The following is a 56,831-nucleotide window of genomic DNA, read 5'->3' as shown; positions in this document are numbered from 1 at the left end:
GGGCGGATATGTTCGGCCTGTCACAACTCTATCAAATTCGCGGCCGGGTGGGGCGTTCAAAAACCCGCGCCTATGCCTACCTGACGACCAAACCGCGTAAGAAACTGACCGCCACGGCCGAGAAACGCCTGCGCGTTCTGGGCTCGCTGGATACGCTGGGGGCCGGGTTCACGCTGGCCTCACAGGATCTGGACATTCGTGGCGCTGGCAACCTGCTGGGCGAGGAGCAATCGGGTCAGATGCGCGACGTGGGCTATGAACTCTACCAGTCCATGCTGGAAGAGGCGATTGCCAAGATCAAATCCGGAGAGATGGAAGGGCTGTCCGACAGCGATGACCAATGGGCGCCGCAGATCAATCTGGGCGTTCCCGTCCTGATCCCGGAAGACTACGTACCCGATCTGGATGTGCGTTTGGGTCTTTACCGTCGCTTGTCCTCGCTGTCGACCAAAGTTGAGCTAGAGGGCTTTGCGGCCGAGTTGATCGACCGGTTCGGCAAGCTGCCCAAAGAAGTGAACACTCTGATGCTGGTCGTCCGCATCAAAGCCATGTGCAAACGCGCAGGTATCGCCAAGCTGGACGGGGGGCCGAAGGGCGCGACCATTCAGTTCCACAACGACAAGTTTGCGTCTCCGCAAGGGCTGGTTGAGTTCATTCAAAACCAGCGCGGCATGGCCAAAGTAAAGGACAACAAGATCGTTGTGCGGCGCGACTGGAAGAATGATGGTGACAAGATCAAAGGGGCTTTTGCCATCGCTCGTGATCTGGCCGAGAAAGTCATCGCCCAGAAAAAGAAGGCCAAAGCAGGCTGATGCCGATGCAGGGGGCGCTGCCCCCGCCGCGCGTGCCGCGCGACTCCCCCGAGGTATTTCGGGCCAGATGAACAAGGGATCCCAGCTTCATCTGGCTAAAAATACCTCCGCCGGAGGCATCGCGCGTCAGCGCGAATCAACTGCGCATCGCGGCTTGGGCGCAGAAACACGAGGCTGCGACTGCCCGTTCAGCCTGAGCCAAGGCAAGGTCCAACCGTTGTCTGATCTGTTGGATTTCGACCGTTTCATTCCGCGCCTTGAGGCAATCGTGTAGGCCCTTGAGGCTCCAGACGTTGTCCGGGTGGATCGACGCGCGGCTGAGTGTGCCGCCAAGGCCAAGGTCTTCGCGATAGACTGCCTCGGCTTCAGTCACGTGGCCCTGTTCGAACAAAAGAGCGCCGAGCGCATGGCGGGTGGGCTGCATCCAGCCCCACGGCTCGTCATAGGGCAAGTTGTCGTCCAATTCGACCGAGCGGCGCAGGTGGGCATAGGCCGTGTCGTAGTTTTCCTTTCGGTATTCGATCTCACCCCGCAGCATTTCTCGGGCGATCTCCAGCAGGTCTACAACACGGTTGTTGTGCATCAGACGAGTTTCGGGGACGCGGGCTTTGGCTGATAGAAAGAGTTGTTCTTCGGTTTCGGCCTCGGCCACGTCTCCGGTCGCGGCATAGGCAATCGCGCGGGCGTAATGCGTGGTCGCAGTCAGTGTGCGATATAAGTCGGGGTCCGAGGGCAGCTCCAGCGCTTTGGCCTCATCCCATCGACCAAAGCGGATCAGGATATGGGGGCCCATGGACATATAGCTTTCGAAGTAATCGGCCATGGGCGGGCTTTCGATGCGCAGCATGTCTTCGGGTGTGGTGTCCCAAAGGCCCTGATTGGCGCGCAGGGCAGGTTCCATCTGCCCCAGAAACAGCGCGCCGTAGATGACGAAGTGGTAGTCGTGCTGACGGTAGCCTGTGTAGATATTGAACGCGCCTTCGCGTTCATAATACTTTAAGTCGGCCTCGATGGCCTTTTCGTTCCAATGAACCACATTGTGATAGTGGCCGCATAGTACGTCTATATGGGTGGGCATATGCACCAGATGACCCGCATCAGGGACCAGAGTGCGCAGGACATCGCCCGCTTTCAGGGCTTTTTCAGGGGTCGGAGACATCTCCATCAGATGCACATAGAGATGCAGAAGCCCGGGATGGGACATGGCGGCGGGATCATTGGCCATGGCGTCTTCTAACGCCTTTTGCGCTTCGATCGTGGCGGCACCTTTGGCGGGATGGCCGGTTTTCAAGTCCCACATTTGCCAGGGGGTCAGGTTCAGAAGCGCCTCGACATAGATCGTTCGCAGGTCCAGATGATCGGGCTGTGCGGCAAAAGCGTGGCGCATAGCGTCGGCGAAGTTGTGGTCCCAGACATGCATGTCGGGGATCGGATCGCGCCGAGGATATCGCGCGGGCAGGGCGTGGATCAGGGCTTGCTCGACTGGTGACCCACTGTCTGCTAAAGCAACCGCTTGCTGGGTCGCGTCATAGGCCAGCGCCAGCGCCTTTTTCTGCCCTCGATCATCGCGCAAATCCCAGGGCAGGTTGTAATTTGGCCCTGCCGCATAAGCGATCCCCCAATAAGCCATCGCACAGTCGGGGTCGGCATCGGCGGCCTTTTGAAAGCAAACGACCGCTTCGTCATGGTTATAGCCGTAGGTCCAGTTTAGTCCTCGGTCGAACCACAGCTGTGCCTCGGGTGAGGTGGTGGTGACCGGGCAGGAATACGTGCCCAAATCGTAATATTCGCTCATCGGAGTCTCCCCTCGGGTTGGGAGAAGCCTAGCGCGATTTCAAAGTCTTGCACAGATCAGGCAGGCAGTCGGTTTTCGATCCGCCCCATATGCAACATCAGGACGAAACCCAGTGTGCTCATGGTCAGAATGCCAGCGCCCAGCGGCAGAATTGACCCATCGAACAGCAACCCGATCGAACCGGCAATGACGGCTGCCAGAACAGTTGAGACCGCGCCGATGACCGAGGCCGCCATGCCAGCGATGTGGCCCATCGGCTCCATCGCGATGGCGTTGAGGTTACCCATAGTCATTCCGGCCATGAAAAACACCGCCGTTTGCCAACTGACGAACAGCGCGAAGGAGAGGTTGGCCGACAGGTCGAATGAATTCAGCAGCAGTACAGATGAAGTAAAAAGGAACTGACCGCCCAATACCCAGGTCACAATGCGCCGCATTCCCAACCGTACCACCAGCGCCGCATTTAACAGGCTGGCCGAGCCGGACATCAGCGCGACGAAGCCAAACCAAAATGGGAAGCTATGGGCGCTGTCGTGGATCTCGCCATAGACCTGCTGAACCATTGTCAGCATCGTGAACAGCATTCCAAGGCACAGGGTCTGAACCAAAATCGACACGCGGACCGAGGGATGGGCGAACATCTGACGCGCCGCATCCAGCATCAGCGGAAAGCGCAGGGGGCGGCGGTTCTCGGGTGTCAGAGACTCGGGAAGGCGTTGGCCCATCCAGACGATGGTGATCAGCGAAAACAGCATGAAGCATACGAAAATGCCGCGCCATCCCGTCAAAGCGATGACACCAGCGCCCATCATCGGAGCAATCGCAGGGACCAGAGTAAAGATCATCATAGCGATAGAGACGATGCGCGCCATTTCACGCCCGGAATAGAGGTCGCGGATGATGGCCATCGCAACCACGCGCGGGGCAGAACAGCCCATTCCCTGAAAAATGCGGGCGATGAGTAATATCTCAAGCGACGAGCTGGCCCAAGCCACTGCCGCAGACACAATGTAAAGCGCCGAGCCCACATAGATTACGGGTTTGCGGCCAAACGCGTCTGACAACGGGCCAGTGAAGAACGTGCCGATCCCCATTCCCAACACAAACGAGGTCAGGATCAGTTGCGCCTTGTTGATGTCATCAGGGCTGAACTGCGCACCGATATCAGGCAGCGCAGGCAGGATCGAGTCGATGGAAAAGGCGATCGTCGCAAACATCATTGCGACAAGCGCGACAAACTCTCCGCGTGACATACGATGCGCCATTGGGCCCTCCTGACCTGTTCGCGCTATCACGCACGGTCAGGGGGCGCCAGCCATGTCGATGCACAGGGGGCTGTGCTAATTTGCAGAGGAAGCCTCAAGTTGAGACATGATGTCAGCGATTACACGTTCCCACATCTCGGGCGGTTGCGCACCGGGAACAGCATGCTGGTTGGCCACGATAAAGGTGGGGACCGAGTTCACTCCCATCTGACGCGAGTGGCTGTCGCGGTTGCTGATATCTTCCCGGTCCGCGTCTGAATTCAGCAGTTTAAGAACGACAGCTGCGTCCATGCCGATTGTATCTGCGATATCGGCCAGAACCTCGTGGTCGCCAATGTCACGGGTCTGCACGAAATAGGCATCAAACAGGGCGTCCACGGCCTGGGTCTGTTTGCCTTCGATTCCGGCCCAGTGAATTAGGCGATGTGCGTCCAGCGTGTTGGGGGTGCGCTTCATCCCTTCAAAGTCGATTTTCAGACCCGCGTTTTCGGCGTGTTCCACCACCGGCGCATAAGCGCGCACCGCGCCCTCTTTGCCACCGAACTTGCGTTCGAGGTACTCGCGGCGGTCCATACCGGCATCGGGCATGTCGGGGTTCAGTTGGAAAGGGTGCCATTCGATAACGAACGGATGATCAGGGATCGCGGCCAATGCCTTGTCCAGGTGGGTCTTGCCGATGTAACACCACGGGCAGATCGGATCGGACATGATATCAAGCTTGACGGTCTGGGTCATGGTTGGCTCGCCTTGAAATAGGCCGGAAGCGCCCGGCGCAGGAGTTTTCCGTTGCCGCCAGTCGGAAGCTCGGGCAGGTGGATGAAGGCGCGAGGTTGTTTGTACCGCGCCAGGTTGGCCTCCACATAGGTGCGCAGGACCGTCTCGTCCAGTTTTTCCGGCCCGGTGTAGAAGGCTGCTATCAGGAACGTGTCCTGTTTGACCTCGACTGCGGCAGCGCCGACCTGTGTGATGCCGGGAAGCTGGGACAACACGGCCTCAACCTCGACAGGCGACACGCGATAGCCGCCCGCGTTCATCATGTCGTCATCGCGCCCGAGATAGGTGATCTGGCCGTCTATGGCCATGGCGCCCTGATCGCCGGTCAGAAACCAGTCACCCTGCATCCGGGCCTGTGCCTCGTCCGGGGCGTTCAGATAGGTCAGCATCAAACCCGGATCATCCCGGTGAATGGCGATGGTGCCTTCCTGACCCTGCGGGACCGGACCATCCGGGCCCAGGATCGCCACGCGGCGACCGGGTTGCGGTTGTCCCAGCGCCTCACCCCGTGCCGGATGGTTGGGGCTGGACGAGATGAAGGTCGAGCATTCAGACATTCCGTAGGCTTCGAACAGCTCAGTCCCTGTGGCGCGCAGCCAATGCTGGTGCAAAGTTTGCGACAGCTTTTCGCCTGCGCATAAGCCGTGGCGCAATTCGGGCAAATGCAAAGTACCAGTCGACGCGACAATCTTGCGGAATACGCCCGGCGCGGCTGCGAAGATCGAGACCCTGTGGTCGCGTATCACATTTGGCAGTGAGGTAAGCTCGGTGCCGGGGTCGGGGATCAACGCGGTCGCTCCGATAGTCCAGGGGTCCATTAGCCCCGTGCCCAAGGTGTAGGTCCAGTTAAATGCACCCGCATGACAAAGTCGGTCATCCTCGCGCAGCCCATACCAGCCGTCGACCATCATTTGTCGCGCCCAGATCGCACGATGCGCATGCGCCACGGCACGCGGTTTGCCGGAAGTACCAGACGTATAGACCACATAGGCCATACGCTCGGGGTCCCCCATCTGGAACGCAGCGGGCGGTAGGTTCCGCATCGCGGCAAGGTCTGGCAGGGTGATCTGCATTGGGTGATCCGTGCATGCGACCGAGGGGTCTCGGAGCACAGCGGTGGGGTTCAGATCTTGAATGATCTTCGCCGTCTCGGGCGCAGTCAGCTGCGACGAAGTAGGAACGGGTACAATCCCAACTGCGATTGCTCCAAGATAGGCGATGGGGAAATCAACAGTATTCCCAAGGCGCATCAACGCGATATCGCCGGGATGCAACCCGGCCTGAAGCAGCCCGGCCCCTGTTCCCAGAATAGCCTGTTTGAGCTCGGCATAGGTCCAGTCCTGAGGATCATCTTCGCCGATGACGGACAAGGCCGTCTTTTCCGCCAGACGATCTGCATGACGCAACACATGGGCCGCCAGATTGAAGGGCGCGGGACAGGGTGGGGGAGGGCCTTGATCAAACACAGACAGCATGGGCCTTGGCTAACGTGACGACTGCCGCGTTGCAAGCGGGACAGCCTGCCCCTATAGAATGACGCATGAGCAAAGAAGACCAGACATCGCTGATCCGCATCGCGCGCGAAACCGGAGAACACACGGAACTAGAGCCGCTGGACCTGGGTGCCCGTGTGCGCGAATTACGCAAGGCGCGCAGTTGGACGCTGGAACAGGCGGCCACGCAAGCGGGGCTGGCGCGATCGACGCTTAGCAAGATCGAGAACGGGCAAATGTCCCCTACCTATGACGCTCTGAAAAAACTGGCTGTCGGGTTGGAGATTTCAGTGCCTCAGCTGTTCACGCCTCCGCAGCGCGAACAGGTGATCGGGCGGATGTCAGTCACGCGGATGGGCGAGGGCGCGGCACACCCGACCACGACCTATGAGCATGAGTTGCTGGCCGAAACGCTGACAAAGAAGCAGATGCTCCCTTACCGCGCCCGCGTTCGTGCCCGGTCAATGGATGAATTCGACGGCTGGGTGCGTCATGACGGTGAAGAATTTCTGTATGTGCTGACTGGGGTAGTGCGGCTGTATACGGAATTCTATGAACCGGTCGAAATGCGCCGTGGCGACAGCGCTTATTACGACGGCAGCATGGGGCACAACGTCGTATCTGTCAGTGATGAGGACGCGATGATCCTTTGGGTGACGTCACTTGCCTAGCCCGCGGCTGAACTCGCGGTTCAGTCCTTCGGTGAACAGGAAGTCTTCCAGCTCTTCCCGAGCTTCATTTACGGTCAGGTGGTGGCGCTTGGCCAGATAGGCTTCAAATCCCTTGCGATCTTTGCTGAGTTGCGTCTTGTCCTGTTCGCGCAGGTTCGGAAAACGCCGTTTTGCCCGCGCGTACATCGCATCCCAGTCTTGCGTCAGGTCAGTCCAGTTCAACATCTGTTCGCATCCCGTTTTTCAGGTTCCATCGCTGCCCGGCCTTCCAATAGGTTACGAAGGGGGGGCTGTGCGGGTCGCATGACAAAATGTCGCACCCTTAGGGTGCTTTGGGCGCAATACAAAAAAGCCCGTTGCAGGCAAACCGCAACGGGCCGACGGACCGGTGTTTGGAGTGAGTGGAGGCTGGTCCGTGATTGTTGTGCGCCGCGCGGCAGGTGGAACGTTATGGTATTAAAAACAAATGAATATTATGGCCGCGCAAAGCGTATCTCTGTCAAAAGGCTACAACGCAAAGATGTATTTCGTAAAGGTATTTCTGCGATTGTCGTAAATATGATGAAAACCAAAGGCATACGCTGCTTTTGGTGGCTGGCAGTCTGCAACACACACCATGTAGGGAATGTTGCAGTTTGTGCTGATTTCCGCCGAGGGCCTTTTCTGACCTTCAGGTGCCAGAGTTGAAAGCCGCTAGGGCTCGTACCACCAAACCTGAGGCATGTACTCCGGCCCGTCGCCGTAGATTGGCAGGACCTCTGGCTGCTTCAACTCTTTGGCATGCGCAATACGCCCGACATCGAAGTTCCAAATTGGAATGACATAACGGCCAGCGGTCAGAACCCGATCCAACGCCCGTGTGGCGGCTACGAAGTCCTCGCGACTTTCTGATGCCAGCATAGCGTCGATCAACCCGTCGACAGCAGGTGACGCCACCCCCATCAGGTTGCGTGTTCCTTGCGAGTCGGCATTGTCACTACCCCAGTACAAGCGTTGTTCATTGCCGGGCGACAACGACAGCGCTCGGCGGAAGAAGGTCATGTCGAAATCCAGATCGCCAGTTCGTCCAGTGAACTGAGCGCTGTCGACTTGTTCGATGTTGACCTGAATCCCAAGGCGTTCCAGTGCGCGGGAATAGATTTCGATTGCGGTCTCACCCTCGCTGTCGCCTTGTTGCAAGAGGACGTTAAGTGTGAATGGCTTACCTTCCGCGTTGCGCAGCATTCCATTTTGAATGGTCCACCCAGCTTCGGCAAGCAATTGGGATGCTTTGCGGATATTGGCCCTGTTGCGCGCGGATCCGTCGCCTTCGGGAAGGGAATACCCTTCAAGGGTGCCTGGCAGCAAATCCTCCTCGAATTGCAGCAAAAGCTCCTCAACCCGCCCCGTCGCCGCGCCGGGTTGCATGGCCAATTCCGAGCCTGAGAAATATGAAGTGATCCTTGGTTGGGCGCTGCCAGTGATTGTGTCGTTGATGAACTCGAAGTTGAACGCCAGCATCAATGCCTCGCGTACACGCCAATCGTCAAACAGCGCCTTGCGTGTATTTATCACAAACCCTGTCATTCCTGAGGGCTTGCCGTGGGGGATCTCGGTCTTGATGACATCTCCACGCTGAATTGCTGGGAATGTATATTGCGTGTCCCACTTGTCCGCGTTGAACTCGCGAACGGCCGTCAGTTCTCCGGCCTTGAAGGCTTCGAACAGGACGGTCCCGTCGCCATAGAACTCAATCCGTATTTCATCCAAGTTCATCGTGCCGCGGCGGAAGGGAATATCTGCCCCCCAGTAATCTGGATTGCGACGCAGGTTCACGTAGCGGCCAGCCTCATAGCTGTCGACCAAATACGGTCCGGTACCTAGGGGAATGTCTTGCAACGGGGCATTCGCGAAATCCTTTCCCTCCCACTGCGCTTTTTGAAGGATAGGTCTCAGACCGGCGATCAGGGCCAATTCGCGATCGGGTTCATTGAAGGTGATCCTGACAGAGCGGGGGCCGGTCTGTTCGATACTGTCTATTTTGCCCCACAAGCCGCGATAGCGCAGATGACCTTCAGTTCCCAATATCTCATACGACCAGATGACATCGTCTATCGTGACCGATGTTCCATCCGAGAAGCGAGCGTCTTCGCGCAGCGTAAATTCGACCCAAGAGCGGTCCGGCGCAGTGTCGACTGATTCGGCTAACAACCCGTAAAGAGTGAAAGGTTCGTCCCAAGAACGTCCCATCAGGCTTTCATGGGTCCAAAATCGCAATTGCCAAGGGGAGGTCCCTTTTTGCACAAACGGGTTCAAACTGTTATAGCCGCCGGTATTCCCGAAAACGACTTTGCCGCCTTTGGGCGCGTCTGGATTTGCATAGGGCAAAGACACAAAATCCGGTGGTAGTGCCGGGTCGCCGTACATAGCTATGCCATGGGCCGATTCTGCATTGCCTGACGCAGCGGCAAAAACAATGGTGATTCCCGTGATCACAAGGCGAACGGGACGAAGAAAATCGGGGCTCATTTTGGAAACAATCCTGCTCTGGCCTTATTTTGTTGGGATTCATCGTACCGATGATTTTTCTTATTATCAAACTTTTAGCTTGGACGAAGGCGTGGAATTGCTTATAAAGGGTGCACTGCTCGATAGGTTTCTTGCCTGTATGAAACCTGCCTCAATAACTTAACGCCCGCTTCGTGCGGGCGTTTTTTTTGGGCGGTATGCATGTCTGAAACTAAGCTTCGATGTTTCCCGTTCCCTTTGCAGGTGCAGCATGGCACTGTGCGCCCAAAGTGATTTGCAAGGGAGAGGCGGCATGAGCCTGACGGGAAAAACGGCGATTATCACGGGGTCGAATTCTGGTATCGGACTTGGCGTCGCGCGCGAGCTGGCCAAGGCCGGGGCGAATGTGGTCTTGAACTCGTTCACCGACAGGGATGAAGACCATGCCCTAGCCGAAGAGATTTCAAAAGAGACCGGTACAAAGGCGCGCTACATTCAAGCTGATATGTCCAAAGGTGATGAGTGCCGCGCCCTGATCGAGCATGCCGGGGCCTGCGATATTCTGGTCAACAATGCCGGTATTCAGCACGTCGCGCCGATTGATCAGTTCCCGGTCGACAAGTGGGACGCAATCATCGCGATCAATATGAACTCGGCCTTTCATACAACTGCTGCGGCGCTGCCGATGATGCGGCAGGCCGGGTGGGGGCGTGTGGTCAATATCGCCTCGGCTCATGGCCTGACGGCCTCGCCTTTCAAAGCGGCCTATGTGGCGGCCAAGCATGGGGTTGTGGGTATGACCAAGACGGTTGCCTTGGAGACGGCGCAGGAGCCGATCACCTGCAACGCTGTCTGTCCGGGCTATGTGCTGACGCCTCTGGTCGAGGCGCAAATCCCTGATACGATGAAGGAATACAACATGAGCCGAGAGGACGTCATCAAAAACGTCATGTTGCAGCGCCAGCCATCCAAAGAGTTTGCGACGGTCGAACAGCTTGGCGGAACGGTGCAATTCCTATGCTCGGACGCGGCGGCGCAGATCACGGGGACGACGATTTCTGTGGATGGCGGCTGGACCGCGCTCTGAGTCAGGAGTTTTTCGGTGAAACGCATCAATCTGGCTTTGCAAGGCGGTGGCGCGCACGGGGCGTTTACCTGGGGCGTGTTGGATCGGATTCTGGATGAAGAGGATATCGAGGTTGCGGCGATCACCGGAACCTCGGCCGGGGCGCTGAACGGGGCGGCGTTCAAGTCTGGCATGGTGCGTGATGGGCGCGACGGGGCGCGTGCCAACCTGAACGGACTATGGGAGCGGATGGGCGCTGTGGGCGACATGCGGTTGGCCAACTGGATGCAAGCGATTGAACCCGCTCAGGTCGCGCAGGCGATGGAATATTCGCTGCCCTTTTCCGTGGGCGATGCGTGGTCGCGGCTGGTTTCGCCCTATGCCTACGGCCCGTTCTACCGCAATCCGCTGGAGCCGGTGGTCGACCGATTCAATTTCGATCAGGTCTGTGCGGATGAAGGCCCGCGCCTGCACGTTTGCGCGACCTGCGTGCGCAGCGGCAAGATTCGTGTTTTTACGGGGGATGAGATTTCAACCGACGCGATTTTGGCCTCGGCCTGTTTGCCGACGCTGTTTCAGGCGGTTGAAATCTTTGATCCCAAATCAGGCCGGACCGAAGCCTATTGGGATGGGGGATACACCGGCAACCCGGCGCTGTATCCTTTGTTCAATAAAGACCTGCCAGATGACGTAGTGATCGTGAATATCAACCCGCTGGAGCGCGACGAGGTGCCCAAGACCCCACAGCAAATCCAGAACCGGGTCAATGAGATCAGCTTCAACTCATCCCTTTTCCGAGAGCTGCGCGCGATCAGTTTCGTGCAGCGCCTGCTGGCCGAGGGCAAGCTGCAGGCGGGTGAGATGAGCCGCGTGTTGGTGCATATGATTGCCGATGACGATTTGATGAACGATCTGTCGGTGGCGACCAAGACGGTGCCGAACCCGGTGATCCTGCACAAATTGAAAGAGGCCGGGCGCAGGGCAGCTGATCGTTTTCTGACCGATCACAAGGGTGATCTGGGTCAGAAAAGTACTGTAAACCTGCCCGAAATGTTTAGCTGATCACTCTGGCGGCTGGGTCGGGTCTTTATCATTCGGATAAACCAGCCCGGCTGAGATCACCAGTTTGGCGGCGTCCTCGATTGACATGTCCAACAGGATCACATCCTCTTCGGGGAAGAACAGCAAAAAGCCCGAGGTCGGGTTAGGCGTGGTTGGGACAAAAATGCTCAGCAAGTTGCCGCCGGTCTCGGCGCGATCGTTGACCTCGCCCCGGGCCGTGGTCGAGACGAAGCCAATCGCCCAGATGCCCCGGCGGGGATATTGGATCAGGCAGGCTTTCTCGAACGAGCGTTCAGTCTGGGCAAAGACCGTCTCTGAAATCTGCTTGATCCCTGAATAGACCGACCGCACCACAGGCATCCGGTTCACAAGGCTTTCGGCGAAATGGATCAGCGAGCGGCCCAGAATGCCTTTGGCGATCCAGCCGACCAGAACCGTGAAGATCAGGAAGATCACCACACCCACGCCGCGAAGGTTGACCCCAACATATTCGGATGGCTGGAATTTTTGCGGGATCAGCGGCAGGACCGCGCTGTCGATCCAGCCCACGACGGACCAGATCAGCCAGATGGTCAGCCAAACCGGCGCAATGACAACGATGCCCGTCAAGAATGACGCGCGCAGCCGGGAAAACAGGCCCGGTCGGCGGTGAGGTTCTTCGTCAAAGGGCGTGTTCATTGCGGTCCTGAGTGATTTGCCGATTTAGTTAAGCAGTCCGGGGCCTTGGTACAATAGCTTTGCTCACTCGGACAGGGCGCGTGCGATTCCGGCGGCCAATTTTGCGTTATTTCTGACCAATGCGATGTTTGCGGTCAGCGAACGCCCCTCGGTCTGTTCGTAGATGCGCTGCAACAAGTAAGGGGTGACGCCTTTGCCTGTGATCCGATGCGCGTCGGCGTCTGCTTGGGCCGAGGCGATGATTGGGGCCAATTCCTCGGCCGGGATTTGATCTGCGCCGGGGATCGGGTTGGCCACAAGTTGCCCGCCGGGAAGCCCGAGGGCGCGGCGAGTGGCGTGGGCCTTGGCGATAGCTTCGGCTGTGTCCATGCGCAATGGTGCCGCATACGGGGATTTGGCGGACCAGAAGGCAGGGAATTCGTCCTGTCCATGCGAGATGACCGGAACGCCCAGCGTTTCAAGAACCTCAAGCGTTTTGGCCAGATCGAGTATGGCTTTTGCACCGGCGGCCACAACAGTCACAGGGGTTTGAGCCAACTCATGCAGGTCCGCTGAAATATCGAATGAGGTTTCGGCCCCTTGATGCACGCCGCCGATCCCGCCGGTGGCAAAGACCTGAATTCCAGCGTAATGCGCAGCGATCATTGTCGCGGCGACGGTGGTGGCTCCGGTCCCGCCGGTCGAGATGCAGGCCGCCATGTCCGCGCGCGAGATTTTGGCGACACCTTGCGCCTGACCAAGCGCTTTGAGCTGATCCGCTTCCAGCCCGACGTTCAGCACGCCGTCGATGACTGCAATCGTTGCCGGAACCGCACCTGCGTCGCGGATATCCTGTTCCACCTGTGCCGCGACCTCGATGTTCTGAGGGTAGGGCATCCCGTGGGTTATGATGGTGCTTTCCAGCGCAACGATGGGCTGGCCTGCGTCTTTGGCGGCGCGGACCTCGGCCGAGTAGTGGATGTCGATCACAGTGGGGTTTCTCCGGAAACGTAAGTGGCGGCGGCGTGCAAGGCACGGGTCAGGGCAGCGTCGGGGGCGGCCCCTGCGGCCTCGGACGCGATATGCGCCGCCATGAAAGTGTCACCCGCGCCGGTCACGCGTGTCACCAGAACGGACGGGGGTGTTTGGGTCAGAATCTCGTCTGCGGTGCCCACGGTGGCCGAGTTGCCGCCATCCGTGACCAGCACCCGCAGCGCGCCGCGATCCAGGAGACCTTTGGCGGCGGATTCGGAATCGGTGAACTCACGCTGACACAGGAGCCCTGCCTCTTCGAGGTTCACGTAGAGCGTCGCGCGGGCGTGTTTGAGGAAGGGCAACAGGCGCTCGGCCTTACCGGGTGAGGCAGGGGCAACGCGCAGATCGGCTTTTGCGAAGGCCGGGCTTTGGGCGATTTCTTCCAGCAAAGTTAGCGTCAGGTTGCCATCCAATGCGATGGGGCCTTCGAACGGTGTGTTCTCGTAGCCCAACGGTCCGTGCATTAGTGGGCGCAGGATTTTGGCCCCTGCGGCCTCTAACGAATGGGCATCCGCAATGGCGGCGATCAGCCCGTTGGCCCCTTCGACCGCCATATAGCGGTCGGTCGGCAAATCCTGCGAGCGGTAGACGTGATCCGTGACCATGCCCAGCCGCGCGCAGGCATTGACCAGTTCGTCGCCTTCAGGGTCGCGGCCAATTGCGGTCAGCAGTGTAGGCGTCATACCGAACCGCACCAGTGTCATGGCGATGTTCATGGCCACGCCGCCGGGCAGGCGGGTGATCCGCCCCGGCACGTCTGACCCCTGCCGCATGGCGCTGGCAGACCGCCCGATCACGTCCCAAAGGACCGAGCCGATACACAGTATTTCGCTAGTCTGAGTCATGCCCGTGTCATGCCGCAGCGTCACGGCGGGTGCAAGGGTTAACGCTCACATCGCGTCGGTCAGCGCCTTCAATGCGGCGACCGGATCGTCCTGCGACCAGATCTCATCGCCGATGCCGAAGAAATCGGTATGCGGCGACAGCGCGCGGATCAGGTCTGGGGTTAGGCCGCCTTCGGCCACAACCGGCACTTCGATCATCTCGGACCACCACTGGAACAGGTCTTTTTCTGCGATTGTGCCATCGCCCAAGGCCGATGCGCCAACCGGGCCAAATGCGACGTAATCCGCGCCGTTCTCGCCCGCGGTCATACCATCATGGCTGGAGGCTGCGCAAAAGCTGCCGACGATGGCATCCGCGCCCAGTTCTTTACGTGCTGCCCGGACGGATCGCGCACCGTCATCCAGATGCACCCCGTCCAGCCCTAGCCGCTGCGCCAGCAGCACGTGGTTCGAGATCACGATCGCCACATCCCGCGCATGGGCGACCTCGCGGCAGGCATCGGCGGCGCGGGCGATAGTGTCTTCGTCGCTACCCGCCAAGGCGAGGCGGATACAGGCGATGTCAGAACTGTCCAGCACGCGGCCCAGCTGCTCGGGGAAGGTGCTTAGGGTGATCGTGGGCGGGGTGATCAGGTAAATCTGCGGCTGCTCGGGGGTGTCCATTGGCGCGTCCTTCGCTTTCAGTCTTTGGCGCGGTTTAGCGGATTGCGCCGGGGAAGCAAACTTTTATGCCGGATATTGGCGCAATTGGCCGCCCGGACGGCTTGCCCTGCGCCAATGTGCCGATTACAGCAGGCGGAACTTTCGGAGACAGCCATGCCCAGCGACAAATCCCAGCCTTCCTTTGTGCTCGTGCGCCCTCAGATGGGCGAAAACATCGGTGCTGCCGCGCGGGCGATGTGGAATTTCGGGTTGGACCGGATGCGGATCGTGGCTCCGCGTGACGGGTGGCCGAACCCCAAGGCGGTGGCGATGTCCAGCGGGGCGGGGCGGTTGTTGGATGAGGCGCAGCTGTTTGATGATCTGGCTGGGGCACTGGCTGACAGCACCTTCGTCTTCGCCACCACGGCACGTCAGCGCGGGTTGACCAAGCCAGTCTACAGCCCGGAACGCGCCATGCAGATGGCCGCCGAAAAGGTCGCGGCGGGCGAAAAGGTTGCCGTGCTGTTCGGCCCCGAGCGCGCGGGGCTTGAGAATGAAGATATCGCCAAAGCCAATGCCATCATCTCGGTCCCGGTGAACCCCGAATATGCCTCGCTTAACCTCGGGCAATGTGTGCTGCTGACTGCCTATGAGTGGATGCGCCAAAGCGCCGATGTGGTGCATGAGGCCACCGATCTGGGCAAGGGTGACTGGGCCACGGGGATCGAGGTCGAAAAGCTGGTCGAACACTACGAAGACCGGCTGGAAGAGGCGGGGTTTTTCTACCCGCCCGAAAAGGCCGAAGGGATGAAGACCAACCTGCGCAACCTGTGGTCGCGTATGCGGATGACGCGGGCCGATGTGCAGATGCTGCACGGGATCATGCGGCAGATGGTCCGCTGGAAGGACAAGGGCTAAGGCTGGACCTATCTTCCGCTTCACCCTAGCGTGCGACAAAACAAGGACATGAGGACAGCATGAGCGGCAAGCGCAGCATCTTCGAAGAGGTCTCGGGCGACCAAAAACAAGAGGCGGTTCAGACCGGTATGATCGACCGTGGCCGAGGTGGCGCGCGTAAGGCGATCCGGGCGTGGCTGATGATGCTGTTTGCGCTGGTCGTGATCATGATCGCTGTGGGTGGGCTGACGCGCCTGACCGATAGCGGGTTGTCGATCACCGAGTGGCGTCCGATCACCGGGGCCATCCCGCCGATGTCCGAAGCCGACTGGCAATCCGAGTTCGACAAGTACAAGGAAATCGACCAGTGGCGCATCCAGAACCAGTGGATGGAGCTGGATGATTTCAAATTCATCTATTGGTGGGAATGGGGCCACCGCCAGTTGGGTCGCGTGATTGGTCTGGTCTGGGCCATCGGGTTCTTTGGTTTCTTGGCCGCGCGGAAAATCCCGACGGGTTGGACTGGTAAGCTGTTGATCCCCGGTGTCTTGGGCGGGGCACAGGGCGCTGTCGGATGGTGGATGGTTGCCTCAGGCGTGACGCAGGGCGAGGGGATGACTGCCGTCGCCAGCTATCGCCTGGCCACTCATCTGGGGCTGGCTTTTGTCATCCTCGGGTTCCTTGCATGGTACATCTTTGAACTGGGACGCGAGGAGCGTGACCTGATGCAGGCCCGCCGCGCGAAAGAGGCGAAACTGTTCTCTCTCTCGACCGGCCTGATGCATTTCGCCTTCCTGCAAATTCTGATCGGTGCACTGGTGGCCGGGATCGATGCGGGGCGGTCCTACACCGACTGGCCTTTTATCGGCGGGCAGCTTTTGCCGCCCGATGCCACGATGCTGGAGCCGATGTGGCGCAACTTCTTCGAAAGTCCTGGTCTGGTGCAGTTCATTCACCGTTGCGCGGGCTATTTGCTGCTGATCTTCGGCGTCATCGTCTGGCGGCACGGCGGCACCAGCGCGCATCCGCAAACACGGTTTGCCTTCAACGCGGCCTTTGCAGCGCTGGCCCTGCAAGTGGTGATTGGGATTGTGACCGTGGTTTATGCCGCGCCGTGGCAGATCGCTATCTTCCATCAGTTCATGGCCGTGGTCGTCTGGACCCTGATCCTGCGCGCGCGTTTCCTGACCGCTTACCCAATCGCAACCTCGATCCGCGGAGCGTGACATGACCGCCTTTGACGACCTGATGGCCTTTCAACGGGAAACCTCGGCTTTGGGGCAGATTGCCGGGCGGCTGGGCTGGGATCAGGAAACCGTGATGCCGCGCGGGGCCGCCCCGCAACGGGCCGAGGAAATGGCCGCCATCGAAGCGGTCCTGCACGCGCGCCGATCCGACCCGCGCGTGGCTGAATGGCTGGATCAGGCCGACCCGCAAGATGAAGCTGGCAAGGCGCAGATCCGAGAAATCCGCCGATCCTATGAGCGCACGGTCAAAGTTCCCGCTGATTTGGCCAAGGCGATTGCGCGTGTCACATCCGCTGCGCAGGGCACATGGGCGCAGGCCCGTGCGGACGAAGACGTGGCCGCGTTCCTGCCCGTGCTGCAGGAGGTCGTCGCCCTGAAACGCGAAGAGGGTGCGGCGCTGGCGCAAGGCGGTGACGTCTATGACGCCATGGTGGAGGATTATGAGCCCTACACAACCGGCAGCCAGATTGCCGAGATATTCGACCAGATGCGCCCGCGTCTAGTGGCCCTGCGAGCTGCTGTTCTGGATCGCCCCGCGCCGCAAGCCCTGACCGGCGCTTTTGACGAACTGACCCAGATGCGCCTGTCGCAGAAACTGGCGACCACTTTTGGCTATGATCTGAACACGGGCCGCGTGGACAAGGCGGTGCATCCGTTCAGCTCGGGCAGTGGGTTGGATGTGCGGATCACCACCCGCACCAGCGAAACCGACCCGTTCAACTGCTTCTACTCGACTATTCATGAGGTCGGCCATGCCGCTTATGAGCAAAGCATCGACCAAGCTTATGCGCTGACCCTGCTGGGCAGTGGGGTATCGATGGGTGTGCATGAAAGCCAAAGTCGGATTTATGAAAACCAGTTGGGCCGCTCCCGCGCCTTTACCGGCTGGCTATTCGATCAGATGACAGCGGCGTTTGGCGATTTCGGGATCAGCGACGCCGACGCATTTTATGCAACCGTCAATGGTGTCCATAACGGCTATATCCGGACCGAAGCCGATGAGGTGCAATATAACCTGCATATCATGCTGCGCTTTGATCTGGAACGCGCCTTGATGGCCGGAGACCTGCAGGTCAGCGATCTGGAAGCCGCGTGGAATGACCGTTTCAAGGCCGATTTCGGTTATGCGGTCGACAAGCCGTCGAACGGGTGTTTGCAGGACGTGCACTGGTCAGTGGGGCTGTTTGGCTATTTCCCAACCTATTCGCTGGGCAATGTCTATGCCGGGTGTCTGTATCAAGCCCTGCGCGCGGCGCTGCCCGATCTGGACGCGCAATTGGCGCAGGGCGACACGTCCGCCGCGACCGGTTGGCTGCGCGAGAACCTGCAACGCCACGGAGGGCTGTATGCCCCACGCGAAACCATACAACGCGCCAGCGGGATCGAGCCCCAGGCCGGTCCTTTTCTGGACTATCTCGAAGCCAAATTCGGCCAGCTTTACGCGCTGTAACCCTTACGTTCTTGTGTTGAGGCATGGGAATTCCCGACTCAACCGATAAACTATCCCGGATATGTTCTGGGAGGAGCGCATGTCGTTCAGAAATAAAGTCAAATCGCACGCTGCCGTCGTCCTGACAAGCGAGGGATTTCAAAGCGCACGCCGAACGGTGCGGGAAACACGTCGACGGCTAAGCCGCACACCTCATGTCGTTCAATACTTCCACGACGTGAGCGATCCTTATTGTCACCTGAGTGTGCAACTTCTTGGCCAACTTCGCGACAAATATGACGTGCGGATCGAACCGCATCTCATGTCCCGCCCGGCATCAGATATCCTGCCTGCGCCAGAACAATATAGGCACAACGCCTTGCTGGATTCTGTGAGATGGGCAAAACGACTAGGTTTGAATGCGCCGGGAAATATTTCGCCTGAAGGTCCGGCATTTGATCTGGCCGAGCGGCTGCTTGCAGCCGAGCTGAACGGGGCAGATTTTGTCAAAGCGGCTTCGCAGATTAGCCAAATGCTTTGGTCAGCCAAGGACATACCCGATGGGCCGCAGGCTGATCCGATACAGGCGCGTGCAGATGGCGATCGGGCGTTGCAGGCCGCGGGGCATTATCTGGGTGGTACGGTTTCCTATGGTGGTGAATGCTATTGGGGGCCAGACCGGCTCGCCTATTTGGAAACTCGGCTTGAGACGCTTGGGCTGGGGCAAGCAAACCCGTTTATCGTGCCCGCGGTCAGCGAACCCACGCTCGATGCTGCGGGACAGGAACTGGAGTTCTTCTTTTCTTTCCGCAGCCCTTATTCCTACCTCGCATTTGATCGCGTCCGGGATCTGACGTCCCGATCGAATGCGAAACTGATCCTTCGACCCGTGTTGCCGATGCTGATGCGGGGGCTTCCGGTTCCGAGTGCCAAATCCTCATACATTCTCAAGGATTGCGCCCGCGAGGCGCGACGGCTGGGCATCCCGTTTGGCCGCATCAGCGACCCGTTGGGTGCGGGGGTCGAACGTGGATACGCTTTGTTGGACCATGCCGAGGCCCAAGGGCGGCTGGCCGAGTATTGCTCGGCCTTCATGACGGCGGTCTGGTCCAAGGGGATGGATGCCAGCACCGATGCTGGGCTGGCCTATATTGTCACGGCTGCCGGCCTGGATTGGAACGCGGCGAGGGAGCAGATTGAATCCTCGCACTGGCGCGACAGGGTTGAAGCCAACCAGGCCAGACTGCAGCAAATAGGTCTTTGGGGGGTTCCTAGTTTTCACCTCGCGGGTCAAAGCGTATGGGGCCAGGATCGGCTATGGGTTCTGGCAGACCTGTTGCGTGGCAAGGCTTAGTTTCACGGCCGAAGGGATTGGAAAGGCGCTATAAATTGCCCAGAACATGATCGCGCAGGCCGCCCCCAAGCGTTTCCAGGTTGAGGTAATTCCTCAGTACATTCAGCCACAACACCAAGTTTCTCATTCAGAAAAAAAGCCCCGCAGCAAAAGGTGCGGGGCCGGATTTGTTGTTAGCAGCTTTGCCTATTCCTCGGCTTCTTCGTCACCCTGATCTGCGATCCATGCGACGCTAACGACCTCTTCGCCTTTCCCGGTGTTGAACACCCGCACGCCGCCCGCGCTGCGCGACCGGAAGGAAATGCCGTCGACCGGAACCCTGATCGACTGCCCCTTGGAGGTGGCCAGCATGATCTGATCGTCGATCTCGACCGGGAACGAGGCCACAAGCTCTCCGCCGCGCATGGCTTTGTCCATCGCCGCAACGCCCATGCCGCCACGCCCGCGCACGGGGTAATCGTGGCTGGAACTCAGCTTGCCTGCACCGCCCTTCGTGATCGTCAGGATCAAGTTTTCGGCGGCCGACATTTCGGCGTAACGTTCCTGCGGCAGCACGCTGTCGGCGTTGCCTTCATCCTCATCGCTCTCGGCCTCATCGGTGACACCGGCCATCAGGCGGCGCATCTTAAGGTAAGCCGCGCGCTCGTCCGAACTGGCGTCGAAGTGACGGATGATCGACATCGACACGACCTCATCCTCGCCATTCAGGCGCACACCGCGTACACCAACCGACGATCGGCTGTTGAACACCCGCACATCCGTGGACGGGAAGCGGATTGCGCGGCCGGATTTGGTAACCAGCATCACGTCGTCATCTTCGGAACAGATGCGCGCGTTGATCAGCTTAGTGTCGGCGTGCTCGTCCTCGAACTTCATGGCGATCTTGCCATTGCGCTTTACGTTGGTGAAATCCGACAGACGGTTGCGCCGCACAGTGCCCGCGCTGGTGGCGAACATGATCTGCAGGTTTTCCCATTCCTCATCCGGCACATCCACCGGCATGATCGCCGCAATGGAGACTCCGGTCGGGATTGGCAGGATATTGACGATCGCCTTGCCCTTGCCAGTGCGGCCCGATTGCGGCAGACGCCAAGTCTTCAGCTTGTAGACCATGCCGTCGGTGGTAAAGAACAGCAGCTGCGTATGGGTGTTGGCCACGAAGAGGGTGGTGACCACGTCCTCTTCCTTGGTCTGCATTCCCGACAAGCCCTTGCCGCCACGCTTTTGCGCCCGGAAATCGGCAAGCGGGGTACGCTTGATATAACCGCCCGAGGTGACGGTCACGACCATGTCTTCACGTTCGATCAGGTCTTCGTCTTCCATGTCGCCGGACCAGTCGACGATCTCGGTGCGGCGGGGAACGGCGAACTGATCGCGCACTTCACGCAGCTCATCGCCGATGATCGACATGATCCGTTCGCGCGAGGACAGAATGTCAAGGTATTCCTTGATTTTGGCGGCCAGTTGTTCCAGCTCGTCCGTGACCTCTTTAACGCCCAGTTGGGTCAGGCGTTGCAGGCGCAGTTCCAGAATGGCGCGGGCCTGAACCTCGGTCAGGTTGTAGGTGCCATCGTCGTTCATCTTGGACAGAGGATCGTCGATCAGGCGCAGATAGCCTTCGATCTCGGCCGCAGGCCAGCGGCGGGTCATCAGTTTCTCGCGCGCCTCAGCTGCGTCTGCCGACGAACGGATGGTGGCAACCACTTCGTCCACGTTCGAGACGGCCACGGCCAGACCACACAGGATATGGCTACGTTCGCGCGCTTTGCGCAGGTCATAGGCGGTGCGGCGGGCGACGACGTCTTCGCGGAAGTCGATGAACGAGGTCAGGAAACGGCGCAGGGTCAGTTGCTCGGGCCGGCCACCGTTCAGGGCCAGCATGTTGCAGCCGAACGAGGTTTGCATCGGTGAGAAGCGATAAAGCTGGTTCAGCACCACCTCAGGCGTCGCATCGCGCTTCAGTTCAACGACCACGCGCACGCCGTTGCGGTCGGATTCGTCCTGCACATGGGCCACGCCTTCGATGCGTTTTTCGCGCACCGCTTCGGCGATCTTTTCTATCATCGAGGCTTTGTTCACCTGATAGGGAATCTCGTCCACGACGATGGCGTAGCGGTCCTTGCGCAACTCTTCCACGCGCGTTTTCGCGCGGATGATGACGCTGCCACGGCCTTCCAGATAGGCTTTGCGTGCACCCGAGCGGCCCAACATGACGCCGCCGGTCGGAAAATCCGGGCCGGGGACGTATTCGATCAGTTGCTCCGACGTCAGGTCCGGATCGTCGATCAGCGCCAGCGTGGCATCGACCACTTCGCCCAGATTGTGTGGAGGGATATTCGTCGCCATACCAACAGCGATACCGCCAGCACCATTTACCAGCATGTTCGGAAACCGGGCAGGCAGGACGGTCGGCTCCTTATCCTTACCGTCGTAGTTGTCCTGAAAATCGACCGTCTCTTTTTCGATATCGGCCAGCAGAGAGGCGGCGGGCTTGTCCATCCGCACTTCGGTATATCGCATGGCCGCCGGGTTATCGCCGTCCATCGAGCCAAAGTTGCCCTGACCGTCAAGCAGTGGCAGCGACATCGAGAAATCCTGCGCCATCCGCACCAGCGCGTCATAAATCGCGCTGTCACCGTGCGGGTGGTATTTACCCATCACATCGCCGACCGGACGGGCCGATTTGCGATAGGCCTTGTCATGCGTGTTGCCGGTTTCGTGCATCGCATACAGAATCCGCCGGTGCACCGGTTTCAGCCCGTCGCGCAGATCAGGGATCGCGCGGCTGACGATGACCGACATGGCATAATCCAGATAGGACGTGCGCATCTCGGATTCGATAGACACCGTCGGACCGTCATAAACGGAGCGCTCGGGCGGGGTTTCATCCATGTTTTCTGGGGTTTCTGGCGTATCGCTCACGTAAACTGCCCGATCTTTAGCTTGGGTCTATATCTTGTGGATGCACTCTATCAGACCCGGCACATAAGGTGCAAGCAAGCTGATCATTTCCGCCGAAAAAGCCAGGGTAACAGTTGGGTAACATATTGTTATCCAAGTATTAGGTGGTTTCCGTGCTACCCTAAAGAGACCTTGCAATAAACTTGGAGGTCTGAATGACGCAAAGCGAAACCGAATTGATGCTGAAAGGGTACGGGCTGACAACGGCGGAATTCTTCTACCACATGCCCGACTATATCCACGTCCTTAACACGTTCATCTGGCAGGATTACGATCTTGCCCCGGACCATCCGAATCTGTTCGATTTCATCGAATTCTGGCAGCGCGAGATAGACGGCCCGCTGCATTCCGTGCGCTATACGCATCGCAAGATGATCGCGCCGGGCGAATGGCGCAACATGGTGGGTGAGTTTCGAGTAAACTAGCGGATCAGCCGACCCGCCATGCATAGACTGAGCAGCCGGTTGAACCGCTGCCTGTAAAGCTGTTGCCATCTTCGGACAGGCGTCCACGCCAAGTCACCGTTATGCCCGGGAAGTAATCTGTCCCGCTGAGTTGCTGATCGTTCAGAAAGACCACAGTGTTGGCGTTCTGTCCCAATGAATCAGTGAGGCTTCCGGTAAACTTATTCCCGCCCGCGTTGGCATAATTGATTGATCCCGTAACCTTGATGACCAAGGCGCAGGTCGCTTTGTATTGCCAGCTTCCGGTCAGGGTCACAGCCGGTGCTGTCGGTGTTCGGGCAGAGGCCACGGCTTTGCAAACCGTTCCGCTTTTTGCGTCAAGCTCCTCTAGCGCGTGTTTCGTGCCCAGATCATCAGCGCCCAGTTCCGAGCCACTGGCGGACAGATAGTTGGCAAAAGCGCGTCGGGTTCTGGGGCCTGCGATTCCGTCCGCTCCACCGGCGCTACATCCAAGCCTGTTCAATGCAGCTTGTGTTTCGCGCATGACCTTAATGTCATCGGAAACAACTGGCAGCTCATTGTCGAAGGGAACAGTGTCATCGGTCTGCGTTAAGGTATCTGAGCTGACCAAAACCTCTCGGAGTTGCAGTGCAACTTGATAGGAATAGTCATCAGATTGATCCGAGTAGTTTTCAAGAAACGTGTCGAAAGCGGCAATCGTGCCGACGGACCGCGCAATGCTCAGATCGGCGCGAATATCCGTTGCGGGTGCCGCTGCGACTTCCGTGGTTTCCAGAGCGGCGGGTGTGAAATAGAAATCACCCAGCAATTCGTCATAATACGCAGGGACTTGGTTATGCTGAACGGTTTGGGAAAGGTCGCGCACTTCGGTGCGCAGGTCGGCGACCATACTGCGCAATTCCAGCCCGGGTTCTGACAGTCGCGGCAGCAGGGCGCGGGTGAACACCGAGTTTTGGGCCGCGTCCTCATCGCTCAGCCGGTCCAGGGCCATCTGGCCAGCGCCAGCCGAGAAAATCACGAACATCCCTTGCGGTGTGTTGATCCGACCAAGACCACGTGTTCCGCCGATGCTGCGCCCATTCGTCGTTTCAAAAGGGTTGTCGCGGCATGCATCGATGATCGCAATAGAGGTCCGCGCACCAGTGGCACGCACACGATCCAACAGGCTCGACAGGGCTATGGACTCGGCTTTTACAAAGCCGGTCTCGCCGGACGTGGGGGTTACAATGTCGGTCGGCAGCAGATAATTCTCTCCGTCGATTTCGACGCCATGTCCTGCGAAGAAAACAAACGCGGTATCGCCCGCATCCAGTCGAGATGTGAATTCTGAAATGCGCTGATTCATGCCGCGACGATCAAGGTTGAGGCCGGTGATCGTCTGAAAGCCCAAACCTTGCAGTTTTTCCGACACTGCCTCGGCATCGGCTACGGCCTTTTGCAAATCGACCACTGTATCGTAGCTGTCATTTCCGATGACGAGGGCCAGACGCTCTTGCGCGAACAAGGGCATGCCAATGACCGCAAACCAAACGATCCAAAACCATTTCATCCGGGCTACCTTTCATAAGTCGACCTGCGGAAAACATAGCGTGTAGCAGTGAAAAGGTCAGTGACTTCGATTACATTGCCTTGTCAGGCATGGATCGTAGATTTTGAAGCGTGTTTGCTTATGATCTGTTTTAAAGAGTGACCGTTCGAGGAGGAGCAGATGAACAGGTTAAGTTTCGTGATCGCAGTCGCGACCATGTTGGGCAGTCCGGTTTTGGCGGACGGCATAATGGGAAACCTGAAAAAAGGGGCCGAGAAGGTCGGGCAAACTGTCGGCAAAGGTGTCGATGCGGTCGGTGATACCGTAGATTCGACCACTGAACTTTTGTCAAACGAGGCCACACCGGAAGAAACGCGTGCCAAGTTGGACGCTATGGCCAGCCAGATCTTGAACCAGCTCATGGTCGAAAACCCACAGGCTCAGGCGCTATATGACGTAAGCGCAGGGTATGCTGTGTTTGATTCCCGTAAAATCACTGTATTCCCGGTTGCCGCAGGTTACGGGCGTGGGGTGGCCGTTTCGAAAGAAACGGGCGAGCACACCTACATGAACATGGGCACGGGCGGTGTAGGGGCTGCGCTTGGCATTGGCGGATTTGAAACGAAATATGTGATCCTGTTCGAAACTCAGGCAGATTTGGACAAGTTTATCGACCAAGGATACGATGCAACTGCAGAAGCCGAAGCCATGCACGGCTACGAAAAAGAGGGCGATACCCTGCGTTTTACCGATGGGCGGTCATTCTTTGTGCTCAGTAAAAAAGGCTGGCGCGTGTCCGCAGGGGCTTCGGGAACTAAATACTGGAAGTCTCCTGAACTGAACTAGCCTGAACAGCTCGCACCACCCAACACGCAAAACTTGGCGCAATGAGGATGGTTCAGATGCACGTCCGCTTCGGCTTCGGCCAGAGTGGACCCTATTTCGAACTCGGGCTCATACGCCAACAAGGTGCAGGCCAGAACCGCGGGCTTTTCCGCGCCTTTGCGTTTCACGACCATCCGCGCATTTGAACACATGACGGCTTCGGGGGATTTGTCCAGAATGCCCCAACAAGCTGTTGTGATCTCGGGTACTTCGATGGTTTCATCCATTTCGGGGAACAGAACGGTTTGAGCCGGGTTCTGCGCGTCAATGTCAAAACCGTGTTGCTGGAAGAATGACGCATATCCGGCCCGGCTGTCAGCATCACTGTCGCCCCACACGGTACGACCGGCAACTGCCATCTGAAACCCGTTGTCGCGCAACCACTCCATTCCGGTTACCGTCTTGGCAAAGCTGCCTTTGCCGCGCTCTTCATCATGCAGGGCAGGGTTGTAGTGGTCGACGGAAATCCGAAGGGTCAGCTTATCCCCATAATCCTGCTGCAACGCCAGCAGTCCGTCGCGCATCTTCCGGCGCATCATTGGCAGCATCGCATTGGTCAGAATCAAAACCTCATAACCGCGTTCAAGAGCGGCGCGGGTCATGTCGATCATCTCGGGGTTCATGAACGGCTCGCCGCCGGTAAAGCCGATCTCGCGTATGGGCCAGTTTCGCTGTTCGATCTGGTCCAGATAGTCGCGCACTTCGTCAGCAGTGATATAGACCAGTGCGTCATTGGTCGGGCTGCTGAGGATATAGCAGTTCTGGCATTCGATGTTGCACAAGGTACCAGTGTTGAACCACAACGTTTCGGGGTTCTTCAACGCCACCGTCGCACGGGCTTGCCCGTCCGCCGTTACCAACTTGTCCTGAAATTTGCCGATATTGGCGCTGCTTGGGGCGTTGTCTTTCATTCCGGTATCCGGTTCTTTGAAGTCATGTCACTGAATTAGCTGTTTGATATGGGTTCGTTAAGTGCGACATCAACGACCTGACAAAGTTTTGAAGATGAGGACAATGGCCCCGATGGTTGCGCTAACATTGGACATAACCCAGAGGGCAAGGTAAGGAAAACACATGGTTTCTCGTGTTATCCCTGTTGATCCGTTCGACCTGGTCATATTTGGCGGAACCGGTGATCTTGCGCAGCGCAAGATCCTGCCGGCGCTGTTTCGCCGGTTTTGCGCCGGGCAATGGGCCGAGGGCGCGCAACTCATCGGGGCTGCGCGGACCAATTATGACAGCGTTTCGTTTCGTAAAGCCGTCCGCGAATCGCTTTTGAAATTCGCTGCAAAGCAGTGCAAAAACGGTGCTGCGTTGGAGGCATTTTTGCAGCGTATCGATTATGTCTCGCTTGACGGTTCGTCAAATGATGGGTGGGTGCAATTGGCGGACAAGCTCAAACCCGAGCGGGTCCGGGCGTTCTACTTTTCAGTAGGGCCAAACCTGTTCGGACCCTTGGCCGAGAGGATCGAGGCTCATGACCTGATTTCACCATTGACGCGGATCGTGGTGGAAAAGCCTTTTGGCCATGATCTGGCCAGTGCTCAGGCGCTGAACGCGACTTTGGCCGCTTATTTCTCGGAAAAACAGATTTACCGGATCGATCACTATCTTGGAAAAGAGACGGTCCAGAACCTGATGGCCGTGCGCTTTGGGAACATGCTGTTCGAACCGCTCTGGAACAGTCAATATGTCGATCACATCCAGATAACGGTGGCCGAGTCCGTCGGGATTGACGGGCGCGAAGAGTATTACGATCGCGCGGGTGCGATGCGTGACATGATGCAGAACCACCTGATGCAGCTGTTGTGCCTGATCGCGATGGAGCCTCCGGCGAAGTTTGACCCCGACGCCGTGCGGGACGAAAAACTCAAGGTGATCCGCGCTCTGGACCCGGTCGAGCCGCACCATATCGTTCGCGGCCAGTTCGAGGATGAAGATACCGGGTATCGCCAAATCGTAGGCAATCCGCGCTCGACCACGGAAAGCTACGTGGCGCTGAAGGCGCATGTCAGCAATTGGCGATGGGCGGGCACTCCATTCTATTTGCGCACCGGCAAGCGGTTGGTCGCGCGGTCTTCGGTGATCAACGTAATGTTCAAGGACGCGCCGCACTCGATCTTTGGCGCTGACGCCGGCCGGCACGCGAATGTCTTGTCAATCCGGTTGCAACCAAACGAAGGCATTACCTTGAAGGTGACGATCAAAGAGCCGGGGCCGGGCGGTATGCGTTTGGTCGACGTGCCGCTGGACATGAGTTTTGCCGAGGCATTGGGGCCGGAAAATCAGGACCCACCCGACGCGTACGAGCGGTTGGTGATGGACGTCATACGCGGCAACCAGACCCTGTTCATGCGCGGCGATGAGGTCGAGGCCGCATGGGCCTGGACCGATCCGGTTATTGCGGGTTGGCAGGCGCGCGGCGATGTGCCGAAACCATATGATAGTGGCAGCACAGGTCCGGGCGACGCCGAGCTGCTGATGAAACGAGACGGTCGCCGCTGGCAAGGAATAAACCCATGAAAATTCAGGAATACCCCGACCGGGACATGCTGGCTATCGACGTTGCCAACGCGTTGGCCGGAGAGCTTGAGGCCGCCTTGCTGCACCATGACATGGTCTCGTTCGCGGTGCCCGGCGGCACCACGCCGGGGCCGATCTTTGACGGATTGTGCGCCGCTGATCTGGAGTGGGACCGCGTTCGCATCCTGCCCACCGATGAACGCTGCGTCCCCGGTGACAGCGAGCGTTCGAATGAACGACTGATCCGTCAACGCTTGCTGACAAATCGCGCTTCGGTCGCGCAATATGTTCCCCTGTATGTCGAAGGTAAAGACCCGGACGCAGTTCTGCCCGAGATCGAAAGCCTTATCTCCCCGGTTCTGCCCTTGTCTGTCCTGGTTCTGGGCATGGGCGAGGACATGCACACTGCCTCGCTGTTTCCGGGGATGGAGGGGCTTGCCGCTGCCTTGGACGGTCACGCACCACCGCTGGCCGTTGCGCGTACACAGACCCAGCCCGAAGCACGCATTTCGCTGACGGCACCCGTACTGGACGGAGCGCTGTCCAAGCATCTGGTTATTTTCGGCGCGGCCAAGCGCGACGCTTTGAACAAGGCGATGGCCTTGCCGCCGGAAGAGGCACCGATTGGCGCTGTTCTCAGCGGTATGACAGTTCATTGGGCGGAGTGAGGCGATGAAACTGGATGATCTCAAGAGTCTGTCGGGCGAAACAAAGACCATTCTGCAGCTGTTCGATCAGCACCCCGACCGGGCGCAGGCGTTTTCAGCCTCGACTGGTGATTTGTTGTTCGACTATTCCAAGACCCAGATTGACGCCGACATTCGCACAGCTCTGATCGGTCTTTGCGACCAATCGAATCTGGCTGATCGTCGTGATGCCATGTTCTCGGGCGCTAAGATCAACGAAACCGAAGGCCGCGCGGTTTTGCATACAGCGCTGCGTAACCTCGACGGTGGCCCGGTCGAGGTCGACGGGCTGGATGTCATGCCCGACGTTCTGGACACTCTGCAACGGATGCGGGTCTTTGCTGAAGAAGTGCGTGGGGGAACCTATGCTGGGGCAGGGGGCAGTTTTACCGATGTGGTGAATATCGGCATTGGCGGGTCCGATTTGGGGCCGGTGATGGCGACGCATGCGCTGTCGCCGTATCACGACGGCCCTCGGGTACACTATGTATCCAATGTGGATGGGGCGCACATCGCAGATATTCTGCGCCAGCTGGACCCGACGCGTACTCTGGTGATTGTTGCCTCGAAAACCTTCACAACGATCGAAACCATGACCAATGCCCGTACGGCACGGGCTTGGATGTCCGAGGGGGGCGGCGATCCGGCACGCCAATTCGCTGCCGTCTCAAGCGCCATGGACAAAACCCGGGCCTTTGGCATTCCCGAAGAGCGCGTGTTTGGGTTTGCCGACTGGGTTGGCGGGCGGTACTCGGTTTGGGGACCGGTGGGCTTGCCGGTGATGATCGCTGTGGGATCGAACGCGTTTGACGCATTCCTGCGCGGCGCTCAGTCGATGGACGTTCATTTCCGAGCCGCCGAATGGATCGAGAATATGCCGGTGATGCTAGCCCTTGTGGGTATATGGCATCGGCAAGTGCAGGGGCAAGCCAGCCGAGCGGTTTTGCCCTATGATCAACGTCTTCTGCGTCTGCCCGCCTATTTCCAACAGCTTGAGATGGAGTCGAACGGCAAATCCGTCGCGATGGATGGTTCAACCTTGGATGTACCCTCGGGGCCTGTGGTCTGGGGGGAACCCGGAACCAACGGTCAGCATGCCTTTTACCAACTGATCCACCAAGGCACCGACGTGATCCCGTGCGAGTTCATGGTCGCAGCCCAAGGACACGAGCCTGAATTGGCCCATCATCATCGCTTGTTGCTGTCCAACTGTCTGGCGCAATCCGAGGCGTTAATGCGGGGCCGGTCACTGGAAGAGGCACGAAGCCGGATGGCCGCCAAGGGGCTGGACGGGGCCGAGCTAGAACGTCAGGCGCGCCACCGTGTCTTTCCCGGTAATCGTCCGTCGACCACATTGATCTATCCGCAGCTTACACCCTTTGTTCTGGGTCAGATCATTGCGCTTTATGAACACCGCGTCTTTGTTGAAGGTGTTCTGCTGGGTATCAACTCGTTCGATCAATGGGGTGTCGAACTGGGTAAAGAGCTTGCGACCTCGCTGGGTCCGATCGTGGACGGAGAGGAAGACACCGCTGGAAAAGATGGTTCGACTGCCGCATTGGTCGAATACGCGTTGCGACACCGGGCTGAGTAACCCTCTACTTGCCGCCGTGCGGGCGCATAAACATGTTGTAAGGCAATGGATTGCTTGGCAGGGTTTTCCCAATCACTTGGTCTTTCAACTGGCCGAGCTAATATGTGATGCCGCCGACAAGAAGCGGTATCAATAAAGGGAGGATGTCCATGCTAGGACAAATGATGACGCAGCCGCTGCTGATCTCGTCGCTCATTGTGCACGCGGATCGGTACCACGGCCAAACCGAGATCATCTCGGTCGAGACAGACGGGTCGGTGACCGAAAGCAACTGGTCACAAGTGTCCACGAACGCGCGCAAGCTGGCGTCGGCGCTGACGGCATTGGGGCTAGACCCTCAAGCGCGGATCGGAACCTTGGCGTGGAACAATCGTCGGCATCTAGAAATCTATTATGGAACCTCTGGTGCCGGGTTTGTCTGTCATACGATCAACCCCCGCCTTTTCCCTGAACAGCTGACTTACATCATCAACCACGCGCAGGACCGTGTGCTGTTCTTCGACGCGACCTTTATTCCTCTGGTCGCGGCGTTGAAGGACCATTTGACCGAGGTCGAACACTTTGTTCTGATGGGACCGCGAAACGAGGATGTGATTGCCCAAGTCCCCGGTGTTCAGTTTTATGACGAGCTGATCGAGACAGGCGACGCGGGCTTCGAATGGCCGAGTTTTGACGAAAACACCGCATCCAGCCTGTGTTACACCTCTGGCACGACCGGAAACCCCAAAGGGGTGCTGTATTCCCATCGCTCGACTGTGCTGCATAGCTTTGGTTCAAACACGCGCGACGTGATCGGGTATTCGGCGATGGATGTGGTCATGCCTGTAGTGCCGATGTTCCATGTGAACGCGTGGGGCTCACCCTATGCTTGCGCCATGTCGGGGTCTCGCATGGTTCTGCCCGGGCCGGATCTGCACGGTGAAGCATTGGTCAAGCTGATCGACGCTTATGGTGTGACGCTTGCTATGGGGGTTCCGACGATCTGGCAGGGCTTGTTGGCCTATGCACAGAAATCGGGCAGCAAGTTGGACAGCCTTGAACGTACTGTGATCGGCGGCGCCGCGTGCCCACCGTCGATGATTGAGACATTCCGCGAAACCTATGGTGTGGATACGGTTCATGCTTGGGGCATGAGCGAAATGAGCCCGCTCGGAACCGCGAATTATCCCTTGGCAAAGCATGGTAACCTGCCAATCGAAGAACAACACAAACTGCGCGAAAGCCAGGGACGCCCGTGCTATGGGGTCGAACTGAAGATCGTGGACGATGACGGGAACGAACTTCCAAATGATGGAGAAACGCAAGGTGACCTGATGGTGCGCGGCCATTGGGTTTTGGATAACTATTTCCAGATGCAGGATGATGATCTGCTGCAGGATGGTTGGTTTGCCACTGGCGATGTCGCCACGCTGGACCCAGACGGTTACATGACCATTCGGGACCGATCCAAAGACATCATCAAGTCAGGTGGCGAGTGGATCAGTTCGGTTGAGCTGGAAAACATCGCCGTGGCTCATCCCAAACTGGCTACGGCTGCCGTCATCGGCGTTCCCCACCCGAAATGGGATGAACGTCCTTTACTTGTTGCGGTCAAGGCTGAAGGCCAAGACCCGAGTGAAGATGAGCTGTTGGCGTTTTTTGACGGTAAGATTGCCAAATGGCAGGTGCCGGACAAGGTGGTCTTTGTGGATGCACTGCCGCTGAACGCGACGGGAAAGGTGCTTAAACGCAATCTGCGCGCAGATTTCGAAAACGCACTGACAGCTTAGGTCTGTAGAACTAGAGAGAATGGCTCCGGCGGTAGGGATCGAACCTACGACCAATTGATTAACAGTCAACTGCTCTACCGCTGAGCTACGCCGGAACGGTTCGCGCCGTATAACAATCACAATCTCTGCCGTCCAGAGGGGAGAGGGAAGTTTTTTGACGAAAAAAATTCGACCGCAGGACGACGATCGTTTCATGCCAAATCAGTGTGCCTTCGAAGGGGATTTGGCTCCGGCGGTAGGGATCGAACCTACGACCAATTGATTAACAGTCAACTGCTCTACCGCTGAGCTACGCCGGAACTGAGGGCCGTATAACAACCCCGAAAATTGCCGTCCAGAGGGGAACGACCCGAAATAGCGAAAAATTTTTCTGATCATGCAATTCGATGGAATTCGGCGTCTATAGCTAGGTTTCCTTTCGGTGAAGCCATTGATTTTATAGTTAAATCGACCAAATGAGCGAACACGTTACGTTCGGCGGCAGGAAGCAACGCTTTGGGAGTTTCGATGTAGATACGCTCAGCCAATTGTCGCGCCGTGCCGGGTTGATCGGCAAGCGCACTCAGAATCTGTGCCTCGCGTGTCAGGCGATGCTGTATCAGCCAATCCAGCCGGGCAGCAGGATCAGTGATAGGAGCACCGTGTCCTGCGTGAAAGGTTGACCAAGTGCGGTCGCGCAGACGGTGACAGGCTTGCATAAAGTCCGTCAGATCTCCGTCCGGGGGTGATACCAATGAGCTGGCCCATCCCATAACATGATCGGCGGTGAAACATGTATTGCCCCAGCCCAAAGCGATGTGGTTGCCCAAGTGCCCCGGGGTATGAATGACTTCAAGCTGCCACTCGTCACCTTCGATGGTTTCGCCATCGGCGAGTTCGATATCCGGACGAAAGGCGGTATCGATTCCTTCGCCGCCGCCGGCCAGTCCCTGTTGCGCCAGGTCCGCCATCACCGTACTGCGTCCGGCTTCGGGGCCTCCAAAAGCCAGAATCGGCGCGCCGGTGCGCCGCGCCAATAGAGCGGCGAGCGGAGAGTGATCCAGATGGGTATGCGTGACGATGATATGGCTTATGCGTTGACCCGCTTGAAGGGCGGATAAAATCGCGTCCAGATGTGTCTCGCTCATCGGTCCGGGGTCGATGACTGCGCAATCCTTTGTGCCCAGCAAATAGGTATTCGTCCCGCGATACGTCATCGGCGACGGGTTCGGCGCCAGAATGCGCCTAAGCCCGGCTTGCAATTCGACCGCTTGGCCGGGCGGTGGGTTGAAATCATCGGGGGCCTGCATTCTGCGCTCTTTCTCTTGTCCGATCAGCCCGTTAGGTTTAGCGCATGTCGAGTGCATGGCTCAAACCCTATATGCCGCGAAGTCTTTATGCGCGAGCGGCCCTGATACTGGTTCTGCCAGTGATCGTACTGTTGCTTGTTGTTGGCATCGCCTTTTTGCAGAAACACCTTGAAGACGTGACAGAGCAGATGACACGCACGGCTTCCCGAGAGGTGATGCTTGTGCTTGCGACGATGCAGGATGCCGAGACCCAGCAGCAAGCCATGGCCGAGATTCGGCCTGATCTGAGCGCGCTTGAGATGAAGGTGCGTTTCCTTGGCATCAATGAACGCCCCGAAGTTGGTTATCGCCGATGGTACGATTTCATTGCGCCGCAGGTCGATTCCGATTTGCATGCCTTTCTACCCAATCTGGTGGCAATTGCGCTGCCCAGTGGGGATGAAGCGCGCCTATATTTGAATACAGATTTGGGATTGTTGCAGCTTACAATGGATCGGCGACGCTTGTCTCCGGCTGCTCCGCACCAGCTGATTGTGACGATGGTGTTTTTTGCGGTCATCATGACGTCGATATCGTTCTTGTATATGCGCAACCAACTGCGTCCGATTACCCGGTTGGCTGATGCAGCGCAGGCGTTTGGCCGTGGCAGGGTAGTACCGTACGCGCCCGGAGGCGCAATTGAGGTCAGAGCCGCGGGAAACGCTTTTCTCGATATGCGCGCCCGAATCGAGCGGCAAATGGAACAGCGCACCATGATGTTGTCAGGTGTCAGCCACGATCTGCGCACTCCCTTGACCCGTCTGAAACTGGGGCTGTCGATGTTGCCCGAAGATGAAGCCACGCCGTTGCAAAAAGACGTGGACGAAATGCAGCTGCTGCTGGACGCGTTTCTCGACTTTTCACGCGGTGCGGCGGAAGGCGCGCCCGAACAGGTGGATCCGTCTGAGTTGTTGAAACAGATCGTCAACGACGCCCAACGGGCCGGGCATACCGCTGAACTTGTCGCAACCGAAGGCTCGGGTACCGCCATGTTGCGTCCAACGTCGATCCGCCGGGCTGTCGAGAATCTGATCGGAAATGCTGTTCGATACGGAAACCGAGCTGAGGTCAGCCTATCGCTTACCCCCAAAACGCTGCGTATCCGGGTCGAAGATGACGGGCCGGGCATTCCGCCAGAACAGCGCACCGAGGCCGTGAAACCGTTCTCGCGCCTGGACCCGGCGCGCAACCAGAATCAAGGCAGCGGTGTTGGCCTGGGGCTTGCAATTGTTGCGGATATTGCCCGCGCACACGGGGGTGTTTTGCGGCTTGGGAAAAGTGAACGCCTGGGCGGGCTCAGCGCGGATATCATCATAGGACGGTAAATTTGGTAGGCCCGGCAGGACTTGAACCCGCAACCAAAGCGTTATGAGCGCTCTGCTCTAACCAATTGAGCTACAGGCCCGTCTGAGCGCTTTGAGTATCACGGTGAACGCCCGCGTCAAGCCTGACCGTTGCAACGACGGCCACAATCGACTAACCCGCGCGGGAACCATTCATAAGGGGTTGGCCATGACAGCGGGCAAGAACGGAATCACCTATGCGGACGCGGGTGTTGATATTGATGCAGGCAACGCGCTGGTCGACCGGATCAAACCTGCGGCCAAGCGGACCAACCGCTCGGGCGTGATGAGCGGGCTGGGCGGGTTTGGCGCTCTGTTCGACCTCAAGGATGCGGGCTACACCGATCCTATACTGGTGGGCGCGACCGATGGTGTGGGCACCAAGCTGCGTATCGCTATTGATACCGGCGTGGTTGATGGCGTTGGCATTGATCTGGTGGCCATGTGCGTCAACGATCTGATCTGTCAGGGCGCCGAGCCTCTGTTTTTCCTCGACTACTTCGCCACCGGCAAGCTGGACACGGATACTGCCGCGCGGATCATCGAAGGCATCGCCGAGGGCTGTGTGCAGTCCGGCTGTGCCCTTATCGGTGGTGAGACGGCGGAAATGCCCGGCATGTACCCCGATGGCGATTTTGATCTGGCCGGGTTCTCGGTCGGCGCGATGGAGCGTGGCGCGCATCTGCCCGCAGGCGTGCAGCAGGGCGACGTGCTGCTGGGGCTGGCGTCGAACGGGGTGCATTCCAACGGCTATTCGCTGGTTCGCAAACTGGTCGAGATTTCGGGGCTAGGATGGGACGCCGAGTCGCCGTTCAGCGACGGTACGCTGGGTGAGGCACTGCTGACGCCGACGCGTCTTTATGTCAAGCAGGCGCTGCAAGCGATCCGGGCAGGGGGCGTTCACGCGCTGGCCCATATCACCGGTGGCGGTTTGACAGAAAACCTGCCGCGTGTCTTGCCCGAAGGGCTGGGTGCCGGGATCGACCTGAACGCCTGGGATTTGCCGCCCGTCTTCCGTTGGATGGCTGAAACCGGTGGAATTGCTGAGACTGAGATGTTGAAAACCTTCAACTGCGGTATCGGCATGATCTTAGTCTGCGCCGAAGACCGCGCCGACGATTTGGCCGCTCTGCTGGTCGAAGCTGGGGAAACCGTATCGCGCATCGGCACAGTCACCGACGCGGCCGGTGTGGCCTACACTGGCAAACTGCTGTGAGCCACAAGCGCGTTGCCATCCTGATCTCGGGCGGGGGGTCCAACATGGTGTCGCTGGTCGATTCCATGACCGGCGACCACCCCGCGCGACCCTGTCTGGTGCTGTCCAACGACGCGCAAGCCGGGGGGCTGGTCAAGGCGGCTGAGCGGGGCATCCCGACGGCTTCGGTCGATCACCGTCCGTTCAAAGGCGACCGCGCCGCGTTCGAGGCAGAGCTGCTGAAACCGCTTGAGGCAGTGCAGCCTGATATCGTCTGTTTGGCTGGGTTCATGCGCGTTCTGACCGGTGATTTTGTATCGCGCTTTCAGGGGCGGATGCTGAACATCCACCCTTCACTGTTGCCGAAATACAAGGGCCTGAACACGCATGCCCGCGCGATCGAGGCAGGCGATGAGGAACATGGATGTTCGGTTCACGAGGTAACGGTGGCATTGGATGACGGTCCGATCCTTGGCCAAGCCCGTTTGCAGATTGAGCCAAACGACACACCTATGACTTTGGCGGCACGGGTTCTGGTGTGGGAACATAAGCTCTATCCAGCCGTGTTGCGCCGCTTTAGCTCTGGCGACCACACACCCGTGTTGCTGCCCTGATCGCCGCAGAGTGATTTACACGCCAGTGTTATTCGGCCTATGGTCTGGGCTATCGCCCTGAACGGCACAAAAGCGACGGGCTACGACGAAAAACAAGAGCAAGAACACCACCGCGCATGAAGACCCTGACAACGACGCAAGAGCTGGCCGAATACTGTAAGGCCGCTGCAAGCCATGACTATGTGACAATCGATACCGAGTTCCTGCGCGAGCGGACGTATTATTCGAAACTCTGTCTGGTGCAATTGGCGGTGCCATCTTCGGACGAGAACAGCGCAGTGCTTGTCGATCCACTGTCCGAGGGATTGTCGCTTGAGCCTCTGTACGAACTGTTCAGAAACGAGGGTGTGGTAAAGGTTTTTCACGCGGCCCGCCAGGATCTTGAGATCTTCTGGGTTGAAGCAAATGTGTTCCCGACGCCCCTGTTCGATACCCAAGTTGCCGCGATGGTTTGCGGCTTCGGAGAGCAGGTCGGTTATGAAACGTTGGTGCGCAAGATTTGCAAGCAGGGTTTGGACAAGACCTCGCGCTTCACCGACTGGTCTCGCCGTCCGTTGTCGGACGCGCAAAAGACCTATGCCTTGGCTGATGTGACCCACCTGCGACAGATCTACGAACATCTGGCGAAAGAGTTGAATAAAACGGAACGCAGCCATTGGGTTGCTGAAGAACTGCGCACACTGACCCACCCCGAAACCTATGATATCCGCCCGGCAGATGCGTGGAAACGGGTTAAGACACGAACGAACTCGGCCAAGTTTTTGGCTGTGGTACGTGAGTTGGCCCAGTTTCGTGAGGCCTATGCGCAAGAAAACAACGTACCCCGCAGCCGTGTGTTCAAGGACGACGCGCTGATCGAGTTGGCCTCGACCAAGCCGAAATCCCCGTCTGATCTTGGTGGCTCGCGTTTGTTGCTTCGCGAGGCGCGCAAAGGCGCGATTGCCGAAGGTATTCTGGCAGCCGTTAAAAAGGGTGTGAATTGCCCGCCTGACCAGATGCCGCTTGTTGATAACAGCCGCGACAAGCTAAAGGTCAATCCGGCGTTGGCCGATCTGCTGCGGGTATTGCTAAAGTCCAAGACCGAAAGTTCGGGCGTGGCAGCAAAACTGATCGCCACCAGCTCGGAGTTGGATCAGATCGCGGCGGGCGAGCGTGACCTGCCTGCGATGTCAGGTTGGCGGTTCGAAGTGTTTGGCGAAGACGCCCTTAAACTGTGCGAAGGTAAGATCGCCTTGGCAGCCAAGGGCCAGTCGGTCAAAGTCGTGTCGTTGTAGCCGACTTAGCGCCGCCGCGATTCCAGAGCATTTTCCTGACCGACCACGCGAACCAGACGGATGCCTTGCAGATCGTCTTGTGACACGTTGATTGCATCCAACACCTGACGTGACCGTTCAGTCCCTTGATTGGTTGCTGTGGCCGGATACGAAACGCGGAAGGTATATTCCAGTACGCCGTTCTTCTGGTTTTCCTCACTTTCAACGCGAACGAGTCGGGCATCATAGGCGCCCTGACGTGCAGCGACACCAGTGACCAGAATGATCGCACCCCCGGGTGTTGGGTCGATCCTCAGCTCATCAACGCGCGCAATAGCAACGCTGTTGTCCACGGGGTCTGGCCGACTGAATAGGCCGGCGCCTTCACGTTGTTTGGGCACCAGTGCGTTTGGGTCATTGGCCAATGTCTGTGTCGGTGCAGGTGCGGGCGTGCTGGACCCAAACCAGTTGGTCGGATTTACACGCGACTCGCGCCATCCGCTACAAGCCGACAGTGTTAGCGTGGCGACCAAAAGAACAGACAGTGTTTTTTGCATGGATTTAAAGCTCTGACCGGTATTTCCCGCACTGGCCTAACGCAAATTCCCTGCTTTGAAAACCCACGCTGGGGCTGGACAGGCAGGGGGCAGAGGCATAGGTCACGATTGTGACCGCAATGAAAGGACCGCCGGGATATGGCAACGCCTGCCTTTGAAGACATCGTCGAGGATTTCGAGTTTCTGGAAGACTGGGAAGACCGCTATCGCCATGTCATTGAGCAGGGCAAGGCTATGGAACCCCTTGCGGACGCGCTGAAAGTTCCCGCAACCAAGGTTCATGGCTGCGCCAGTCAGGTCTGGCTGCATCCGGTTATCGAAGCTGGAGTATTTAGGTTTGACGGAGACAGCGACGCGCTGATCGTGCGCGGCCTGATCGCGGTTTTGCGGGCTTTGTACAATGGCGTGCCAGTTGCCGAGGTTGCCAAGGTTGACGCCGGCGCAGAATTGGCGCGATTGGGCCTGAACGACCACCTCTCAGTGCAGCGGTCCAATGGTCTGCGGGCGATGATCGAGCGTATTCGCGAAGTTGCGCAAGAGAACGCGTGACGTAACTCAGCCGCGATTGGCCCAATCTGTTAACGTCGACTCGAGATCGCCATATCCGGTGAAACGCCTTTCGAATGCCAGGCCAAGGCGGTCGGCGCATTCTTGAGCGCGTTTCGTCAGCAACGGGTCGTCAGTCTGAGCCTGATAGACCAGTTTCGTGTAGTTGCCGAAATACATGTCGCGCAATTCAGGATGCCGGTCCAGGCCCAGCGGCTTCCAAACAAAGGCGTCAAACTGGCGTGCCAGAAAATCGGTCAGGTAGAAGGCAGTTGTTTCATCCTCGCCGCGTGCGTCGAAAACATCATTGCCTTCAAAAAACGAATAGCAATGCGGGCCTTTGACCATCTCGACGCCCAATTCTGCACAAGCGTTTTGCAGCAGGCCGCCAGTACCGCAATCGGCATAGACCACATAGATCGTGTCGTACTGCGTGCGATGTTTGGTGATTGCATCCTGCACGGCCTGAGTAATCCGCTCGGGATGGACATGTAAGATGGCGGGCAAGCAAGTCAGATCCATATGGTCCCAACCATTGCGGTTCTTCAGGTCCAGAATCTCGCGTGCCAGCGCGCCGCAAGCCAACAACAGAATTCGCCCTTGCGCAGCGGACTCGTATCCGTCTGTCGTCAAGCTTGCATCGTCTGGCAGATTGTCCTGCGGCATGGCTTGGCTCCTGCGCCTAAGATGTAAACGAAAAGGGCCGCCCGTTGCCGGACGGCCCTGAATTCAGATGTCCGTCTGATCAGCCCGCCAGTTGGTTGTGCTTGCGCGACACGAAGTCTTTCGCGGTCTCAACGGCGACGGCAGCGTCGCGGCAATATGCGTCGGCACCAATGGCTTTTCCGAACTCTTCGTTCAGCGGAGCGCCACCGACCAGTACGATGTATTCTTCGCGCAAACCTTGCTCGACCAGAGTATCGATCACGACTTTCATGTACGGCATGGTGGTTGTCAGCAGGGCCGACATGCCCAGAATGTCGGGCTTTTCGGTTTCCAGTGCTTCCAGGTAGTTCTCGACCGGGTTGTTGATGCCGATATCGACGACCTCAAAACCAGCGCCTTCCATCATCATCGACACAAGGTTTTTGCCGATGTCGTGGATGTCGCCCTTGACGGTGCCGATCACCATCTTGCCAACGCGCGGTGCGCCGGTTTCGGCCAGCAGCGGCTTCAGGATGGACATGCCGCCCTTCATCGCGTTTGCGGCTAGCAGAACTTCGGGAACAAACAGGATGCCGTCGCGGAAGTCGTGGCCTACGATGGTCATACCGCCAACCAGCGCCTTGGTCAGAATGTCATAGGGGGTCCATCCGCGTTCCAGCAGGATGTTCACACCTTCTTCGATTTCTTCCTTCAAACCGTCGTAAAGATCGTCGAACATCTGTTCGACCAATTCCTCGTCATTCAGTTCGGACAGGACGATGTCTTCTTCATCGGACATTGGGTGTTTCCCTAGAGCTGTTCGGGCTTGGCGCCCATTGGTGGCATTTTTTTCGTTTTGGCCAAAACGTCGCATTTAGACTGTGACGATTGCGACCTTGGCGGTTCCGAGACCGACCTATACGTCAAAATATTGATCAACTCGACGTCATAATCTGCAAGATGATCCTGCATTCGGTTCAATTCCGGCATGTTTGGCCAAGCGATTTGAAATCAACACGTAAGACGAGGGGTGCTTGCCTGAACCGCGTATGGCGCGTATACCTGCAAAGAGAACATAAAGAGAACAAATATGACTGACGCGCAAATCCGGGGCCGTGGTGTCGCTACAAATGCTGCTGGTCGGTTCGAAGCGTTTACCACTGAACGCTGCGCGGATGGATGGCCCGAGGACGATGATCTACCGCCATTGCGCACCGAGTTGCGCGACGAGGTCGCGCGCAGCATCATAACCTACAACCGGTCGCCCGATTTGCCTTTTGACCGCTCGATCAACCCGTATCGAGGATGCGAACACGGGTGTGTTTATTGCTTTGCGCGGCCGTCCCATGCCTATCTCGGTCTTTCGCCGGGGCTGGATTTTGAAACACGCCTGATTGCCCGGCCCAACGCGGCCGAGGTGCTGCGGCGGGAACTGTCCTCGAAATCCTACAAGGTGGTCACAGTGGCGTTGGGCACCAATACTGACCCTTACCAACCGGTCGAAAAAACACGCTCTGTTACAAGGGATTGCCTGCAAGTCTTAAGCGATTTTCAGCACCCGGTCGGAATTGTCACCAAAGGTGCTTTGATCGAGCGTGATCTGGACATTTTGTCCCCCATGGCAGCCAAGGGGCTGGTACGGGTGGGGATTTCCCTAACAACTTTGGACGCCGGCCTGTCGCGCCGGATGGAGCCGCGCGCCCCTTCGCCCCGGCGGCGTCTGGCGATCATACGGCGGCTGACCGAGGCAGGGGTACCGGTGCGGGTCATGACCTCGCCTTTGATCCCCGGTTTGACGGATCATGAGCTTGAGCAGCTGCTTGAGGCCGGGCGCGACGCAGGCGCCGATGCGGCCAGCTGGATCATGCTGCGCCTGCCACGAGAAGTGTCTGAGCTGTGGCAGCGTTGGTTGGCAGATCATGAACCGGCCCGCGCGGAGAAAGTCATGTCGAAACTGCGCGAGATGCATGGGGGCCGCGACTATGACCCGCGCTGGGGGCATCGGATGCGGGGTGAGGGCGAATACGCCGCGCTGGTTGCGAAACGATTTACCGTGGCGGTCAAACGGTTGGGGCTGGCCACGCGCACCCCGGCGTTGCGTCTGGACCTGTTCACAAGGCCACCGCAGGCGGGCGACCAACTGGCTTTGTTCTAACGAAAAACGCCCCGGAACCGGTCCGGGGCGTTCTGCAATCTGTAACCGCAATCAGCGGTTTTCGATATCCACATAGTCGCGAGTCGTCTCGCCCAGATACAGCTGGCGCGGACGGCCGATCTTGTTCTGGGGGTCGGCGATCATCTCTTTCCACTGGCTGACCCAGCCCACGGTGCGCGACAGGGCAAAGATCGGAGTGAACATCGAAGTCGGGAAGCCCATCGCCTCGAGGATGATACCCGAATAGAAGTCGACGTTCGGGAACAGCTTTTTCTCGGCGAAATACGGATCTTCCAAAGCCTGCTTTTCCAGCGCCTTGGCAACCTGCAGTTTCGGGTTGTCTTCGATGCCCAACAGATCCAGCACTTCGTCGGCGGACTGTTTCATCACTTTGGCGCGCGGGTCAAAGTTCTTGTAGACGCGGTGGCCAAAGCCCATCAGGCGGAACGGATCGTCCTTGTCCTTGGCACGGGCGATGAATTCGGGGATGCGATCAACGCTGCCGATTTCTTCCAGCATCTCCAGACATGCTTGGTTTGCGCCACCGTGCGCCGGACCCCACAGGCAGGCGATGCCAGCCGCGATACAGGCAAACGGGTTGGCACCCGAGCTTGACGCCAGACGCACGGTCGAGGTCGAGGCGTTTTGCTCGTGATCTGCGTGCAGGGTAAAGATGCGGTCCATCGCACGGCTAAGGATCGGATTGACTTCATATTCTTCGGCCGGAACGCTGAAGCACATGCGCAGGAAGTTCGATGCATAGTCCAGATCGTTGCGCGGATAAACGAAGGGCTGGCCAGTGTGGTACTTATAGGCCCATGCCGCGATGGTTGGCATTTTCGCAATCAGGCGGTGCGATGCGACCTCACGCTGACGCGGGTCGGCGATATCAGTTGAGTCGTGATAGAAGGCCGACATCGCGCCCACAACACCGACCATGATTGCCATCGGATGCGCGTCGCGGCGGAAGCCTCGGTAGAAATACTGCATCTGCTCGTGCAGCATGGTGTGGCGCGTGATGGTGGTTTCGAACTTTTCCAAAACGGGCGCGCTCGGCAACTCTCCGTACAGCAGCAGGTAGCAAACCTCGAGGAAGTGAGATTTTCCGGCAAGCTGGTCGATCGGATAACCCCGGTGCAGCAGCTCGCCCTTTTCGCCGTCGATGTATGTGATGGTGCTGTCGCAGCTGGCGGTCGACGTAAAGCCGGGGTCATACGTGAATACACCTGCCGTTCCGTAAAGCTTACGGATGTCGATCACGTCAGGCCCAGCGGTCGGTGAATGAATCGGCAGCTCATAAGTTTCGCCATTAAGTGACAGAGTGGCTGATTTGTTGCTGTCGGTCATAGTGTCCCTTCCTCAATCATGCGCAGTATGGATCGCTGTCCGATCCTGCGGGCAACGGATGCGCGCAATCGCGCAAACCGGGTGTTAGCGGAGCAGCGTTACCCAAATGTGAACCTTTTGCTCAGGTCGCTGCGTCAGAAAGCCGTGCCAGGGTTTCATCCCGCCCAAGCACCAGCATCATGTCAAAAACCGAAGGTGTCACCGCGCGGCCTGCCAGTACGGCGCGCAACGGCCCCGCCAGCTTGCCGAACTTAATGCCTTGTGCTTCCGCAAAGGAATTCAGGGCGTCCTCCAGTTCGCTTCGCGTCCAGCTAACACTTTGCAACTGCGGCGTCAATTCATTCAGTATACCGTCGGATACTGAGGCAAGCGCCTTGGCCGCTTTCTCATCCGGTTGAATAGGGCGGGAAGTCAGTGCAAAATGTGCCTTTTCAATCAGTTCGGGGAATGTGCGCGCCCGATCCTTGAGGCAATACATCGCACGTTCCAGATCACCGGATTGTGTTTCTGTCAGCGCAGGCAGGTCAGCCGCGGCCAGATACGACTCGATTTCCTGCCGCAATGCGGCATCATCGGCGACGGCAATATGTTGACCGCACAAGTTTTCCAGTTTCTTCAGATCGAAACGGGCCGGGCTTTTGCCGATTCCGTCCAGATCGAACCATTCTTTCGCCTGCGCGTCGGTAAAGAATTCGTCGTCGCCGTGACTCCAGCCCAGACGCGCCAGATAGTTGCGCATACCGGCCGCCGGATACCCCATGGCTTGATATTCCTGCGCGCCCAACGCGCCGTGGCGTTTCGACAGTTTCTTGCCATCGGGCCCGTGAATGAGCGGGATATGAGCCCAGACGGGAACATCCCAGCCCATCGCCTGATAAATCATCATCTGGCGCGCTGCATTGTTCAGGTGGTCGTCGCCCCGGATCACATGGGTAACGCCCATATCGTGATCGTCTACCACAACGGCCAGCATATAGACCGGCGTCCCGTCCGAACGCAGCAGGACCATGTCGTCCAACTGCTCGTTGCGGATGGTCACGTCCCCCTGAACCTGATCGCGGATCACCGTCTCTCCGTCTTGCGGGGCCTTGATGCGGATCACGAAAGGCGCGTCGGGGTGGGTCGCTGCGTCAGCGTCGCGCCAAGGGCTACGGAACTGGGTTGATTTGCCCTCGGCCTTCGCTTGTTCACGGAAGGCGGCGATTTCTTCTTGCGTCGCAAAGCACTTGTACGCTTTGCCCTCGGCCAGCAGTTGATGGGCGACCTCAGCGTGACGGGCGGCGCCTTCGAACTGGCTGACGACATCGCCATCATGGTCAAGACCCAGCCACGCCATACCCTGCAGAATGGCTGCCGTCGCCTCGGGGGTAGAGCGTTCGCGGTCCGTATCCTCGATCCGCAGCAGGAACTTGCCACCGCGACCACGGGCATAGAGCCAGTTGAACAGCGCGGTGCGGGCGCCGCCGATATGCAGAAAACCGGTGGGCGAGGGGGCGAAACGGGTGACGACCTGATCGGACATTGTTTGGATTAACCTTTTGGTAACCGTGTCGGGCATAGTTTGACGCCTGTCTAACGAGGCTGAGAGACGGGAGCAACCATGCGTGTTCTGGCCCGGGTCGAGGCCGCTTTGCTGAACCAGACAGGTTACCTGTTTCAATGGTCTCCGGTCTGTCTGGCGATCGGAATCGGCCTGTACTTCGGTTTGCGGTCTGAGCCGGAATGGCAGGTCTATGCCGGCTTGTTCGTGGCGGGTATGGCAGCTTTGGCTGCTGCGCGCTGGATGCGGCCAGGCTGGGCGTCGTTGGCAATCGGGGGGGGCGCTTGTTTGTGCGGGGTTTATCCTTGCAGGAGCCCGCGCCCATACGGTGGCAGAGCCGGTCTTGTCATGGCGTTACTACGGCCCGGTCGAGGGGCGGGTCGTTGCCATTGACCGCTCTGCGTCGGATGCGCTGCGGGTGACACTGGATCGGGTGCGAGTAGGGGACGTACCACTAGATCGCAGACCGCAGCGCGTCCGGCTATCTTTGCATGGCGGTGATGCTTCGCTTGTGCCAGGACAGCGGATCATGACCACCGGTCACCTGTCTCCGCCACAAGGCCCGGTTGAACCCGGCGGGTTTGATTTCCGGCGTCATGCTTGGTTTCAGGGTTTGGGTGCGGTCGGTTACACCCGCATTCCTGTTCTGACGGTTTCGGGTCCGGATCCGGCCGGCGTCCGCATCACCGCGTTAAGGCTGGCATTGTCCGAACATGTGCGTGCCGTGTTGCCCGGAGAGATTGGAGGGTTCGCCGCCGCAGTAACGACAGGGGATCGAAGCGGAATGGGGCAACAAACGCTCGCGTCTTTGCGGGCGTCGAATTTGGCGCATTTATTGGCGATCTCTGGTCTGCATATGGGGCTACTGACCGGTTTTGTTTATCTACTGTGCCGAATTGCTTTATCGGCGATACCTGGCATCGCGCTTAGGGTCTCGGTCCGAAAGATCGCTGCGGTTGGTGCACTTATTGCCGCAACGCTGTATCTGCTGCTGTCTGGCGGAAACGTGGCAACCGAACGCGCCTTTGTCATGGCCACCGTGATGCTGGGTGCGATTCTAGTCGACCGGCGGGCCATCTCATTGCGCGCGGTTGCCGTGGCCGCGTTGATCGTTTTGATCCTGAGGCCGGAATCTCTCTTGAGCCCCGGTTTTCAGATGTCCTTCGCGGCAACCACGGCGCTTGTGGCGGTGTTTGGGGCGGTGCGAAATGTTGGCCCGGTTCCGGGGCCGAAATGGTTAAAGCCAGTGATTGGATTGTTGATGTCGTCTGCCATCGCAGGGCTTGCGACGGCACCGATCGGAGCTGCACATTTCAATACGATGTCCCATTATGGCTTGCTGGCTAACATGTTGTCAGTCCCTGTGATGGGGACCGTCGTTGTTCCAGCAGCCGTCGTTGCAGCCCTGTTGGCACCGTTTGGTCTGGACTGGGGCGCGCTCGCCGTTATGGGCCTGGGGTTAGAGTGGATATTGCTGGTTGCTGAGGCCGTATCAAACCTGGATGGAGCGCAAGGCTATATCGTTAGCCCGCCTTACTATGTATTGCCACTGTTCGCTTTAGGGGCGTTGTGGACGGTTTTGTGGCGTGGGTTCGCGAAATGGGTTGGTTTGGGACCATGTATCGCGGCCATGTTCATGTGGGGTCAGGGTGAACGTCCCGATGTCTTGGTCGCGGATTCAGGTGGATTGGTCGGGGTCTTGACGGACAAGGGGCGCGCCTTGAGCAAAGAGAAAGGCAGCGGGTTCATCGCCACAGTATGGTTGGAAAATGATGGCGATGGTGTGAACCAGAAGACAGCCGCCGACCGATGGCCCCCAGCTGACGACCTTGTCCAAAGATATGTGTGGAAGGGGCAGGAGGTGATCCACCTGACCGGAAAGCGATCTGCAGGTAGCTTTACCGAGTGCCACCAAGGCCAGATTGTTATCTCAGCTGTGCCAGTTGTACTAAGCGGAAATTGCGTATTGTTTGACCCGGATAAATTGATGGAGACCGGGAGTCTGGCTTTTCAGAACGGTAAAATAACGACCAGCGCCGAGGTTATCGGTCGCAGATTGTGGTCCCCGAAGCAAGCCGAAGACCACCAGACACAAAAAGGTCAGTAGCTGCGGATCAGGCCGACCAATCGGCCTTGCACCTTGACCTTGTCTTCGGACAAGACGCGGGTTTCATAAGCCGGGTTCGCGGCCTCAAGCGCAATGGCATGACCGCGGCGGAAATATCGCTTCAGTGTTGCTTCTTGATCTTCAACAAGTGCCACTACGATATCGCCGTTGTCTGCGATCGATGTCTCGCGGATCACCACTACGTCGCCGTCATTTATGCCTGCATCGATCATCGAGTCGCCCCGAACCTCAAGCGCGTAGTGCTCGCCCTTGCCGGAAACCATTGATCCCGGCACAGCGACGCGGTGCGAGACATGGCTGATCGCTTCAATCGGAACACCCGCCGCGATACGGCCCATGACAGGCAATTCCATGGCATCCACGGCAACGGGTTCGAAATTCGCCGGTCGCGGCCCTTCGGGCTTGTCGCCTTCGATCACACGCGGCTTAAAGGCGGCTGTCGGCTCGCCGCCAAGACTTTCGGGCAGTTTGACGATTTCGATCGCCCGCGCCCGGTGTGCAAGTCGGCGGATAAATCCGCGTTCTTCCAGCGCAGTGATCAGCCGGTGAATTCCAGACTTGGATCTGAGATCCAGCGCGGCCTTCATTTCGTCGAAACTAGGGGGAACACCATCCGCTTGAACACGTTTGTGGATGAATTCCAACAAATCCAACTGCTTCTTGGTCAGCATTGCTCACACCTCGTCGGTCATGCGTTTTCTTTTGTTCTACGCATGTTCACGTTTTGTGTCAACGAATTTGAGCGTTTGCTAAATCTGTAGGTACAGGACCTCATCGCCAGCAGGCCGCGCCGGATCATTCGGCTGCCGCACCAACAAGGCATTGGCCTGCGCCAGGACGCTCAAAAGCGAGCTGTCCTGATCGTCGCAAGCCCTTATGCCATCGTTATCAAGAATGGCGCGCATATAGTGTTCGCGCGGACCATTCTGGCCGAGCGGGGCAACCAGTTTAGCCGTTTGGAACGGTGTCAAAGCCTCGGCCAGCCCCACCATGCGTCGCACCATTGGTACCAAAAAGAGATAGCCGCAAACCATTGCGCTGACAGGATTTCCCGGCAACCCAACCATTGCAGCCTTACCAAGCCGCCCGGCCATCAGCGGCTTTCCGGGACGCATGCGTATCTTATAAAATGACCGCTCCATCCCGAGATTGGCGGATACGTCCGCCACCAGATCATAGTCCCCGACCGAGGCTCCTCCGATCGTGACGACCAGATCAGCGCCTGTTGCCAGATCAAAGGCTGTTTCAAGCGAAGCGACTGTGTCGCGCGCGATGGGCAGAATGCGAACTTCCGCTCCAACATCTTCTAGCAACGCTTTGAGGCCAAAGGTGTTTGACGCGATGATCTGATCAGGGCCGGGCGTATCGCCCGGCATAACCAATTCGTCTCCGGTCGAGATCAGTGCAACGATCGGCTTGCGGGCGACGGGAACCTCGGGGATGTTCATTGCGGCCATAAGGGCCACATCTTCGGGGCGGATGCGACGAGGGGCAGAGATCGTTGTGCCGGATTTGAAATCAACACCTTTGGGTCGAATGTTGGTCTTGTCGCCGGGCATGTCCGTGATTGTAATCAGATCGTCTCTGCGTTCTGTATCTTCTTGGATCACGACAAAATCCGCGCCGTCTGGCACGGGGGCTCCGGTGAAAATGCGAACTGCCTGACCAGCGCCAACTTGACCAGAATACCTGCGCCCAGCGGCGGCCTCTCCGACGACTTTGAACATTGCGTGCAGTTCGACTTCGGATGACTTGACTGCGTATCCGTCCATCGAAGATGCCGCAAACGGAGGTTGATCGCGTTTAGCCGCAACGTCCTGCGCCAAAATCCGACCGGCCGCTTGCGAGAGTGAAACGGTTTCTGCAGGCAGCCGGTCAACCAGGCCAAACAGAAGGGCCCGCGCGTCTTCGACAGTTATCATTTCGCTTCGTAACGGCCTGATTTACCGCCATCTTTTAGCAAGACTTTTATGCCGCCGATCTCCATTGCTTTGTCGACAGCCTTGGTCATGTCGTAAACCGTCAGGGCTGCGGTCGAGGCCGCGGTCAGCGCCTCCATCTCTACACCTGTTTGACCCGAGGTCTTGACGGTCGCTTCAATCTGAACGCCCGGCAGATCCGGGTCCAACGTCAATTCGACAGCAACCTTAGTCACGGGCAAAGGATGACACAGCGGGATCAGGTCAGGGGTTTTTTTCGCGCCCATGATACCAGCAAGACGTGCAACGCCCAGCACATCACCCTTTTTTGCACGCCCTTCTGATATTAAATCAAAGGTTTCCTGCGCCATCTTGATGTGCCCAGCCGCCACGGCAACCCGGTCCGTTACTGCCTTATCGGACACATCCACCATGTGGGCTTGGCCCTGCGCGTCAAAGTGAGTGAGCGACATTACATTACTCCGGGGATCAAAGGGTTAGCCAGCAAGTTTCGCGTCGCCGCAGTGACATTGTCCTGCCGCATCAGGCTTTCGCCGATCAGGAAGGACCGTGCGCCATAGCGGGCGATGTCGGCCAGGTCGGCTGGCGTGCTCAGACCGCTTTCGCAAACAATAGTCCGATCGCCGGGCACCAGTTTTGACAACCTGCGCGTTGTATCAAGAGTTGTCTCAAACGTCTTGAGATTACGATTATTTATCCCAATCAGACTGCTTTTGAGCTTGGTTGCGCGTTCCAGTTCGGCCTCGTCATGCACTTCGATCAGGACATCCATGCCCCAGTCAAAGGCCGTTTGCTCCAACTCGGCAGCTTGTTCATCTTCGACCGAGGCCATGATGATCAGTATACAGTCGGCGCCCAAAGCGCGAGCTTCGACGACCTGATACGGGTCATACATGAAATCCTTACGCAGCGCAGGCAATGACGTTGCTGCGCGGGCCGCCGTCAGGTATTCTTTGGCCCCTTGAAAGCTGGGCGTGTCCGTCAAAACCGACAGACAGGTTGCGCCGCCTTCTTCGTAGGCTTTTGCCAGTACCGGAGGGTCAAAATCCGGGCGGATCAAACCTTTTGAGGGGCTTGCTTTCTTCACCTCGGCGATCAGACCATAGCCGGATCGCGCGGCGGCGGTCAGTGCTGTCGCAAAACCGCGCACCCCAGACGCAGACTTGGCTTCGTCCTCCAAATCTTCCAAAGACTTATTGGTCTTATCTAATGCGACTTCCTCAAGCTTGTATGCTTTGATCTTGTCCAGAACCGTCTCGGTCATGTGGCCTCCTGAGTGATGCGGGCCAGCACCGCGATTTTTTCTTTGGCAGCGCCGCTGTCGATGCTGTGCGCGGCCTTCTCGACCCCGTCCTTGAGGTCGCTTGCAGCGTCGGCCACCACCAGTGCAGCGGCAGAGTTCAAAAGGACTGCATCCCGGTACGCGGACGGAGAGCCATCCAGCAAGGCGCGGAAGGCAACAGCGTTTTCTTCAGGTGTTCCGCCCAGAATGTCCTCGAACGGGTGCACTGGCAGGCCAGCATCTTCTGGATGCAATTCAACCTCACGCACACCGCCGTTTTCCCATGAAGCTACCCAGCTGACACCAGTGATGGTTAATTCGTCGGTGCCATCGGATCCGTGAACCAGCCATGCGTGTTCGGTACCAAGCAGGCCAAGCGTCTCGGCCATCGGGCGGATCAATTCGCGGCTGAACGCGCCCGTTAATTGCCGTTTTACTCCGGCCGGGTTTGTAAGTGGCCCTAGAATGTTAAAGATCGTACGTGTCCCAAGTTCCTGCCGTGTTGGCATCACGTGGGCAATGGCCGGATGGTGCATGGGGGCCATCATAAAGCCTATACCAGCCTCTTTCAGCGCTTTTTCAACGACTTCTGGTCCGACCATCACGTTGATACCCATCTGACCCAACGCATCGGCCGCACCGGATTTCGAACTGAGGTTCCGATTCCCGTGTTTTGCAACTGTGACGCCAGCGCCCGCGACGACAAAGGCTGTTGCGGTAGAGATATTCAGCGTTCCCTTGCCATCGCCACCTGTGCCGACGATATCCATCGCGCCGTCCGGCGCATTGACCGCGTTACATTTGGCCCGCATCACTGCTGCCGCCGCCGCATATTCGTCGACCGTCTCGCCTCGGGTTCGCATCGCCATCAGCAAACCGCCGATCTGGCTGGGTGTGGCGGCGCCATCGAAGAGGATGCCAAAAGCCTGTTCGGCTTCGGCGCGCGTCAAAGGCCGATCAGCAGCAGTGCCGATCAGCGGTTTCAATACGTCGCTCATGCGGGGACTTTCATCTCGGACAGGAAGTTCTTGAGCAAGGCATGGCCGTGCTCGGATGCAATCGATTCTGGGTGGAACTGAACGCCGTGAATAGGGAGCTGCTTATGTTGCAGGCCCATGATCGTCCCATCTTCCAGCTCAGCTGTGATTTCCAGGCAATCGGGCAGGGTGGTTCGGTCGACCACCAGAGAATGGTACCGGGTTGCCTCGAAGGGGGAAGGCAGCCCAGCGAACAGACCTTTCCCAGTGTGATGCATGGTGCCCATCTTGCCGTGCACAATCTCATGGCACCGAATAACGTCACCGCCGAATGCTTGCCCGATGGTCTGATGCCCAAGGCAAACGCCCATCAAGGGGGTCTGGGTTTCAGCAGCTGCCTGTGTCAGCGCCAGGCAAATCCCGGCCTGATCCGGGTCGCATGGTCCGGGGCTAAGAAGGATTCCGGCCGGGTTCATGGCCATGGCCTCTTGCACATCCAGCGCGTCATTTCGCCGAATGACCATTTCGGCACCAAGTTCGCCTAAATAGTGTACCAGATTGTAGGTAAACGAGTCGTAGTTGTCGATCAGCAGCAGCATTTGGGCACTTGTCTCTGATTGGGCATTTGGGACTGGCGATACAGCCCCGAGCCGCGATATAATGTCGGGACATACATGCTCAGGCTTGCGAGGCAGCGTCAAGAGGACATCCGGTTCCATACGCGCTTGCGGGTGAGTGTCGCAGAAGACGACGCAGGCAATCGAAGCAGGAATTAGTCGAAAGGCAATTAGAATGGGCGGATTTCTAGGAGGGATGATCGCAGGTGCGGTCGTGATAATGCTGTTGGGAGCGGCGTTGTCTCTAACCACGCCTCTGTCGCGCAAACCCGTTGTTGCGGATGTTGCACCCGAACCTGCACCAAGCGAAGTACCCGAGGTCGAGGCAGACAAGCCCGAAGCCATTGCAGATGCCGATTTGGTCACTTTGCCCGCGGCAGAGCCTGAATCAACCGATCAACAACCAGATACGCTGGCAGGGCTTTCGGAAATTGAAGAGGCTCCGGATGATCAGCCGCAGGTCAACGAATCCGCGCCCGTTGTCGAAGAGGCAGCCGTCGTCGAGCCTGATGAGGTGGCAGTGACGAGTGAGGCACCTGTTCAGCCGCAAGCGCCTGCAGTTTTGCCAGATACGCCGATTGCCGAAGGGCAGCCCGAGTTGATCGAGGAGCCCCCAGCCCCTCCAGCCCCGGAAGTCGATGCACTAGAAGTACCTGTCGAACAGCCCCAGCCTGAGTCTGTCGAGCCTGAACCAGACCAATCCCAGGCTGCCGAGTTGGAACCGGCCCCCGACTTTGAACCGGAAAGTACAGAAGCAGAGCCTTTGCCGGAAATTGCCGCGCTCGAGCCGAAGGAAGATTTGCCTGAAGAAAATCCCATCGCGGTCGAGGGTGATGAAACGGATCTCAACCGCTCTCTGCCGCGCATCGCTGCCGTTCCACAGATCGGTGGTGACCAAAACGGCGCAGGGGGTTTAACGGTTGGTCGGCGCGTTGTCCCGCTGACCGAACGGGACAACGCTCTGGCTGATCAGGACGGATCAGGTCAGACTGCGGTGCTGGGAAAACCGATCGAAGCCTATGCGGCCAAATTCGATAACCCCGACGCGAAACCGCTGATGTCAATTATCCTGATTGACGACGAAGGCGCTTATGGTGCCGAAGCGTTGCAGGATTTCCCTTATCCGATCAGCTTTGCCGTTAGCCCCTCCGACCCCGATGCTGCCGAAAAGATGGCAAGACATCGCTCTGCAGGTTTCGAGGTTCTTGCGATGGCGGATCTTCCTAAAACCGCCAGTGCGCAGGATGCCGAAGTGTCAATGGCCGTATGGTTGCAGACCTTGCCAGAAACGGTCGGTATTCTCGAAGGGGTCGAGACAGGCATTCAGGGCAATCGCAAGCTGGCTGATCAGGTTGCCGCTATTGCTGCCGGGACAGGCCGTGGCTTGATCACCCAGGACAACGGCCTCAACACGGTTCAGAAGCTGGCTGCCCGCAATGGGACACCGTCCAGCGTGATTTTCCGAGACATAGACGGCGCACGTCAGGACCCAAAGATCATGCGCCGCTTTCTGGATCAGGCCGCATTCCGGGCCGGGCAGGAGGGGACGGTTGTCATGCTGGGACGGTTGCGCCCTGATACCATCTCGGCCCTGCTTGTCTGGGCCCTGGAAGACCGGGGAGGGCGTGTGGCCATGGCACCGATTTCCGCCGTCATGAAACAAGCCGTTCAATAAGTCCGTATGGCTGGCCGGTTTGGCCAGCCGTTTGATCAGCTGTTACCCGGTCCCGTAAAGCGCGCAGCATCAGCAGCCGCGCGTCGGATGGCATTGGATTTGTGCACGGTCTCCATGAATTCCGCCTCGGGGTCGCTGTCATAGACGACACCGCCACCGGCCTGAATATACAGCTTGTGATCTTTCACAATCGCTGTGCGCAGGGCGATACACATATCCATGTCTCCACCCGCGCTGAAATATCCGACCCCGCCGCCATAGACACCGCGCTTTTCCGGCTCCAATTCGTCAATGATCTCCATCGCGCGGACCTTGGGCGCGCCTGAAACCGTGCCTGCAGGCATCCCGGCAAAGAACGCATCCAGCGCGTCTTTATCTTCGGCCAGTTCGCCGACCACGTTCGACACAATGTGCATCACGTGGCTGTAGCGTTCGATGATGAATTCTTCGGTGGGTCGCACGGTGCCAATCTTGGCCACGCGGCCCGTGTCATTGCGGCCCAGATCCAGCAACATGAGATGCTCGGCCAGTTCTTTCTTGTCGGCCAGCAGATCGGCCTCGTTCGCCTTGTCTTCCTCGGGGGTCGCGCCACGGGGACGGGTGCCTGCAATTGGGCGGATCGTGACCTCGTTGCCAAAGACACGCACCAGAATCTCGGGGCTGGCGCCCACGACCTGAAAACCGCCAAAGTTGAAGTAGAACATGAAGGGCGACGGGTTCGTGCGGCGCAACGACCGATACAGTGCAAAAGGCGGCAGCGGAAAATCCTGCGTCCAACGCTGGGCCGGAACCACCTGAAAGATATCGCCTGCGCGGATATAGTCTTTGGCTTTCTCGACCGCTTCCATATAGCCCGACTTGGTGAAGTTCGAGACAGGCGCGGCCACTTCGGACGCGTCGCCCAGATCGCGGGTTTCGGCGGGCATGGCGCGTTCCAGATCGCGAACGGAATCCATCACGCGCTCGGCTGCTTGGGCATAAGCCGCTTTGGCGGACTGACCTTCACTGACCCATGCGGGGGAAACAACGGTCACCTCACCTTTGACGCCGTCCAGAACGGCCACGACCGAGGGACGCAACATCACCGCATCTGGCAGCCCCAGAGGGTCAGGGTTCACGTCTGGCAGATACTCGACCAGGCGCACCATGTCATAACCCAGATAACCAAACAGCCCGGCGGCCGCCTGAGGCAGATCATCGGGCAGAGCGATCCGACTTTCAGCCAGCAGTGCCCGCAAATTATCCATCGGGTTTCCATCCTGAGGCTGGAACGCCTCGGGGTCGAAACGCGCCGACCGGTTCAGCTCGGACACGTCGCCCTGGCAGCGCCAGATCAGATCCGGTTTCATACCAATGATCGAATAGCGCCCGCGTACCTCTCCGCCGGTAACCGATTCCAGCATGAACGCGTCTTTTTGCGCGCCCGTCAGCTTGAGCATCAGGGAAACGGGCGTATCCAGATCAGCCGCAAGGCGCGTATAGACTACCTGATTTTCGCCAGCCTCGTAGGCGCGGGCGAAACTGTCAAACTCAGGGGTAAGGGCCATATCGGTCTCTTTTAATAGCTCGCCTGAACGGCATTCAGGGCACGCTGGTCCACGGTTGGTCGGGCACGAAACTGCGCATCGCGGACAAAAGCGTCGAAAATATTCTGTGCCAACGCCTGGTCCAACTGCGCAGCAAGGGCCTCTCGGGCTTGCCGCAGTTCGTCTGTTTCATCTGGGGGCAGCAGCTCTTCCAGACGGACGATCAGGGCAGTGCCCTCACCGGAAACAACGCGCAGTTCGCCGGGCTCCATTTCAAACACCTGAACCATGAAATCGGCAGGAACATCTTCAAGGAATGCTGTACGCGTCAGGGCGTTCTCGACCCGGAATGGCAAGCCCGTTGCGGTGAAATCGCCACCGCCCTCAAGCTGCTCAAGGACAGTTGCGGCCTGTTCCTCCAGCGCCTTGTTCGTCTCGGCCTGAGTCCATGCGGCGATCACGCGGTCGCGCGCGCTGTCCAGCGGTTCGGGGCGGCGAGGTAACACTTCGTTCAGGCGCATCGCAAAGATCGAGCCGTCTTCCAGGAACGCGACCTCGGGGAAATCGCCCTCGTTCACGGCTAGTGCAGCAGTGCGGAACCCATCATAGGCCGCAACCCCGTCCTCGCTTTGCGTGGTCCAGTCGATCTGACCCAATTCCATCTCTGTTTCGCCGACCAGCTCTTCCAGCGTGGCACCACCTGCCAGCAGGTCGTTGATGTCTTCGGCTTGCGCCTCAATCTGGCGACGCGCGCGATCTGCGGCCAGCTCTTCGCGCAGGGCTGGGGCCGCGTCTTCGAATGAGGTGTTGTTTTCAGCAAGCGATCCATTGATGCGGAACAGAGCTGGCCCCAGAGAGGACGGAAGCGGGCCGACCACGGCGTCCAGATCGGCAGCAAAGACGCCGTCAGCTGCGTCCCCCAGATCGTCGCGGGTGACGTCGCCTAAATCAACATCGCTCAGTTCAAGCTCGCGCTCACGCACCAATTGCTCGAAGGTTGTTCCGCCAACCTCAAGCTGCGCTTTGGCCGCTTCGGCGGCGGCTTCATCCGCAAAGGGCAGGCGTTCGACAAGACGGCGTTCTGGCTGCAGATATTCGTCAGCACGCTGGTCATACAGACGGCGGACCGAGTCTTCGTCAACGTCTACACTGTCCAGCAACATCTCCGGAGAAAGGATCGCATATGTCAACTTCTTGGTTCGGGGCAGGGTGAACAGATCCCCGTTTTCATCGTAATAAGATTGAATTTGCGCGTCTGTCGGTGCGGCAATCGGCGCTGCCAGTGCGTCCGGACCCAGCGTTGCCACTATGAAGCTGCGCCGCGCGCCAACAAAGTTCATCATCGCATCCGTCAGGGTTGCAGGCATTTCGATACCACCCATGACCGCGCCCTGAACGATGGTTCGAGCCGACTCTTTGCGCAGGTCGGATTCGAATTCGGCATCGGACATTCCGACCTGATCCAGTTGGAATTCATAGGCGTCGCGGTCAAAGTTCCCGTCGATCCCCTGAAAGGCCGAGATTGCGACAATTTCCTGTTGCAGGTTTGCGTCCCCGATCGAGATGCCCAGCAGCCCAACTTCATTGTCCAGCGACGCCAGCGCCGTCAGACGAGACAGTGCCAACTGATCCAACCCGAATTCATGTGCCTGCGCGATCTGCAGTGGCTGACCGGTCTGTTGTTCCACGGCGCGGATTTCGCGTTGCAGCTCGCGAACATATTCATCGACCGAGACGCTTTCGTTCCCAACCTGTGCGACTGTGCGCACTGTGCCGGACAAGCTGGTTGCGCCAAACCCTGCGAGCCCCAACATCAAAAGGCCCATGAGGATCCAGACAAAGGTCTTCGATAGCTTTTTTACGCCTGCGGCCATGGTGCCCTCTTGTTTTGTGGCAAAGGTCTGCCCTGTCGGTTGCGGCCCTGAATACGATGCGCGTCGCCGAGGGGCAAGCTCAGAAGGTCAACGCTTCGAGCCGGTCGAACAATTGCGCCAGTCCGGCGCGGTCCAGGTTGGCAAAAGCCACTCGGACTTGCTGCTTTCCAGCCGGGTCTGTGTCGGGCATGAACATCGTTCCCGGCAGCAACAGAATGCCTGCCTCGGAAACCAGTTTTTGCGCCAATACGTCCGAAGGCATGTCGAACGGATGTTCGAGATAGGCAAAATACGCGCCCAGCCCCAGCAGGCGCCAGCCTTTTGAGGTCAGGCGCGGCAGCATCTCTTGGATGGCGACACGGCGGTCAAGGATCTCATCCCGCTCGC

50 protein-coding genes and 3 tRNA genes (2 of these 53 running past the window's edge) are annotated in these 56,831 nt (G+C 58.4%); 22 read left to right on the top strand and 31 right to left on the bottom strand.

Annotated features, from left to right (window positions below; all coding sequences use genetic code 11):
* Positions 1–812: the end of a transcription-repair coupling factor gene (gene mfd / locus ABWV79_RS01700; protein WP_353390060.1), read on the top strand. It extends 2,647 nt beyond the left edge of the window; only the last 812 of its 3,459 coding nucleotides appear in the window; its start codon lies off the left edge, out of view; it ends in the stop codon at positions 810–812.
* Between the two features lie 136 nt (positions 813–948).
* Here mfd and ABWV79_RS01695 read toward each other — a convergent pair whose 3' ends face one another.
* The 4 genes from ABWV79_RS01695 to ABWV79_RS01680 all read right to left on the bottom strand — a co-directional run bounded on the left by ABWV79_RS01695 (position 949) and on the right by ABWV79_RS01680 (position 6,121).
* A complete protein-coding gene (locus ABWV79_RS01695; RefSeq protein ID WP_353390057.1) occupies positions 949–2,607 on the bottom strand; it encodes a tetratricopeptide repeat protein in 1,659 nt (552 codons plus the stop codon).
* Between the two features lie 56 nt (positions 2,608–2,663).
* Entirely contained in the window at positions 2,664–3,872 is a 1,209-nt protein-coding gene (locus ABWV79_RS01690; protein WP_353390054.1) for a multidrug effflux MFS transporter, read from the bottom strand.
* 75 nt (positions 3,873–3,947) lie between these two features.
* A complete protein-coding gene (locus ABWV79_RS01685; RefSeq protein WP_353390051.1) occupies positions 3,948–4,607 on the bottom strand; it encodes a DsbA family oxidoreductase in 660 nt (219 codons plus the stop codon).
* Complete coding sequence (locus tag ABWV79_RS01680; protein ID WP_353390048.1) at positions 4,604–6,121, bottom strand: class I adenylate-forming enzyme family protein; 1,518 nt, start codon at positions 6,119–6,121, stop codon at positions 4,604–4,606. Before ABWV79_RS01680 ends, ABWV79_RS01685 begins: the two co-directional genes overlap by 4 nt.
* A gap of 65 nt (positions 6,122–6,186) precedes the next feature.
* On the opposite strand from ABWV79_RS01680, the gene ABWV79_RS01675 reads away from it, so the two are divergent.
* Positions 6,187–6,810, top strand: coding sequence for a helix-turn-helix domain-containing protein (locus ABWV79_RS01675; RefSeq protein ID WP_170354328.1), 624 nt, complete (start codon positions 6,187–6,189; stop codon positions 6,808–6,810).
* Here ABWV79_RS01675 and ABWV79_RS01670 read toward each other — a convergent pair.
* Positions 6,799–7,035, bottom strand: a complete 237-nt coding sequence (locus tag ABWV79_RS01670; RefSeq protein ID WP_170354327.1) for a hypothetical protein — start codon at positions 7,033–7,035, stop codon at positions 6,799–6,801. The two genes, ABWV79_RS01675 and ABWV79_RS01670, sit on opposite strands and share 12 nt — an antisense overlap.
* A gap of 468 nt (positions 7,036–7,503) precedes the next feature.
* Positions 7,504–9,318, bottom strand: coding sequence for an extracellular solute-binding protein (locus tag ABWV79_RS01665; RefSeq protein WP_353390045.1), 1,815 nt, complete (start codon positions 9,316–9,318; stop codon positions 7,504–7,506).
* A 292-nt stretch (positions 9,319–9,610) separates the two neighbouring features.
* On the opposite strand from ABWV79_RS01665, the gene ABWV79_RS01660 reads away from it, so the two are divergent.
* Positions 9,611–10,384 carry a 3-hydroxybutyrate dehydrogenase gene (locus ABWV79_RS01660; RefSeq protein WP_353390042.1) on the top strand — a complete coding sequence of 258 codons (774 nt, stop codon included), beginning with the start codon at positions 9,611–9,613 and terminating at the stop codon, positions 10,382–10,384.
* Positions 10,385–10,399: 15 nt separating this feature from the next.
* A complete protein-coding gene (locus tag ABWV79_RS01655) occupies positions 10,400–11,425 on the top strand; it encodes a patatin-like phospholipase family protein (RefSeq protein WP_170354324.1) in 1,026 nt (341 codons plus the stop codon).
* On the opposite strand, the gene ABWV79_RS01650 is transcribed toward ABWV79_RS01655, so the two are convergent.
* The 4 genes from ABWV79_RS01650 to ABWV79_RS01635 form a co-directional block, all read right to left on the bottom strand.
* A complete protein-coding gene (locus ABWV79_RS01650) occupies positions 11,426–12,103 on the bottom strand; it encodes a DUF502 domain-containing protein (protein ID WP_170354323.1) in 678 nt (225 codons plus the stop codon). It abuts the gene before it with no gap.
* Between the two features lie 63 nt (positions 12,104–12,166).
* A complete protein-coding gene (locus tag ABWV79_RS01645) occupies positions 12,167–13,072 on the bottom strand; it encodes a pseudouridine-5'-phosphate glycosidase (protein ID WP_353390037.1) in 906 nt (301 codons plus the stop codon).
* On the bottom strand, positions 13,069–13,962 hold the full coding sequence (locus tag ABWV79_RS01640; RefSeq protein ID WP_170354321.1) for a PfkB family carbohydrate kinase: 894 nt from the start codon (positions 13,960–13,962) through the stop codon (positions 13,069–13,071). The genes ABWV79_RS01645 and ABWV79_RS01640 overlap by 4 nt, the downstream gene beginning before the upstream one ends.
* Before the next feature lie 45 nt (positions 13,963–14,007).
* Complete coding sequence (locus ABWV79_RS01635; protein ID WP_170354320.1) at positions 14,008–14,625, bottom strand: thiamine phosphate synthase; 618 nt, start codon at positions 14,623–14,625, stop codon at positions 14,008–14,010.
* 153 nt (positions 14,626–14,778) lie between these two features.
* Here ABWV79_RS01635 and ABWV79_RS01630 point away from each other — a divergent pair, with 153 nt between their 5' ends.
* From ABWV79_RS01630 to ABWV79_RS01615, 4 genes are all read left to right on the top strand, one after another.
* The gene (locus ABWV79_RS01630) at positions 14,779–15,522 is read left to right on the top strand and encodes an RNA methyltransferase (protein ID WP_353390033.1); all 744 of its coding nucleotides are present in this window, start codon (positions 14,779–14,781) and stop codon (positions 15,520–15,522) included.
* A 59-nt stretch (positions 15,523–15,581) separates the two neighbouring features.
* Positions 15,582–16,727: a heme A synthase gene (gene ctaA / locus ABWV79_RS01625; protein WP_353390030.1), complete on the top strand. Its 1,146-nt coding sequence runs from the start codon at positions 15,582–15,584 to the stop codon at positions 16,725–16,727.
* Between the two features lies 1 nt (position 16,728).
* Complete coding sequence (locus tag ABWV79_RS01620) at positions 16,729–18,198, top strand: carboxypeptidase M32 (protein ID WP_353390027.1); 1,470 nt, start codon at positions 16,729–16,731, stop codon at positions 18,196–18,198.
* A 79-nt stretch (positions 18,199–18,277) separates the two neighbouring features.
* The gene (locus tag ABWV79_RS01615; RefSeq protein ID WP_353390024.1) at positions 18,278–19,531 is read left to right on the top strand and encodes a DsbA family protein; all 1,254 of its coding nucleotides are present in this window, start codon (positions 18,278–18,280) and stop codon (positions 19,529–19,531) included.
* 186 nt (positions 19,532–19,717) lie between these two features.
* On the opposite strand, the gene gyrA is transcribed toward ABWV79_RS01615, so the two are convergent.
* Positions 19,718–22,453 carry a DNA gyrase subunit A gene (gene gyrA, locus ABWV79_RS01610; RefSeq protein WP_353390021.1) on the bottom strand — a complete coding sequence of 912 codons (2,736 nt, stop codon included), beginning with the start codon at positions 22,451–22,453 and terminating at the stop codon, positions 19,718–19,720.
* A 194-nt stretch (positions 22,454–22,647) separates the two neighbouring features.
* On the opposite strand from gyrA, the gene ABWV79_RS01605 reads away from it, so the two are divergent.
* Positions 22,648–22,917: an usg protein gene (locus ABWV79_RS01605; RefSeq protein ID WP_353390018.1), complete on the top strand. Its 270-nt coding sequence runs from the start codon at positions 22,648–22,650 to the stop codon at positions 22,915–22,917.
* A gap of 4 nt (positions 22,918–22,921) precedes the next feature.
* Here the strand turns inward: ABWV79_RS01605 and ABWV79_RS01600 are convergent, their stop codons facing one another.
* A complete protein-coding gene (locus tag ABWV79_RS01600; RefSeq protein WP_353390015.1) occupies positions 22,922–24,466 on the bottom strand; it encodes a caspase family protein in 1,545 nt (514 codons plus the stop codon).
* A gap of 159 nt (positions 24,467–24,625) precedes the next feature.
* On the opposite strand from ABWV79_RS01600, the gene ABWV79_RS01595 reads away from it, so the two are divergent.
* Entirely contained in the window at positions 24,626–25,291 is a 666-nt protein-coding gene (locus tag ABWV79_RS01595; protein ID WP_170354312.1) for a lipid-binding SYLF domain-containing protein, read from the top strand.
* Here the strand turns inward: ABWV79_RS01595 and ABWV79_RS01590 are convergent.
* On the bottom strand, positions 25,288–26,241 hold the full coding sequence (locus tag ABWV79_RS01590) for a radical SAM protein (protein ID WP_353390012.1): 954 nt from the start codon (positions 26,239–26,241) through the stop codon (positions 25,288–25,290). The two genes, ABWV79_RS01595 and ABWV79_RS01590, sit on opposite strands and share 4 nt — an antisense overlap.
* Positions 26,242–26,404: 163 nt before the next feature.
* On the opposite strand from ABWV79_RS01590, the gene zwf reads away from it, so the two are divergent.
* From zwf to ABWV79_RS01570, 4 genes are all read left to right on the top strand, one after another.
* The gene (gene zwf, locus ABWV79_RS01585) at positions 26,405–27,853 is read left to right on the top strand and encodes a glucose-6-phosphate dehydrogenase (RefSeq protein WP_353390009.1); all 1,449 of its coding nucleotides are present in this window, start codon (positions 26,405–26,407) and stop codon (positions 27,851–27,853) included.
* Complete coding sequence (pgl, locus tag ABWV79_RS01580; protein WP_353390006.1) at positions 27,850–28,521, top strand: 6-phosphogluconolactonase; 672 nt, start codon at positions 27,850–27,852, stop codon at positions 28,519–28,521. The genes zwf and pgl overlap by 4 nt, the downstream gene beginning before the upstream one ends.
* A gap of 4 nt (positions 28,522–28,525) precedes the next feature.
* The gene (gene pgi / locus ABWV79_RS01575; protein ID WP_353390003.1) at positions 28,526–30,133 is read left to right on the top strand and encodes a glucose-6-phosphate isomerase; all 1,608 of its coding nucleotides are present in this window, start codon (positions 28,526–28,528) and stop codon (positions 30,131–30,133) included.
* A 149-nt stretch (positions 30,134–30,282) separates the two neighbouring features.
* On the top strand, positions 30,283–31,902 hold the full coding sequence (locus ABWV79_RS01570; protein ID WP_353390000.1) for a long-chain-fatty-acid--CoA ligase: 1,620 nt from the start codon (positions 30,283–30,285) through the stop codon (positions 31,900–31,902).
* Positions 31,903–31,922: 20 nt separating this feature from the next.
* Here the strand turns inward: ABWV79_RS01570 and ABWV79_RS01565 are convergent.
* From ABWV79_RS01565 to ABWV79_RS01555, 3 genes are all read right to left on the bottom strand, one after another.
* Positions 31,923–31,997, bottom strand: a tRNA-Asn gene (locus ABWV79_RS01565).
* Between the two features lie 129 nt (positions 31,998–32,126).
* A tRNA-Asn gene (locus ABWV79_RS01560) sits at positions 32,127–32,201 on the bottom strand.
* Positions 32,202–32,276: 75 nt separating this feature from the next.
* On the bottom strand, positions 32,277–33,191 hold the full coding sequence (locus tag ABWV79_RS01555; protein ID WP_353390782.1) for an MBL fold metallo-hydrolase: 915 nt from the start codon (positions 33,189–33,191) through the stop codon (positions 32,277–32,279).
* A gap of 44 nt (positions 33,192–33,235) precedes the next feature.
* Here ABWV79_RS01555 and ABWV79_RS01550 point away from each other — a divergent pair, with 44 nt between their 5' ends.
* Entirely contained in the window at positions 33,236–34,555 is a 1,320-nt protein-coding gene (locus ABWV79_RS01550; RefSeq protein WP_170354306.1) for an ATP-binding protein, read from the top strand.
* Between the two features lie 3 nt (positions 34,556–34,558).
* Here ABWV79_RS01550 and ABWV79_RS01545 read toward each other — a convergent pair.
* A tRNA-Ile gene (locus tag ABWV79_RS01545) sits at positions 34,559–34,635 on the bottom strand.
* 107 nt (positions 34,636–34,742) lie between these two features.
* Between ABWV79_RS01545 and purM the strand changes: the two genes are divergently transcribed.
* From purM to rnd, 3 genes are all read left to right on the top strand, one after another.
* Positions 34,743–35,789, top strand: coding sequence for a phosphoribosylformylglycinamidine cyclo-ligase (gene purM, locus ABWV79_RS01540; protein WP_353389998.1), 1,047 nt, complete (start codon positions 34,743–34,745; stop codon positions 35,787–35,789).
* Complete coding sequence (gene purN, locus ABWV79_RS01535) at positions 35,786–36,382, top strand: phosphoribosylglycinamide formyltransferase (protein ID WP_353389995.1); 597 nt, start codon at positions 35,786–35,788, stop codon at positions 36,380–36,382. The genes purM and purN overlap by 4 nt, the downstream gene beginning before the upstream one ends.
* 116 nt (positions 36,383–36,498) lie before the next feature.
* On the top strand, positions 36,499–37,656 hold the full coding sequence (gene rnd, locus ABWV79_RS01530) for a ribonuclease D (protein WP_353389993.1): 1,158 nt from the start codon (positions 36,499–36,501) through the stop codon (positions 37,654–37,656).
* Positions 37,657–37,661: 5 nt separating this feature from the next.
* Here the strand turns inward: rnd and ABWV79_RS01525 are convergent, their stop codons facing one another.
* On the bottom strand, positions 37,662–38,192 hold the full coding sequence (locus ABWV79_RS01525) for a hypothetical protein (protein ID WP_353389990.1): 531 nt from the start codon (positions 38,190–38,192) through the stop codon (positions 37,662–37,664).
* Between the two features lie 138 nt (positions 38,193–38,330).
* On the opposite strand from ABWV79_RS01525, the gene ABWV79_RS01520 reads away from it, so the two are divergent.
* Positions 38,331–38,741 (top strand): SufE family protein, encoded by a 411-nt coding sequence (locus ABWV79_RS01520; RefSeq protein ID WP_353389988.1) that lies wholly within the window; start codon positions 38,331–38,333, stop codon positions 38,739–38,741.
* 6 nt (positions 38,742–38,747) lie between these two features.
* Here ABWV79_RS01520 and ABWV79_RS01515 read toward each other — a convergent pair whose 3' ends face one another.
* Complete coding sequence (locus tag ABWV79_RS01515; RefSeq protein ID WP_170752914.1) at positions 38,748–39,404, bottom strand: DUF1638 domain-containing protein; 657 nt, start codon at positions 39,402–39,404, stop codon at positions 38,748–38,750.
* Positions 39,405–39,483: 79 nt separating this feature from the next.
* Positions 39,484–40,182 carry a cobalamin B12-binding domain-containing protein gene (locus ABWV79_RS01510; RefSeq protein ID WP_170354299.1) on the bottom strand — a complete coding sequence of 233 codons (699 nt, stop codon included), beginning with the start codon at positions 40,180–40,182 and terminating at the stop codon, positions 39,484–39,486.
* 291 nt (positions 40,183–40,473) lie between these two features.
* On the opposite strand from ABWV79_RS01510, the gene ABWV79_RS01505 reads away from it, so the two are divergent.
* A complete protein-coding gene (locus ABWV79_RS01505) occupies positions 40,474–41,538 on the top strand; it encodes a PA0069 family radical SAM protein (protein WP_353389984.1) in 1,065 nt (354 codons plus the stop codon).
* Positions 41,539–41,589: 51 nt separating this feature from the next.
* On the opposite strand, the gene gltA is transcribed toward ABWV79_RS01505, so the two are convergent.
* Together gltA and gltX are read right to left on the bottom strand one after the other, a co-directional pair.
* Positions 41,590–42,885, bottom strand: a complete 1,296-nt coding sequence (gene gltA, locus ABWV79_RS01500; RefSeq protein WP_170752918.1) for a citrate synthase — start codon at positions 42,883–42,885, stop codon at positions 41,590–41,592.
* A 121-nt stretch (positions 42,886–43,006) separates the two neighbouring features.
* Positions 43,007–44,407 carry a glutamate--tRNA ligase gene (gene gltX, locus ABWV79_RS01495; protein WP_353390781.1) on the bottom strand — a complete coding sequence of 467 codons (1,401 nt, stop codon included), beginning with the start codon at positions 44,405–44,407 and terminating at the stop codon, positions 43,007–43,009.
* Between the two features lie 211 nt (positions 44,408–44,618).
* Between gltX and ABWV79_RS01490 the strand changes: the two genes are divergently transcribed.
* Positions 44,619–46,532 carry a ComEC/Rec2 family competence protein gene (locus ABWV79_RS01490; protein WP_353389981.1) on the top strand — a complete coding sequence of 638 codons (1,914 nt, stop codon included), beginning with the start codon at positions 44,619–44,621 and terminating at the stop codon, positions 46,530–46,532.
* Here ABWV79_RS01490 and lexA read toward each other — a convergent pair.
* From lexA to ABWV79_RS01460, 6 genes are all read right to left on the bottom strand, one after another.
* Positions 46,526–47,224, bottom strand: a complete 699-nt coding sequence (gene lexA, locus ABWV79_RS01485) for a transcriptional repressor LexA (RefSeq protein ID WP_353389978.1) — start codon at positions 47,222–47,224, stop codon at positions 46,526–46,528. The two genes, ABWV79_RS01490 and lexA, sit on opposite strands and share 7 nt — an antisense overlap.
* Before the next feature lie 78 nt (positions 47,225–47,302).
* Positions 47,303–48,475, bottom strand: coding sequence for a molybdopterin molybdotransferase MoeA (locus tag ABWV79_RS01480; RefSeq protein ID WP_353389975.1), 1,173 nt, complete (start codon positions 48,473–48,475; stop codon positions 47,303–47,305).
* The gene (gene moaC / locus ABWV79_RS01475; RefSeq protein ID WP_170354293.1) at positions 48,472–48,945 is read right to left on the bottom strand and encodes a cyclic pyranopterin monophosphate synthase MoaC; all 474 of its coding nucleotides are present in this window, start codon (positions 48,943–48,945) and stop codon (positions 48,472–48,474) included. Before moaC ends, ABWV79_RS01480 begins: the two co-directional genes overlap by 4 nt.
* Positions 48,945–49,757, bottom strand: a complete 813-nt coding sequence (trpC, locus tag ABWV79_RS01470; protein WP_353389972.1) for an indole-3-glycerol phosphate synthase TrpC — start codon at positions 49,755–49,757, stop codon at positions 48,945–48,947. Before trpC ends, moaC begins: the two co-directional genes overlap by 1 nt.
* Positions 49,754–50,773: an anthranilate phosphoribosyltransferase gene (gene trpD, locus ABWV79_RS01465; protein WP_353389969.1), complete on the bottom strand. Its 1,020-nt coding sequence runs from the start codon at positions 50,771–50,773 to the stop codon at positions 49,754–49,756. The genes trpC and trpD overlap by 4 nt, the downstream gene beginning before the upstream one ends.
* Positions 50,770–51,351 (bottom strand): anthranilate synthase component II, encoded by a 582-nt coding sequence (locus ABWV79_RS01460; RefSeq protein WP_170756363.1) that lies wholly within the window; start codon positions 51,349–51,351, stop codon positions 50,770–50,772. The genes trpD and ABWV79_RS01460 overlap by 4 nt, the downstream gene beginning before the upstream one ends.
* A 193-nt stretch (positions 51,352–51,544) precedes the next feature.
* On the opposite strand from ABWV79_RS01460, the gene ABWV79_RS01455 reads away from it, so the two are divergent.
* Positions 51,545–53,044 (top strand): divergent polysaccharide deacetylase family protein, encoded by a 1,500-nt coding sequence (locus ABWV79_RS01455; protein WP_353389966.1) that lies wholly within the window; start codon positions 51,545–51,547, stop codon positions 53,042–53,044.
* Positions 53,045–53,079: 35 nt separating this feature from the next.
* Here ABWV79_RS01455 and trpE read toward each other — a convergent pair whose 3' ends face one another.
* From trpE to ABWV79_RS01440, 3 genes are all read right to left on the bottom strand, one after another.
* Positions 53,080–54,591, bottom strand: a complete 1,512-nt coding sequence (trpE, locus tag ABWV79_RS01450) for an anthranilate synthase component I (protein ID WP_353389963.1) — start codon at positions 54,589–54,591, stop codon at positions 53,080–53,082.
* An 11-nt stretch (positions 54,592–54,602) separates the two neighbouring features.
* The gene (locus tag ABWV79_RS01445; RefSeq protein WP_353389960.1) at positions 54,603–56,444 is read right to left on the bottom strand and encodes a peptidyl-prolyl cis-trans isomerase; all 1,842 of its coding nucleotides are present in this window, start codon (positions 56,442–56,444) and stop codon (positions 54,603–54,605) included.
* A gap of 79 nt (positions 56,445–56,523) precedes the next feature.
* Positions 56,524–56,831, bottom strand: the final stretch of a protein-coding gene (locus tag ABWV79_RS01440) for an aminotransferase (protein WP_353389957.1). Its footprint extends 868 nt past the window's final position; only the last 308 of its 1,176 coding nucleotides appear in the window; its start codon lies beyond the right edge, outside the window; its stop codon occupies positions 56,524–56,526.

Source organism: Ruegeria sp. HU-ET01832, assembly GCF_040371315.1.
Classification (GTDB): domain Bacteria; phylum Pseudomonadota; class Alphaproteobacteria; order Rhodobacterales; family Rhodobacteraceae; genus Ruegeria; species Ruegeria lacuscaerulensis_A.
The sequence above is the reverse complement of the archived record's forward strand: the minus strand, read 5'-3'. Positions and strand labels throughout refer to the sequence as shown.

Bases quoted from the DNA above. Each gene is read 5' to 3' on its own strand.
- moaC (WP_170354293.1), bottom strand. From the start codon at position 48,945: ATGTCGCTCACTCACTTTGACGCGCAGGGCCAAGCCCACATGGTGGAT.
- gltX (WP_353390781.1), bottom strand. From the start codon at position 44,407: ATGTCCGATCAGGTCGTCACCCGTTTCGCCCCCTCGCCCACCGGTTTT.
- ABWV79_RS01665 (WP_353390045.1), bottom strand. From the start codon at position 9,318: ATGAGCCCCGATTTTCTTCGTCCCGTTCGCCTTGTGATCACGGGAATC.
- ABWV79_RS01515 (WP_170752914.1), bottom strand. From the start codon at position 39,404: ATGCCGCAGGACAATCTGCCAGACGATGCAAGCTTGACGACAGACGGA.
- trpD (WP_353389969.1), bottom strand. From the start codon at position 50,773: ATGAGCGACGTATTGAAACCGCTGATCGGCACTGCTGCTGATCGGCCT.
- rnd (WP_353389993.1), top strand. From the start codon at position 36,499: ATGAAGACCCTGACAACGACGCAAGAGCTGGCCGAATACTGTAAGGCC.
- ctaA (WP_353390030.1), top strand. From the start codon at position 15,582: ATGAGCGGCAAGCGCAGCATCTTCGAAGAGGTCTCGGGCGACCAAAAA.
- ABWV79_RS01640 (WP_170354321.1), bottom strand. From the start codon at position 13,962: ATGACTCAGACTAGCGAAATACTGTGTATCGGCTCGGTCCTTTGGGAC.
- ABWV79_RS01690 (WP_353390054.1), bottom strand. From the start codon at position 3,872: ATGGCGCATCGTATGTCACGCGGAGAGTTTGTCGCGCTTGTCGCAATG.
- ABWV79_RS01550 (WP_170354306.1), top strand. From the start codon at position 33,236: ATGTCGAGTGCATGGCTCAAACCCTATATGCCGCGAAGTCTTTATGCG.
- ABWV79_RS01615 (WP_353390024.1), top strand. From the start codon at position 18,278: ATGTCGTTCAGAAATAAAGTCAAATCGCACGCTGCCGTCGTCCTGACA.
- ABWV79_RS01570 (WP_353390000.1), top strand. From the start codon at position 30,283: ATGCTAGGACAAATGATGACGCAGCCGCTGCTGATCTCGTCGCTCATT.
- ABWV79_RS01605 (WP_353390018.1), top strand. From the start codon at position 22,648: ATGACGCAAAGCGAAACCGAATTGATGCTGAAAGGGTACGGGCTGACA.
- ABWV79_RS01695 (WP_353390057.1), bottom strand. From the start codon at position 2,607: ATGAGCGAATATTACGATTTGGGCACGTATTCCTGCCCGGTCACCACC.
- trpC (WP_353389972.1), bottom strand. From the start codon at position 49,757: ATGACCGAGACGGTTCTGGACAAGATCAAAGCATACAAGCTTGAGGAA.
- ABWV79_RS01660 (WP_353390042.1), top strand. From the start codon at position 9,611: ATGAGCCTGACGGGAAAAACGGCGATTATCACGGGGTCGAATTCTGGT.
- ABWV79_RS01505 (WP_353389984.1), top strand. From the start codon at position 40,474: ATGACTGACGCGCAAATCCGGGGCCGTGGTGTCGCTACAAATGCTGCT.
- ABWV79_RS01680 (WP_353390048.1), bottom strand. From the start codon at position 6,121: ATGCTGTCTGTGTTTGATCAAGGCCCTCCCCCACCCTGTCCCGCGCCC.
- ABWV79_RS01650 (WP_170354323.1), bottom strand. From the start codon at position 12,103: ATGAACACGCCCTTTGACGAAGAACCTCACCGCCGACCGGGCCTGTTT.
- ABWV79_RS01630 (WP_353390033.1), top strand. From the start codon at position 14,779: ATGCCCAGCGACAAATCCCAGCCTTCCTTTGTGCTCGTGCGCCCTCAG.
- ABWV79_RS01445 (WP_353389960.1), bottom strand. From the start codon at position 56,444: ATGGCCGCAGGCGTAAAAAAGCTATCGAAGACCTTTGTCTGGATCCTC.
- pgl (WP_353390006.1), top strand. From the start codon at position 27,850: ATGAAAATTCAGGAATACCCCGACCGGGACATGCTGGCTATCGACGTT.
- ABWV79_RS01460 (WP_170756363.1), bottom strand. From the start codon at position 51,351: ATGCTGCTGCTGATCGACAACTACGACTCGTTTACCTACAATCTGGTA.
- gltA (WP_170752918.1), bottom strand. From the start codon at position 42,885: ATGACCGACAGCAACAAATCAGCCACTCTGTCACTTAATGGCGAAACT.
- ABWV79_RS01490 (WP_353389981.1), top strand. From the start codon at position 44,619: ATGCCGGCTTGTTCGTGGCGGGTATGGCAGCTTTGGCTGCTGCGCGCT.
- lexA (WP_353389978.1), bottom strand. From the start codon at position 47,224: ATGCTGACCAAGAAGCAGTTGGATTTGTTGGAATTCATCCACAAACGT.
- ABWV79_RS01675 (WP_170354328.1), top strand. From the start codon at position 6,187: ATGAGCAAAGAAGACCAGACATCGCTGATCCGCATCGCGCGCGAAACC.
- pgi (WP_353390003.1), top strand. From the start codon at position 28,526: ATGAAACTGGATGATCTCAAGAGTCTGTCGGGCGAAACAAAGACCATT.
- ABWV79_RS01510 (WP_170354299.1), bottom strand. From the start codon at position 40,182: ATGTCCGATGAAGAAGACATCGTCCTGTCCGAACTGAATGACGAGGAA.
- ABWV79_RS01635 (WP_170354320.1), bottom strand. From the start codon at position 14,625: ATGGACACCCCCGAGCAGCCGCAGATTTACCTGATCACCCCGCCCACG.
- ABWV79_RS01620 (WP_353390027.1), top strand. From the start codon at position 16,729: ATGACCGCCTTTGACGACCTGATGGCCTTTCAACGGGAAACCTCGGCT.
- ABWV79_RS01480 (WP_353389975.1), bottom strand. From the start codon at position 48,475: ATGATAACTGTCGAAGACGCGCGGGCCCTTCTGTTTGGCCTGGTTGAC.
- ABWV79_RS01685 (WP_353390051.1), bottom strand. From the start codon at position 4,607: ATGACCCAGACCGTCAAGCTTGATATCATGTCCGATCCGATCTGCCCG.
- ABWV79_RS01520 (WP_353389988.1), top strand. From the start codon at position 38,331: ATGGCAACGCCTGCCTTTGAAGACATCGTCGAGGATTTCGAGTTTCTG.
- purM (WP_353389998.1), top strand. From the start codon at position 34,743: ATGACAGCGGGCAAGAACGGAATCACCTATGCGGACGCGGGTGTTGAT.
- ABWV79_RS01555 (WP_353390782.1), bottom strand. From the start codon at position 33,191: ATGCAGGCCCCCGATGATTTCAACCCACCGCCCGGCCAAGCGGTCGAA.
- ABWV79_RS01600 (WP_353390015.1), bottom strand. From the start codon at position 24,466: ATGAAATGGTTTTGGATCGTTTGGTTTGCGGTCATTGGCATGCCCTTG.
- ABWV79_RS01590 (WP_353390012.1), bottom strand. From the start codon at position 26,241: ATGAAAGACAACGCCCCAAGCAGCGCCAATATCGGCAAATTTCAGGAC.
- trpE (WP_353389963.1), bottom strand. From the start codon at position 54,591: ATGGCCCTTACCCCTGAGTTTGACAGTTTCGCCCGCGCCTACGAGGCT.
- ABWV79_RS01595 (WP_170354312.1), top strand. From the start codon at position 24,626: ATGAACAGGTTAAGTTTCGTGATCGCAGTCGCGACCATGTTGGGCAGT.
- ABWV79_RS01525 (WP_353389990.1), bottom strand. From the start codon at position 38,192: ATGCAAAAAACACTGTCTGTTCTTTTGGTCGCCACGCTAACACTGTCG.
- ABWV79_RS01455 (WP_353389966.1), top strand. From the start codon at position 51,545: ATGGGCGGATTTCTAGGAGGGATGATCGCAGGTGCGGTCGTGATAATG.
- zwf (WP_353390009.1), top strand. From the start codon at position 26,405: ATGGTTTCTCGTGTTATCCCTGTTGATCCGTTCGACCTGGTCATATTT.
- ABWV79_RS01670 (WP_170354327.1), bottom strand. From the start codon at position 7,035: ATGTTGAACTGGACTGACCTGACGCAAGACTGGGATGCGATGTACGCG.